This is a genomic window from Nocardia niwae NBRC 108934 = DSM 45340, assembly GCF_001613465.1.
Lineage (GTDB): Bacteria > Actinomycetota > Actinomycetes > Mycobacteriales > Mycobacteriaceae > Nocardia > Nocardia niwae.
The window spans coordinates 1-43,092 of record NZ_BDCK01000033.1 but is presented as its reverse complement, the minus strand read 5'-3'; the positions used below and the strand labels follow the sequence as shown (position 1 = coordinate 43,092).

Here is a 43,092-nt window from a genome sequence, read left to right as displayed (position 1 = left end):
ACAAGGCGAGTGCTCTACCACTGAGCTAAGGAGGCGGGAAAGCGGTTGCCATCATAGCCCGGCACGGCGTCCGCTCCACAACGGAATCCGCGTTCGACGCCGAACGCGACCGTACCGGCCCGACAACCGCTTTCGAGCGAAGCGAGATCGAGCATGCGCCGTTCGCGACCCGGCTCATGGCCGAGTGGCCGCCGGGCGACGAGGTCGCGATCGGCGGTCACTCGGACGCGAACCATCAGGCGGCCGCGAACACGCCGCGACGAAGGCGCGACGGATCAGGCAGAGCCCTGACGGGCCGCGTCGTCCGCGGCCATGGCGTCACGCAGGCTCTTCGGACGCATGTCGGTCCAGTTCTTCTCCACGTACTCGACGCAGGCGGCACGGCTGTCCTCGCCGAACACGACTCGCCATCCGGCTGGAACCTCTGCGAAGGCCGGCCACAAAGAGTGCTGTTCCTCGTCGTTGACCAGGACGAAGAAGCGGCCGTCTTCATCATCGAAGGGGTTGGTGCTCAATTTCACCTCACTGGATACTGGCGCTATGTACGGGATCGCTCCTGGTTCACCCGGCGCCGGGTTGCTGACAACCCCTGGCGCCGAGAGACCCCGAGCGTTGTTTCGACACTAGCAAGCAAGACGTTACGCCTGGGTGGTTACCTATGCTGTCACCCCCGCCGACGCGCAATCAGCCCGCAAAGAAGTCCAGAAGAATCTTGTTGACCGCCTCCGGCCGTTCCAAATATCCGAAATGCCCGGCGTCCGGTACCTCCTGGTACCGCGCACCCGGAATGACCTCGGCGATCTCCCTGGACAGATACGGCGGAATCATCCGGTCGTCGGCGAATCCGATCGAAAGACACGGCACGCGGATCGCGCGGTAGGCCTGCACTCGGTCGAAATCGTGGTCCATCCTGCGCTGGGCGCGGATGCCGGGCGGGACCGGGCCGCCGGTGAACTCGAACAGGTCGAGCCAGTCGCGCGCGGCGTTCGGCTCCGCCATGGTGGCGGGCGAGAGATTCATGACCGCGGTGATCGCCGCCTCGTATTTGGGCGGCAGTTTCACCCCGGCGGCGTCGAGTTCGTGCTCGCCGAGCGACAGCGTCTTCTGGAACTGGTCCAGCCGCCCGTGTCCGGCCATGAAGACCGCCTTGCGCACGAGGTCGGGGCGGGCCAGCGCGAGCTCCTGCGCCACGCGCGCGCCCATCGAGGTGCCGACCACCAGCGCCGGGCCCTCGTCCAGGAACTCGATCAGTGCGGCGGTGTCGGCGACCAGCTCATCGATGGTCATGCCCGAGGCCGCCTCGAACGACGGCGCGATCCCGCGGTTGTCGAACGTGCAGACCCGGTATCCGGCGGCGACCAGAGCCGGGACCTGGTGCAGCTCCCACACCCGGCCGGGGCTGCCGGTGCCCATGATCATGACCACGAGCGGCGCGGAGCCCTTGGCGCGGTCACCCTTCACCTGATAGTTGAGGGAAATCCCGTTCACCGTGGCCAGCGGCATGTCGACCCTTTCGCGAAGTTGGTGCTGCGTTCCCCACGGTATAGGGACCTGCGGGGCGGACGCATCGACCGGGGTGCCCCGGCGGCAAGTGCCGCCTTCCGGTCAACGCCCCGGCGGACGCACCCTCCAGCGTCGCATACCATTGGCTTTTCGCAGGGTAAGAGCGCACTGAGCCGGGAGGACTTGACGATGGCCGTGAAGGGCAGCGCGAACGACATTGCGGACGACGATCTGGAACCGCTCGCCGACGAAACCGCGCGTCAGGCGCAGCGGGTGGTCGCGGCCTACGCCGAGGACGCCGATGAGTGCCGGATGCTGTTGTCCATGCTGGGTATTGGACCGAACGCTCGAGGCGAATAGTCTCGTTCTCGACGCCAACGGCGACGTCGACTACACAACTCCAGCGGGATGAAGCAACGCGCAAAGGATGCGTGAGTGGACCAGATGAATCCGTCCGACGACTCCGAGCACGCCAGAGATACCTCGACTGCTGACGCCGCGGCGGAGAACACCGGCTCCGGCGCGGGCTCCGGTTTCGTCGTCGTCGCCAACCGGCTCCCCGTCGACCTCGAACGGCTGCCCGACGGCAGCACCCGATGGAAGCGCAGCCCGGGCGGTCTGGTGACGGCGCTGGAATCGGTCCTGCGCAACAACAAGGGGGCATGGGTCGGCTGGGCGGGCGTTCCCAACGTCGACGTGGAGCCGATCATCGAGGACGGGCTCGAACTGCATCCGGTGCCGCTGTCCGCGGACGAGGTGGCCGACTACTACGAAGGCTTCTCCAACGGCACGCTGTGGCCGCTGTACCACGACGTGATCGTGCGGCCGGTCTATGACCGCAAATGGTGGAGCGCGTACGTCACCGTGAACCGGCGCTTCGCCGAGGCCACCGCCAAGGTCGCCGCCGAGGGCGCGACCGTGTGGGTGCAGGACTACCAGCTGCAGCTGGTGCCCAAGATGCTGCGCATGCTGCGCCCGGACCTGACCATCGGGTTCTTCCTGCACATCCCGTTTCCGCCGGTCGAGCTGTTCATGCAGATGCCGTGGCGGACGGAGATCGTGGAGGGCCTGCTCGGCGCCGATCTCATCGGCTTCCACCTGCCCGGCGGCGCGCAGAACTTCCTCTATCTGGCCCGCAGGCTGGCCGGTCAGCCCACCTCGCGCGGCTCGGTCGGGGTGCGGTCCAAGCTCGGCGTCGTCCAGGTCGGATTCCGCACGGTGCGCGTCGGCGCGTTCCCGATCTCGATCGCGTCCGCCGAACTGGACGAACACTCCAGGCGCCGTTCGGTGCGCGAGCGCGCCGCCAAGATCCGGGCCGAGCTGGGCAACCCGAAGAACATCCTGCTCGGAGTCGATCGACTGGACTACACCAAGGGCATCGACATCCGTCTCAACGCGCTCGAAGAGCTGCTGGTCGAGGGCCGGATCGATCCCTCCGAGACGGTGATGATCCAGCTGGCCACCCCCAGTCGCGAGCGGGTGGAGAGCTACATCCAGATGCGCGGCGACATCGAGCGCCAGGTCGGCCGGATCAACGGCGAGTTCGCCCGGGTCGGTTATCCGGTGGTGCACTACCTGCACCGCCCCATCCCGCGCGACGAGCTGGTCGCGTTCTTCGTGGCCGCCGACGTGATGCTGGTGACGCCGCTGCGCGACGGGATGAACCTCGTCGCCAAGGAGTACGTCGCGTGTCACAGCGGCCTCAACGGCGCCTTGGTGCTGAGCGAGTTCACGGGCGCGGCGGCCGAGCTGCGGCAGGCGTACCTGTGCAACCCGCACGACCTCGACGACGTGAAGGACGCCATCGTCGCGGCGCTGGAGGACGAGCGCGACGTCAAACGCAGGCGGATGCGTTCGCTGCGCAGGCAGGTGCTGGCCCACGACGTGGATCGCTGGGCGCGGGCCTTCCTCGACGCTTTGGCTCAGGACCAGGTCGCAGGCAGCGCGTTGCTGACCGACGACGACGTCTACCCCGAGGACCGCTAGCCGCGCCTCCTCGTTCACAGGAATCACCCAGCTTCGACCCAGGGGGTTCGCAGCCGGATGCCGGACCATCGAGCCATGAGTGGTGCCCCCGTGCAGCAAACGCCCGAGGCCAGGATCCTGGTGGTCGACGACGAGCCGATGATCGTCGAGCTGCTCGCGGTGAGCTTGCGCTACCAGGGCTTCGAAGTGGACACCGCGGCCGACGGCGCGCAGGCGCTGGACAAGGCGCGCACCTTCCGTCCGCAAGCGCTGATCGTGGATGTGATGATGCCCGGCATGGACGGGTTCGGCCTGCTGCGCAGGCTGCGGGCGGACGGCATCGACGCGCCCGTGTTGTTCCTGACCGCGCGCGACGACGTGCAGGACAAGATCACCGGCCTCACTCTGGGCGCCGACGACTACGTCACCAAGCCGTTCAGCCTGGAAGAGGTGGTGGCCAGGCTGCGGGTCATCCTGCGCCGCGCGGCGCACGCCGCGCCGCAGCGGGAGAGTTCGCGCATCCGATTCGAGGACATCGAGCTCGACGACGACACCCACGAGGTGTGGAAAGCCGGTGAGCCGGTCGCGCTGTCACCGACGGAGTTCACGCTGCTGCGCTACTTCATGGTCAACGCGGGCACCGTGCTGAGCAAGCCGCGCATCCTCGACCACGTCTGGCGCTACGACTTCGGCGGCGAAGTCGGCGTCGTCGAAACCTACGTCTCCTACCTGCGCAAAAAGGTCGACACCGGCGATACCCGGCTGATCCACACCCTGCGCGGCGTCGGCTACGTGATGCGCGCGCCCCATCGCAAGAGCGGTACATGAGCCCGGGCCGGATCGTCACGGCGCGCGCGAAGATCTCCGGCCTGCTTTCCGCGGTTCCGCTGCGCGTGACGCTGATGGTTCTGCTGGTGCTCACGGCGGGGCTCGGCTTGCTCGTCTCCGGCATGGTCGTCACCTCGGCCCTGGATCAGCAGCTGACCGACCGCACCGACCAGCAGTTGCGCGAAGGGGCGCGGGAATGGTCCAGGCGGCCGCCACCGCCACCGGTGCTGCCGCCCGACCCCCGCCACGCCCCGAGCCAGTTCTACGTGCACTCCATGCGCACCGACGGCCGCGTGTTCCTCATCCCGGCGTTCGCTGTCGACTCCGAGCCGGCCCTGCCCGCGACCGCGCCCTCCGGCCCGTACACCGTCGGCTCCGTGAACGGCGGGCCGATCCGGTGGCGAGTGCTGACCCTGCGCACCCCGGACGGCACGACGACGGTGGCGCTGCCGCTCACGCAGAACACCGACACGGTGCACCGGCTGGTGATGCTCGAGCTGATCGTCGGGGCGATCGTCCTGGCCGTGCTCGCGGTGCTCGCGTACTTCATGGTGCGGCGCAGTCTGCGGCCGCTGCGCCGGGTGGAGGGCACCGCCGCGGCCATCGCCCGCGGCGATCTGCACCGGCGGGTCCCGGTGCGCGACACCAACACCGAGGTCGACCGGCTGTCCAGGTCGCTGAACGGGATGCTGGCGCAGATCCAGCGCGCGTTCACCGCCACCGCCGCGTCCGAGGAAGCGGCGCGCCGGTCCGAGGAGCGCATGCGCCGGTTCATCGCCGATGCCAGCCACGAGCTGCGCACGCCGTTGACCACCATTCGCGGGTTCGCCGAGCTGTACCGTCAAGGCGCCACCGGTGATCCGGCGGCGTTCATGGACCGCATCGAGCGGGAATCCCAGCGGATGGGCGTGCTCGTGGAAGACCTGCTGATGCTGGCGCGCTTGGACGCCCAGCGCCCGCTGGAACTCGGCCCGGTGGACCTGCTCGCCGTCGCCAGCGACGAAGTGCACAACGCGCGCGCCGTGGTCGCGGCCGGGCACTCCGACGGGCCCGTGCGCACCATCGAGCTGAAGATCGAGCCGGGCGAGGGGACGCTCGAGGTGATCGGCGACGAGGCCCGGCTGCGCCAGGTCCTGGGCAATCTGCTGAACAACGCCCTCACGCACACCGCGCCCGACGCGCAGGTGACGGTGCTGCTGACGCCCGGCCCCGACGACGTGCTGCTCGAGGTGGCCGACACCGGGCCCGGCCTGCCGCCGGAGGATGCCGAACGCGTCTTCGAGCGCTTCTATCGCACCGACAGTTCCCGCGCCCGCAGCAGCGGCGGCACCGGCCTGGGCTTGTCCATCGTGCAGGCGCTGGTGGCGGCGCACGGCGGCGAGGTCGGCGTGCGCAGTTCGACCGACACCGGGACGACGTTCACCGTGCGGCTGCCGCGCAGGCCGTCATAGCGTCGACCGGACCGGCGCCCGGCCGCGGTCAGACGGGGGTCACCGCAGAGACAAGCCAGTGTGAATCGGATTTCGTCAGAGTGACGCGCACGCGGCTGCCGGTGGTGGTGCCTTGCGGGGTGTCCTTGCTCGTCATCACCTGGTTGAGGAACAGCAGGACCTGCGCATGCGAGCGGTCGGCGGAGACCACACCGGCCGCCTGCGTGGTCGCGGTGACGGTGAGCTGCTTCTCCTTGGCGCCGGGCGCGATCTGCTTCTCGATCAGTGTCAGGTAATCGGTGCGGAAATCGCCGGTGAGGTTGTCGGCGGACTTGGGCAGTTCGGTGTCCACGGTCTGCGGGTTGTAGGTGAACATGGCCTCGACCGTGCGTCCCGCGGTCGCGACCGCGTCTTTGCGGGACTGCTCGGCCTGCCGGTCGTCCCAGTAGCGGTAGCCGTTGACGCCACCGACGACCGCGGCCGCGGCGACCACGACGCCGAGCACCGCGAGCAGGATCCTGGCTCGAATTCCGTTCATGCTGCGTCCTTCGTGGTCCCGCTCCGCTGCCGCCACCCGGCCTGACCGTTGAGGCCGGTCATGCCACGAACTCCACGTTCGAGACGGTCAGCCCGGAATCGCCGCGTGCGACGGTGACCCGGAACCGGTAGTACCTGGTCTGCGGCTCGGCTTGGCCCGCGTTGGTCAGTGTCTGCTTGGCGGCGACGAGCACCCGCCCGGAGCGGTCGTCGTCGCTCTCCAGTGCGGCCTCCACGATCTCGCCGCTGGAGACCACTTTGGCCTGCTGGACGATGCTGGTGAACGGGTCGACCCGGCCGTCGAACTCGGTCTTGAACTCCCCTGAGGCCAGCGACAGGATCCGGTCGATGTCCTGCTTGGCCGAATCGGCGCGGATGGTGGTCAGGTTGACGATCGCCTGCTTGGCGGTCGCGACGTATTCGGCTCGGCGCTCGTCGCGCTGGTGCGCCGAATGCATCGCGACAGCCGAGAGGGTCGCGCCGCAGATGAGCGCGACGACCAGCAGCGCGGCCGCTGCCATCGCGAGAATGCGCGGCAGGTCGCGGCCCTTGCCCGACGCGGGCTTCTGCTCAGTGGACGGTGATTCGGAGGCCCGCTCGGCCTCGGTCTTCGTCGAGGTGACCGTCACCTCGTCCGTGTCGGCGGTCGAGTCGCCCCGGGCCGGTGCCGATGCGCCCGGGGTGTCCGACTCGGTGGCTTTGGAACTCGCCCCGCTGTTCGCGACAACGGCTTCGGTCGCGCCGGCGGCGGAGACCTCGGCGGTCGCGGTCTTCGCGCCAGTGGCGGTCGCGGTCTTCGCCTCAGTGGTGGTCGCGGTCTCCTCGACCGGCGGCCCGGCCGAGCGCACCGCACGACGCCGCGTGCGGTGACCTTCTCCGTTGCTCTCACTCATCGTTGCTGCTCCTCGAGCATCGCCTGCCAGCTCGACGGTACCGTGCCCGAACCGCTCGGTCCGATATCGCCCTGTCGGTATGTCCGACCGTCGGGGCCGATGTAGACGCCGCTGTCCGGGTCGTAGGCTCGGGCCGCGGCTGGTGTGCCGCCCCCGTAACTGGCCGGCGCCACGACGGGCGGCTGATCGGCGGGCGCCGCCGCGGGCGCGACCGGCTGCGGCGGCCCGAACGGCGGGTTGTCACCCAACGGAACGTACCCCGTCCGGCACATTTCCGGCGTCGGGGCGCGCACACCGGGCACCTCGGCGCACGGCGTGTTGCGGATGCCGCGCACCGCCTCGGGAGCGTCCTGCGGCACCTTGCAGTACAGGCCGGAGGGCGTGTCCGGGGTGTCGAGCAGACTCGGCGAACGGCGCTGGTCCGGCGGGAGGAAGCCGGTCGTGCAGGCGGGCGGGTCGTTGACCAGCGCCATGAAGTCGACCAGCGCTCCGTATTCGAGCGGGCCGCGTACCGCGGTGAGCAAAGCGGCGACCAGCGGCGGATACACCACCAGGATCTGTTCCAGTCCCGCGTGATACGTGACCGCGACCTGGCCGACGCTGACCAGGTTCGACAGCAGCAACGGCAGCGTGGGCCGCAGATCGCCGAACAGGTTGGTCACCCGCTGCATCGCGGATGGTCCCTCCCGCAGGATGCCGCGCAGCGCGGGGTCGTGCCCACGCAGCTGGTCGGTGACGGTCGCCAGGTCGGCGGTCCAGGAACGGATCGCGGCATCCGAGCGGGTCTGGGTGTCCAGCAGCGGCCCGATCTGGTCGAGCAGCTGTTTCGTCGGTTCCGCGTTCGCCTGCGCTTCCTGCACCAGCAGCGACGCGGAGTCGATGAACCGCTGCAAGTCGGGTCCCGCGCCGTTGAACGCGAGGAACGCCTCGTCGATGACCTGACGCAGCCTGGTGTCCGCGACGCTCGACAGCAACCGGTCGGCCTGGTCCAGCAGCGCGCCGACGTCTTGCGGCAGCTTGGTGCGCTCCACCGGGATCACGCTGCCGTCGCGCAGGTTCCCGCCCGTGCGGTTCTGCGCGGGTACCAGGTCCACGTACTGCTCGCCGACCGCGGAGACGCTGCGCACCCACGCGTCGACATCGGAGGGGATCTTGTAATCGCTGGCGATGGACAGTTTCGCGTCCACGCCTACCGGGGTGAGCCGGACCTCCTTGACCACACCGACATTCGTGCCGCGATAGGCGACGTTGGCCGTCGGGTACAGACCCCCGGTGGCGGCCAGCTGCACCGTGACTTCGTAGCGTCCGATGCCGAACATCGCGGGCAGCTTGACGTATGTGCCGCCCATGATCACCAGTCCGATCACGGTCAGGACGGAGAAGATGATCAGCTGGGTACGGACGAAACGGGTGAGTGTCACTGTCCCGGACCCCCTTGCGGCGCGGTGTCGCCCGGCATGGGCACGGTCAATCCGGGAATCGCGGGCAGGCCGGGGATCGGCGGCAGTCCCGGAATGGTCGGGGAGGGCTGGCTCGCCGCGGGCGGCGGAGCCTGCAACGGCCCGGTGGCCGGGTCGCCGTTCTGCGCGGCCGTGCCCGGCGCGAAGCTGCCGAGCGCGCCTTCCACGCCGCCGAACCGTCCGCCCAGCGGCGTTCCGGTGAGGAAGTTCGAGTCCAGCCGCTTGCCGGTGATGTCCACGGTCATGAACAGATTGAGGTAGTCGCCCTTGATGGCGTGGTCCAGGTTCTTCATCGGGAACGGGAAGGTGGCCAGGATCTTCAGCGCCTCGGTCAGGTCGCTGCCGGTGTCCGACAACGACTTCAGCACCGGCACGAGGCTGCGCAGATCGGCCTTCAGATCGTCGCCGCTGGCGTCGACGATGCGCCGGACGACGTCGCTCAGCTCGCCCAGCGCGGTCAACGCCCGGGTGATGTTCGCGCGGCGGTCGGCGAGCACGGTCAACGCCGGATGGATCTGCTCGATGGCCGCGGCCACCACGTCGCGCTGCGCGGCGAGCTGCCCGCCGAGCCGGTCCAGCCCGCTCATCGCGGCGATGATGTCGCCGGTCTGGCGGTCCAGGTTCGTGGTGAGCTCGTTCAGCTGCGGCAGCAGGTCCCGGATGGCCTCCTCCCGCCCGGTGAGGGCGGAGTTGAGTTCGTGGGTGATGGTCTCCAGTTGCGCGACGCCGCCGCCGTTGAGCACCACCGACAGCGAGGACAGCACCTGCTCGGTGGTCGGGAAGGCTCCGGCCCGTGCCAGCGGGATGACATCGCCCGCCTTCAACTGACCTTCAGGCGCCTGATCCGTCGGTTCGGCGAGCTCGAGATGGTTGGACCCGAGCAGACTGGTCTGTCCGATCTTGGCGACGGCGTTCGCGGGCAGGTGCACGTCCGGGTTCAATCGCACGGTGACCAGTGCGTGCCAGTCCTCCACCCCGATGTCGGCGACCGTGCCGACCGTGACGTCGTGCACCCGCACCGGCGAATTCCTGGTCAGGGTGGTCACGTTCGGCATCTGGACGCGGACCTCGTAAGAGCCGGGTCCGGTGCCCTCGGTGCCGGGCATCGGCAGCGAGTTCAGTCCGTCCCACTGACAGCCGGAGACGCCGAGCGCCACCGCCAGCCCCGCCGCGACCGCGGCGGTGCGGCGCATCCGCCGCGTCGGCATCATCGCCCTCCTCCTGTCAGGCCCGGAATGGCCAGTCCGGCCAGACCCTGCGGCACGCTGACCGGCGCGGGCCGCGGCTGCTCGGGAGTCTGGTTCGCCACCCGCCCGGCCAGGCTGGGATCGGTGTACACCAGCTGGTCGGGGAACGCGGTCACGCCGCTGGCCGGGTTCGTCATGATCGGCACGTAGTTCATGCTCAGGCTGTTGATCACGGGCGCCAGGTACTGCGCGCACAGGTCGGCGCTGCGGTCGGCGTCGTTGGTCTCCAGCGCGCGGACCGAACCGCAGAGGAAGCCGAGCGGGTCGGCCGGGTTGTTCAGCGCGATCGCGCCGGTCAGGGTGCCTTGGGCCGGTTTGTAGATCTGATAGAAGTTCACCAGCGCGGTCGGGCCGGAGTGCAGGACGCGTTCCAGTTCCGGCCGCTTGTCGACCAGCACCTGGGTGGCGTCGGCCAGCCGCTGCACACCCTCGGTGAGTTCGGCGCCGCTGCCGTCGATGAACCGGCGCACGTCGACGATCGCCGCGTCCAGGTTGTCCAGTCCGGCGCCGAGATCCGAAGAGACCCCGGCCAGCACCGAGGACACCGACGCCAACCGTCCGCCGAATTGCACGATCTGCTCATTGCTCGCCGAGAGCACGTCGACGAACTTCTGCAGGTTGCGCACGGTGCCGAAGAGGTCGGTGCGACCGTCCGACAGCGTGCTCAAAGTGGCCGACAGCTCCCGCAAGGTGTCACGGAACCGCTGCCCGTTGCCGTCGAGGTTGTCGGCGGCGGTGTCGACGAAGCGGCCGAACGACCCCTGCTTGTCGTCGCCGACCGGGCCGAGGGCGGTGGCCAGTTTGGACAGCTCGGCCTTGATGTCGTCCCATTCGACCGGCACCGCGGTGTGCTCGATCGGGATCACGCTGCCGTCGGCCAGCTTCGGGCCGCCCGTGTAGGCGGGGGCGAGCTGGATGAACCGCGCCGAGACCAGCGATGGCGAGATGATCACCGCCTTCGGGTCGGCGGGGACGTCGACTCCGCGATTCAGGGTCATCGTCACCTTCACCCGGTCGGCGCCGGGCTCGATCGCGTCGATCCGGCCGACCTCGACGCCGAGGATCCGCACGTCGTCGCCCGCGTACAGACCGGACGTGGACGGGAAGTAGGCGGTGACCTTGGTGGTGCCGATGCGGGTGATGCCGTTCCACGCGATCGCGACCACGAGCGCCGCGACGACCACGCCGGCCAGCACCAGCGCCCAGCGGGGCAGTTTCCGTACGACGTTCAGCATTCACATCCCTCCGGACGCGACTCCCCCGCCGCCGGAACCGATTCATCGACGGCTCGAGACGGGTGCGGGATGGACGGGTAATGCCCACTCATCGCGGCGGCTCCTGTATCGCGGGTTCGATCGAGGGGGGCGGCGTGAGGTAGCTCTGCAGATCGTTCGGCAGGTGCTGCGGCCACACCAGCGCGTCCACCAGCGGCTGCAGCGTCTTGCTCGCGGCGTTGATCACGTACGCCTGGAAGTAGGGGCCGCTGCCGACCTGTTCGCCCAGGGCGGCGGCGAACGGGCCGAGCCCATCCAGCGCGTCGGCGAGGTTCTGCTTGTTGCGCTGCAACAGCGCCAGCACCGAGTTGAGTTTGTCCAACGCGGGTTTGAGCTGTGCCTCGTTGTCGGCGACCAAACCGGACAACTGCTGGGCGAGTCCGTTGACGTAGACGATCAGCTGCCCGAGCGCGGTGCGCCGCCGGTCCAGCTCGCCGAGCAACTCGTTGCCGTCCAGCAGCAGCGCGTTGATCTGGTTGCCGCGGTCGGCGAGGATCTTCGTCACGCTCTGCGCCCGCTTCAGCAGATCGGTCAGCGCCTGGTCGCGCGCGTTGATGCTGCGCGAGAGCGCGGTGACGCCGTCGAGCGCCGAGCGCAACGGCGCCGGGGTGTCGGCGAAGGTCGCCGAGAGCACGTCCAAGGTCTGGTCGACCCGGTCCAGGTCCAGGTCGTGCACGGTGCCCGCCAGATCGCTCAGCGCCTCGTTGAGCGAGTAGGGCGAGGTGGTGCGCTCGAGCGGGATGGTGTCGTCGGTGCGCAGCGCGCCGGGGCCGGACGGGGTCACCTCCAGCGATTTGCGCCCGAGCACCGTGTTGGTCTTGATGGCCGCGGAGGTCTTCTCGCCCAGCACGATCGATTCCGCGAGGGTGAACCGCACGAGCACCTTCGCGCCGTCCAGGCTGACGTTCTCGACCCGCCCGGACCGCACACCCGCGACCTGGACCGCGTCACCGGGGAGCAGGCCGCCGGCGTCGGCGAAGTAGGCGGTGAACGTGGCGCCGGAACGGATGAACGGCAGCCGGTCGAATTGCAGGGCCGACAGCGCCACCGACACCGCGAGCACGAGGCCGACGATGCCGATGGTGATGGCGGGAGATCGCTGCTCGTTCATCGGTTGTCCGCACACCTTCCGGTCGTCTGCGCCCCGGGCATGTTGATCTTCATCGTCTGGCCATTCGGCCCGTCCACCAGGAAGTTCGTCGAGCAGACGTAGAGCTGGAGGAAAGAGCCGTATGAGCCGATGCGGATGAGCTGGCGATAGGTCGACGGCAGCCGCTCCAGCACCCACTGCACCGTGTCGGATCCGGCGTCGAGATTGGTGGCCAGGCGTCCGGTCTGCTCGATGGTGCCCTGCAGATCGGGGCGGGCCTGGGCGAGCAGATCGGTCAGGTCTCCGGTGGCCCCGGCGATGCGCGGGATCGCGTCGCCGATCTGATCCTTGTCCGCGGCCAATCCGCTGATCAGGCGCTGGAGTTCGGCGATGGTGGTGGCGAACTGGTCGCCGCGCTGATCGATCGTCTGCAGCACCGCGTTCAGGTTGTCGATCACGCTGCCGATCAGCGCGTCCCGGTCGGCGAGCGTCTTGGCGAACGAACCGCCGCTGTTGAGCAGGGAAACCAGCGTGCCGCCCTGGCCCTGGAAGATCTGAAGCAGCGCGTTGGTCAGGTCGTTCACCTGGCCCGGATCCAGGCCGCGCAACAGCGGCCGGAAGCCGCCGAGCAGCATGTCCAGATCGAGTGCGGGCGCGGTCTGCTCCTTGACGATGGTGCCGCCCGGCTGCAGGACCCGGTTGGAGCCCGGCCCCTCGGCCAGCTCGAGATACCGGTCGCCGACCAGATTCTCGTATTTGATGGCCGCCCGGGTGCTGGTGAGCAGCCGGTACTTGCGGTCGACGTCGAATTCGACGTGCGCCAGGTAGTCCTTGCCGACCTTCACCGACGTGACCGAGCCGACCGGCACGCCCGCGATGCGCACCTTCGCGCCGGGCAGCATGCCCGAGGAGCTGGTGAACACGGCGTGGTAGCCGTTCTCCCGCGCGAAGCGCATCTGGCTGAACACGACCGCCAAGCCGGCGAAGATCAGCGTCATCACCAGCGTGAAGATGGCCAGTTTGACGGTGGTCGCGGTGTTCCTCACGGGCGAGGCACCCCCGGTAGTCCGGCGAACAGGATCTGGAAGATCTTCGGCGGGTTCACGCTCAGCGTCGTCGACGGCGTGTACACATGCCCCTCCGAGGTGTCGGTGACCACGTAGTTCGAGTGGCTGCCCGGCACCCGGTCCAGGATGCCCCCGCATTGCGGGCCGCCGGTCGCGTTGACCTTGGGCAGATCCTCCGGATAGGTGTAGGGCTTCGCGCCGTACATGAAGCCGGTGTTCAACGCGACGCCTTCCTGCAGGCCGCCGAAGACCGCCTCGCCCATCGGCAGCGCCTTGCCGAGGCCGCCGATCAGGCAGTACAGCGCGGGGGCGTACTCGTCGAGTAGCGCGGTGGTGGGCCGCAGCAGATCAAGTGCCGTGCCGAGCTGGTTCTCGTTCTCACGCAGGACCGCTCCGGTGGTGTCGGCCAGGCCGGTGAGATTCACCAGAACGTTGTCCAGGCTGTCCTGCTCCTGCGCCAGGGTCGTGCTGGTCACCGTGAAGTTGTCCACCGTGCGCAGCAGGTCGTTCACCGTGTCCGCGTACAGATCGGTGACCTGGCCGGTCTTGGCCAGATCCTGTTGCAGCGTCGGGAGGTACGGGTTGATGTCGCGCAGGTAGGCGTCGCTCTGCTCGAGCAGTTCGCCCAGCTTCTCCCCGCGACCCTGCAACGCGGTGCCCAGCGCGGACAACGTCGCGTTCAGCTTCTCCGGCTCGAGCTTGGCGAGCACGTCGGACAGGTGCTGGAACAGGGTGTTGAACTCCACGGTCACCCGCTGCGCGGTGACGACCGCCCCCGGCTGCAGCGAAGTGGTGGAGGGCTGCTGCGGGACGATGAAGTTGACGTACTTCGCGCCGAACACCGTGGTCGACCTGATGTCGACGTCGGCGTTGGACGGCACCAGCTTCAGCAGCTCCGGATCGAGCGCCAGCTTCAGCCGGGCGCCATCGGCGGTGTGGTCGACGGAGTCCACCCGGCCGATCTCCACCCCGCGGACCTTCACCTTGGCGTCCGGGTCCAGCACCAGGCCGCTGCGCGGCGCGTCCACCGTCACGGTGGCCGTTGGCGTGAACCCGCCGAGGAACATGATCAGCGCGATCGCCACGACGGCGACCAGCGCGAGCACCATCGCGGCCCCGGCCAGTTTCAGGCCGAGCCCGCTGCGCAGCGCCTGCACCAGGCGGCTTTCCTTTTGCTTCGATTCCGCCATGTCGCTATCCGGAGAGATGGAAGTTGCCGGAGGTGCCGTAGATGGCCAGCGAGATCAGCAGGGTCACCGTGACCACCGCGACCAGGGAGGCGCGCACCGCGTTGCCCACCGCGACACCCACGCCGACCGGCCCGCCCGCGGCGTTGTAGCCGTAGTAGGTGTGGATCAGCATGACCGCCAGCGCCATGAAGATCGCCTGGGCGAACGACCAGAGGATGTCGCTCGGGATGAGGAACGTGGAGAAGTAGTGGTCGTAGACGCCCGCCGACTGCCCGTAGATCACCACGGTGGCGAACCGGCTGGCCAGGAACGAGGCGATCACCGCGAGCGCGTACAGCGGGACGATCGCGATCATGCCGGCCAGCACGCGGGTGCCGACCAGGTAGGGCACCGGCCGGATGGCCATCGACTCCAGCGCGTCGATCTCCTCGGCCACCCGCATCGCGCCCAGCTGCGCGGTGGAGCCGGCCCCGATGGTGGCCGCCAGGCCGATGCCGGAGATCACCGGCGCCGCGATGCGGACGTTGATGAACGCGGCGAAGAAGCCGGTCAGCGCCTCGACGCCGATATTGCCCAGCGAGCTGTAGCCCTGCACGGCGATGGTGCCGCCCGCGAAGAGGGTGAGGAACCCGACGATCACCACCGTGCCGCCGATCACCGCCAGCGCGCCGGTCCCCATGCTGATCTCGGCGATCAGCCGGATGGTCTCGGTGCGATAGTGCAGCAGCGCCCGAGGAGTGGAACCGAGCGCCTGGGCATAGAACACGGCATGCTTGCCCACCGAATCGAGCGAGTCCGACATGCGGCGCACTCGTCGCACGGTCCGGGGGAAGCGGGATTCGATTACGAAGGCCATCGCGTCACCGCGCCGTGAACTTGATGCCGACGGCGGTGACCACCACGTTCACGACGAACAGGGCCATAAAAGCGAAGACTACGGTCTGATTCACCGCATCACCGACACTCTTGGGTCCACCTTTGACATTAAGGCCCAGATAGCAGGCGACCAGTCCGGCGATCAGCCCGAACAATCCGGCTTTCACTTCCGAAATGATCAACTCGGGCAGATGGGTGAGCAGCGTGATGCCATTGACGAACGCGCCGGGGTTCACATCCTGCAGATACACCGAGAACAGAAATCCACCGACGATGCCGATGGTGCACACCAGGCTGTTGAGCATCAGCGCCACGAACATCGAGGCGAGCACCCGAGGCACCACCAAGCGGTGCACCGGATTGATGCCCAGCACCCGCATGGCGTCGATCTCCTCGCGGATGGTGCGCGCGCCGAGATCGGCGCAGATCGCGGTGGCGCCCGCCCCGGCGACGATGAGCACGGTGACGATCGGTCCGACCTGGGTGACCGCGCCGAATGCCGCGCCCGCCCCGCTGAGGTCGGCCGCGCCGATCTCGCGCAACAGAATGTTCAGGGTGAAGCTCACCAGAACGGTGAACGGAATGGCCACCAGCAATGTGGGCACGATCGAAACCCGCGCGATGAACCAGGACTGGTCGATGAACTCTCGCCATTGAAACGGTCTGCGCACGCTGGAGCGTGCGACATCGGCGGTGAGTTCGAAAAATCCACCGACAGCCCGCAACGGCACGGCAAGGACCTCGTTCATCCGCGATCCTCCTTGCTCACCCGGCGTACACAGCACACGGCGCGAATCTCCACCGTGGCCGCACCGCCGGAACGATTAGAACATGTTCACCGTGTTGCCGGTAGCACTTTTCACACTTTTGAAGTGCAATTTCTCGAAAGATCGGCATATAAATTGGAACCGGTGTCAGCGAGTGATGATCCCACCTTTGTGAGGTGGGACATAACCCGTCCCTATGTCTACCAAGCACCGATCCCATGATCAACAGTTGGACAGCTGATCAGGAGCGCGGCGGCGACAAGGCTGCCGCGGCTCACCCCAGCTCGGTCAGCGAAGACGCCGAGAAGGTCCGCCCCTGCGGCCGATCGGCGAAGTAGCCGCCCAGCGTGTCGGCCAGGTCCGAGGCCGACCACGCCCCGTCGGCCGCGTCGAACCGGCGTTCCACGACCGGTGCCGCCATGAGCGCCACCATCCCCCCATAGACGACGAACAGCTGCCCGTTGACCGCATCCGCCGCGGGCGAGGCCAGGTAAGCGACCAGCCGGGCCACATGATCGGGCGACAGCGGGTCGGCCTCACCCTCCGGGGCGGGGCTGAACACCGCCTCGGTCATCGCGGTGCGCGCCCGCGGCGCGATCGCGTTGGCCCGCACGCCGTAGCGCGACAGAGCCCGCGCGGCCGAGAGGGTGAGCGCGGTGATGCCCGCCTTCGCGGCGCCGTAGTTGGCCTGCCCCTCCGGGCCGAGCAGTCCGGCCTCCGAGGAGGTGTTGACCAGCCTGCCGTAGACCGGCGCGCCCGCCTGCTTCGACTTGCCCCGCCAGTACGCTGCGGCATTGCGCGAGAGCAGGAAGTGGCCGCGCAGATGCACGGCGAGCACCGCGTCGAAGTCCTCGTCGGACATGTTGAACAGCATCCGGTCGCGGGTGATGCCCGCGTTGTTGACCACGATGTCGACCGATCCGAACGACTCCTCCGCGGTGCGGATCAGCGCGTCGGCGGTGGCGCGTTCGGCGATACTGCCCGCTACGAACTCCGCCTTCGCGCCGAGCGCCTGGATCTCCCCGAGCGTGCTCGCGACCGCGTCCGACTCCGCGAGGTCGTTGACCACCACCGACGCGCCGGCCCCGGCCAGCGCGAGCGCTTCGGCCCGCCCAAGTCCGGCGCCGCCGCCGGTCACGATCGCTACACGGCCCGCAAGGCTCAGATCATTGCTCACGCGGCCGACTCTAGAACGTGTTCCAACTTACGGCAAGCATCGTTCACTGCAGCCGCAGCGCCGCCTTGGGGCACTGCGCTACGGCGTCCTGGACATCGGCGAGCCGATCGTCGGGCACGTCGGCGTTCGCGATGTGCAGTACGTCCTCGTCATCGAGTTCGAACACGTCGGGGGCGATTCCGACACAGATTCCATTCGCTTCGCACTGGTCCGGATCGACACTGATCTTCATGACAACTCCTTTACCGCCACTCTGGCCGAAGCCTAACAAGCCGATGCGCGCCAGCGGGGCGTCATCGGGGGGATTCGGTATCAATACTGGAACATGTTTCAGTCCATATGCAATGATCGGGGGAACCCGATCCAAAGAAGGCTCGGTCCCAACCGCCCCGCCGACTTCGCAAGCTCCGTCGGCCTACCATCCCCCATGAGGTTTTGCCATGCGCATTGCGTACACGCCGCAACAGGAGCAGCTGCGCGCGGAGCTGCGCGACTACTTCGCGCGGCTCATCACCCCCGAGCGGCGGGCGGCCCTGAGCGCGCAGACCGGCGAGTACGGGCAGGGCAACGTCTACCGCGAGGTGGTCCAGCAGATGGGCCACGACGGCTGGCTGGCGCTGGGCTGGCCCAAGGAGTACGGCGGCCAGGACCGCCCCACCATGGACCAGCTGATCTTCACCGACGAGGCCGCGATCGCGGGCGCGCCGGTGCCGTTCCTCACCATCAACTCGGTCGCGCCGACGATCATGCACTACGGCAGCGAGGAACAGAAGCAGTTCTTCCTGCCCAAGATCGCCGCCGGTGAACTGCACTTCTCCATCGGCTACTCGGAGCCGGGCGCGGGCACCGATCTGGCCAGCCTGCGCACCACCGCGGTGCGCGACGGCGACGACTACGTGATCAACGGCCAGAAGATGTGGACCAGCCTGATCGCCTACGCCGACTATGTCTGGCTGGCCGTGCGCACCGATCCGACGGCCAGGAAGCACAAGGGCATCAGCATGCTCATCGTGCCGACCACCGCCGAGGGATTCTCCTGGACGCCGGTGCACACGATGGCGGGGCCGGACACCAGCGCCACTTACTACCAGGACGTCCGTGTGCCCGCGAGCGCGCTGGTCGGCCAGGAGAACGGTGGCTGGGCGCTGATCACCAACCAGCTCAACCACGAGCGCGTCGCGCTCACCTCGGCCGCGCCGCTTGCGCTGGCGCTGAACCAGACCGTCGAATGGGCGCGCAACACCAAGGCCGCCGACGGATCCCGGGTGATCGACCGCGAGTGGGTACAGCTCAACCTGGCCAAGGTGCACGCCAAGGTGGACTACCTCAAGCTGCTGAACTGGGAGATCGCCAGCCGGGCCGACGCGGGCGGCGACGCGGCTCCGCGCCCGTGGGACGCCTCGGCCTGCAAGGTGTACGGCACCGAGCTGGCCACCGAGGCCTACCGGTTGCTCATGGAAGTGCTCGGCCCACAGGCGTACCTGCGCCAGGATTCCCCCGGCGCGCAACTGCGCGGACGGCTGGAGCGGATGCATCGCGCCGCGCTCATCCTCACCTTCGGCGGCGGCACCAACGAGGTGCAGCGCGACATCATCGCCATGACCGCCCTCAAGCAGCCTGCCGCGGCGCGCTGACCGAAAGCAGAGAGACCACCATGGATTTCACCCCCACCGAAGCGCAACTCGATCTCGGCCGGCTGACCGGCGAGGTGTGCGGCAAGCTGGTCACCGCCGACCGGCTGCGCGAACTCGACGGCAACCGGGCCGAGGCGGGAGTGGACGTCGAGCGATTCGACCAGCCGCTGTGGAATTCGCTGGCCGAGACCGGTGTGCTCGCGGCAGCGCTGCCCGAATCGGTCGGCGGCAGCGACCTCGGCGCGCTCGAGCAGACCGCCATCCTGCGTGAGCTGGGCAGGCACCTGGCGGCCGTGCCGTACCTGTGGTCGATCGCGCTCGGCGCGGGCGCGCTGGCTCGGTTCGGTTCCGAGGCGCAGCGCGAGCTGGCCACGCGGGCGGGCGCGGGCAGCGTCATCCTGACCGTGGCGCTGGCCGAGGAGCGCAACTGGGAACCCGCCGCACCGGCCACCACCGCGGTCGAGACCGGCGACGGCTGGCGGCTGACCGGCGCCAAGACCACCGTGCCCTTTGCGAACCGGGCCGAGCGAATCCTGGTGCCCGCCACGGTCTCCGGGACCACCGCGGTGTTCCTGGTCGATCCCGCGGCGGTGACGGTGAGCGCGCAGCGGGTGGTCGATCGCAGCCCCGAATTCGCGGTCGAGCTCACCGACACCCCCGCCGAGCTGGTCGGCAGTGTCGCGGACGGCGCGGAGATCCTGGACTGGATCCTCACCCGCGCCTGGCTCGGCCTGAGCGCGGCACAGCTCGGCACCCTGGAACGGGCGCTCGAGCTGGTCGCCGAATACGCCAGGGAGCGGGAACAGTTCGGCAAGGCGGTCGGCAGCTTCCAGGCTGTCGCCCAGCGGCTCGCCGACGCCTACATCGACGTCCAAGGTCTGCGCCTGGCCGTCACCCAAGCGGCATGGCTGCTCTCGGAGGACCTGCCCGCCGCCGAAGCGGTGCACACCGCCAAGTTCTGGGCCGCCGACGCGGGCCACCGCGTCGCGCACACCGTCGTCCACGTGCACGGCGGCGTGGGCATCGACCGCGACCACATCGTGCACAACTACTTCACCGCCGCCAAGCACAACGAGTTCGCTCTCGGCGCGAGCACCGACCACCTGCGCGCCCTCGGCGCGCTGCTGGCAGGCTGAGCGCGCACGGCAGACGATTCGGCCCGCACGACGACATGTCGTGTGGGCCGAATCCGTTTTTCAGGCCTACCAGCGCTATCGCCGCAAACAGCAGCGAGAAGCGCTCTCTTTCCGACGGTCGCCCTGATCTACCCAGAACTCCGAGTCGGCCACGCCACGACATCGAGTTCCTCTGGGGGGCTCGACGTCAAGTAGCGCTGGAGGGTGGGGCCTACCTCCGCCATGATCTGGGCGCGGGTCAGCGCGACGACCGGGGGCAGGCACAAGACATACCGGCACAGGGCGAGGCCGAGCATCTGCGTGACGATCAGGCCGCCCCTGCGTGCGGCGTCGGCGGGGTCGCCGAAGCGCAGGACCGCGGGAAATATCTGCTCGGCGAAGATGTCGCGGACACGTTCGGCGACCGCCTCGTCGGTAATCGATGAGCGCAGCAGCGTCAGCAGCACCTCTTTGTTCGGCTGCTCCTCCCAGATCTCGAAGAAGCGACCTACCAGCTGCTCGCCCAAGGTGGCGGGATCCGCGGAGCCGAGGTCCGGAAGATCGAGCCGGACGTCGACCGCGGCCGCGAAGAGGCCGTCTTTGCTCCCGAAATATCGCATGACCATGGACGGGTCGATGTCCGCGTCCGCCGCGATGGCGCGGATGGTCGCCTTGCGAAAACCTTCCGCGGCGAACCGCGCGCGGGCCGCTTCAAGGATCGCCGCACGCGTCGCGTCCGAGCGGCGGGCGGGCGCTCGATCAGGCTCTACGGTCATGCCAACAAGTGTAGGCCAACAACTGTTGACTTCCTAGCCCGGCCAGCGCTACGGTTATGCCAACAAACGTTGGCCTACAAACGTTGACCTGAGGAGTTCCAATGAACGCCACCCCGAACCCGCTGCCCGCGACCACCTCCGTCGTGATCGTCGGCGCGGGTCCCGCCGGGCTGACCGCCGCGATCACACTGGCCGACGCGGGCGTCGATTTCGTCCTGCTCGACAAGCTGGACGAGGGAGCGAACACCTCACGCGCCGCAGTCGTGCATGCCAGGACGCTCGAGGTGCTCGAGCAGCTCGGCATCGCCGAGGAGTTGGTCGCGACAGGCGATATCGTCGCGCGATTCACCGTCCACGACGGCGGGAAGACCCTGGCCACCATCGACTTCGACGGTCTCCCGACGCGTTACCCGTACACCCTGATGACGCCGCAGGACACCACCGAGGCGGTTCTGCTGAAGCGGCTGCGGAAGGCGGGCGGCGAGGTGCAGCGGCCCTACCAGGTCAGCCGGGTCGTCGAGGAAAGCGACGGCGTAACGGTCGACTACACCGATGCCGCGGGCGCCCTCGGCAGCATCCGCGCCGACTACGTCATCGGAACCGACGGCATGCACAGCATCGTGCGCGAACAGGCAGGCATCGGGTTCACCGGCGCGTCGTATCCGGAATCCTTCGTCCTCGCCGACGTGCGGATGGACTGGCCGATCGCCCGCGACGAGGTGGCCCTGCACCTTTCACCGGAGGGCGTCACCGTGGTCGCGCCGCTGCCCGACGAGGCCGAGCCGAACCGCTTCCGCGTGGTCGCCACCTTGGAAACCGCGCCCGAGCGCTCGACCACAGCGGACATCCAGGCCCTCCTGGACGCCCGCGGCCCCGGCGGCGCGGTGCGGGTTCACGAGGTGCTGTGGAGCTCACGCTTCCGCGTGCACCACCGCGTCGCCGACCAGTACCGCAACGGCCGCATCCTGCTCGCCGGCGACGCCGCCCACGTGCACAGCCCGGCGGGCGGCCAAGGTATGAACACCGGCATCCAGGACGCCGCCACGCTCGGCCCCCTGCTGGCCCGCGTACTCGCGGGCGAGCCGGACACCCTGCTCGATGAATACGGAGCCACCCGCCGCCCGGTCGCCCTCGGCGTCGTCTCGTTCACCGACCGCATGACCAAGATGGCGACCCTGCACCGGCGCCCCGCCCGCACCGCGCGCAACCTGATCCTCACCACCCTGGCCTGCATCCCCGCCTTCCGACACCGCCTCGCGTACCAGCTGGCCGAACTCGCCAACCGCTGACGTCCGCGAGCCCTGACGAAACCCGGCCGACGCTGCGGCCAGGTTTCGTGCCGAACTCGCACGACGACTGACCGGACCATTCGACCCGGCGGAATTCACCGAGGTCTCCCGGCCCGGCACAGCGGAATGAAGCTGCGTCGAGGCCATCCACGGCAGACCGATCGGCGGCGCTGAGGTCCGGAGGGGCGCCGTCACGGCCCGGCCACTCGCTGAGGTGCGGTGGCCGACCATGACGGCGAACTCCTACTTCGCGCTCGCCACCGCGTTGTCGTCGGCGGGGCGGGACCGGGTTTGTTCCTTGGCCCAGCGGTAGTCGGGCTTGCCCGCAGGCGAGCGCTTGATCTCGTCGACGAACCACAAGCTGCGCGGGTGTTTGTACGAGGCGATCTCCTGGGTGAGCATGGGGCGCAACTCCTCCAGGGTGGGCCGGGACTCGCCGCGGCATTGCACGACCGCGACCACCCGCTGGCCCCAGCGCTCGTCCTCGATGCCGACCACCAGCGCGTCGAAGATCTCGGGGTGCGTCTTGAGCGCGCCCTCGACCTCCTCGGGGTAGATCTTCTCGCCGCCGCTGTTGATGCTCACCGATCCACGGCCGAGCATGGTGACCGTGCCATCCTCCTCCACGCGAGCGAAGTCGCCGGGGATGGCGTAGCGAATCCCGTTGAACTCCTTGAAGGTCGCGGCGGTCTTCGCTTCGTCCTTGTAGTAGCCGAGCGGGATGTGCCCGCGGCGGGCCAGAATGCCGACCTCGCCGGAGCCGGGCTGCACCGGATTGCCGTTCTCGTCGAGCACATCGGTGGAAGCGTCGATCTTCACCCGCGGCCCTCCGGTGTGCGTCGCGCCCTTGGCCACGATGGCGATACCGCCGAAGCCGGTCTCCGAGGAGCCGATCGAATCGGAGATCATCCGGTTGGGCAGCAGTTCCAGGAACTGGTCCTTGAGCGCGGGCGAGAACAGCGCCGCGCTGCTGGCCATCACGTACAGGCTGGAAAGGTCATAGGGCTGACCGGTTTCCGGGTTGCCCTCGATGAGCGCGTCGAGCATCGGGCGTGCCATCGCGTCCCCGGTGATGAAGATCAGATTGATCTTGTGCTTGTCGATGGCCTGCCACACCCCGTGCCCGGAGAACTCCGGGAGCATCACGGCCTTGCCGCCGCCGAACAGGCTGTGGAACGTGGCCCACTGCGCCCCGCCGTGGATCATCGGCGGGATCGGGAACCGCACCATCGCCGGGCTGCCCGCGCCGACCTTCGCCAATTCCCACTCGTCCTGGACGTATTCGCCGGTGATGAAGTTGATGCCCGCGCCGAGCACGCGCCAGACGTCCTCCTGACGCCACATCACCCCTTTGGGCATGCCGGTGGTGCCGCCGGTGTAGACCATGTACAGGTCGTCGGGTGAGCGTTCGCCGAAGTCGCGCTCGCCCGAGGACTGCGCGATCACCGCCTCGTATTCCACCGAATCCACTGCGGTGGGAATCGTGCCGGTCGTATCGTCGTCCACGACGACGACGGCGCGCAGCTGCGGGGTGCTGGGACGAACGGCAGCGACCCGGTCGCTGTAGCGCCGCTCGTGGATCAGCGCGACCATGTCCGAGTTGTCGAAGATGTACTGCAACTCGTTCTCGACATATCGGAAGTTCACGTTGATCATCACGGCCCGCGCCTTGAAGATCGCGACCATGGCCTCGACGGCCTCGATCGTGTTACGTGAGTAGATACCCACCTTGTCGCCCGGCTGGACTCCCTGTTCTTGCAGGTAGTGAGCGAGTTTATTGGCCCGCTCCTCCAACTGGGCGTAGGTGACCTCGCGGCCGTCGTCGGCCAGCGCGACGCGGTCGGGCATCAGGTCGATGGCATGTTCGACAAGGTCCGCTATGTTGTAGCTCACAGCCTTAAAAATAGAACGTGTTACTGTTTCTGACAAGGCTCGAAAGTCAGGAGAATCAGCGATGCCGCACTGCCTCGTCGAGAAGCGCGACCACGTCCTCATCGTCACCATGAACCGGCCCGAGGCGCGCAACGCGCTGTCGGGCGAGATGATGGCGATCATGAAGGACGCCTGGAATCAGGTGGACGAGGATCCGGATATCCGGGTCGCCATCCTGACCGGCGCGGGCGGCGCGTTCTGCGCGGGCGCCGATCTCAAGGGCATGACCTCCGAGCACCCCGGCGACACCATCGAGGGCGGCGGCTGGAATCCGGCCAAGCTGGAGGCGCTGCTCAAGGGCCGCAGGCTGACCAAGCCGCTGATCGCGGCGGTCGAGGGCCCGGCCATCGCGGGCGGCACCGAGATCCTGCAGGGCACAGATATCCGCGTGGCCGGGGAGAGCGCGAAATTCGGTGTCTCCGAAGCGCGCTGGGGGCTGTTCCCGCTGGGCGGCTCGGCGGTGCGGTTGGTCCGCCAGATCCCTTACACCGTCGCCGCCGAGATCCTGCTCACCGGCAGGCACCTCAGCGCGGCCGAGGCCAAGGATATCGGCCTGATCGGGCACGTGGTCCCGGACGGCACCGCGCTGGACAAAGCGCTGGAGATCGCGGCGCAGATCGCCGCCAACGGCCCGCTCGCCGTGCAGGCCATCCTGCGCACCATCCGGGAGACCGAGGCCATGCCGGAGGAGGACGCCTTCCAGATCGACGCCAAGCTCGGCATGGCGGTCTTCCGCTCGGCGGATGCCAAGGAAGGGCCTCGGGCGTTCACGGAAAAGCGTAAGCCCTCTTTCACCGGAAACTGACGACGAGAGCCCAACGCCCCCGATGCGCGACCAGTGCACGCGCATCGGGGGCGACCCCTCGCCGGGCTCAGCTCGCGCCCGGGTAATCCATCCAGAACGGCTCCCACTGGTGGCCGTCCGGGTCGATGAAGGTGCGGCCGTGCATGCCGACCTGCGCCTCTTGCGCCCGCTTGTCCTCGTTCACCTCTTCGGTCGCGCCCGCGGCCAGCGCGGCCTCGGTCAGGTTGTCGACCTCCGCGGCGCTGCCGAGGGCCAGCGCGTACGCGGCGCCGATCGCCGCCTTGGTGTCGGCCACCGGCCGCTTGCTGAAGGTGGTGAAGAAATCCTCGGTGAGCAGCATCAGGCAGATGTTGTCATCGATCACGATGCAGGCCGCGTTGTCATCGGTGAACTCCTGGTTGACCTTCCAGCCCAGCGCCTCGTAGAACGCTGTCGACCGGTGCAGGTCGGTGACCGGGAGATTGATGAAGATCATCTTGCTGCTCATGGCCTCTTCCTCTCGAGCAAGTCCGTTCGTGTCACTGGATAGGACGGGCCGGGCCCGGCGAACTCATCGCGGATGACTCGGTGGCGCATCCCACAGCATGGGCAGGTTTATTGATCTTGAACAGCGACGTTCTCGAGTTCGATGGCCTGTTTTGTGTCGGTGCCCTGTGGCAGGGTGACACCCATGAACGACTCGCCAGCCTCCCCCGCCGGCCTCGCTCCCGATCTGCTCGCCGCATTCGAGACCCATCGCAGGGAGCTGTGCGCGTACGCCTACCGCATGCTCGGCTCGTCCTTCGAAGCGGAGGACGCGGTCCAGGAGACGCTGACCCGGGCGTGGAAGTCCTACGACTCGTTCGAGGGCCGCGCCAGCCTCCGCTCCTGGCTGTACAAGATCACCACGAACGTCTGCCTGGACATGCTCGACGGCCCGCAGCGGCGGGCTCGGCCGATGGACCTGTCCGGTCCGTCGCGGCCGGATTCGCCGTTGCCCGCGCCCCAGCCGGACTACGTCTGGATCGAGCCCATCCCGAACGCGCTGGCCTTCGGCGCCGATCCGGCCGACCACGCCAGCGCGAAGGACACGTTGCGATTGGCCTTCGTCGCGGCCTGCCAGCATCTGCCCGCCACGCAGCGCGCGATCCTGATCATGCGCGAGGTCCTGCGCTTCTCCGCCAACGAGACCGCCGAGGCGCTCACCATGTCGCCCGCGTCGGTCAACAGCGCGCTGCAACGAGCGCGCGCCACCATGTCCAAGGTCCAGCCCGCGGCCACCGACACCTACGACGAGACCGACGAGGACCAGCGCAAACTGGTCGACGGTTTCGTCAAAGCGTTCGAGGCCTACGACATGGACACGCTCACCTCGCTGCTGAAAGCGGATGTGGCGCTGTCCATGCCGCCGATCGAGCTGTGGATCTCCGGCCCGGAGAACGTGGCCGCGTTCATGCTCGGCCACGGAAGCGCTTGCCGCGATTCGCGTCTGCTCCCGCTGGAAGGCGCCAACGGCCTGCCCGCTTTCGGCCACTACAAGCCCGGCCCGGAGCCGGGCGTGTGGGTGCCGTGGTCGATCACGGTGCTGGAACTCGACGGCGACACCATCGCCGGGCTGAACTTCTTCCTGGACACCGAGAAGCTGTTCCCGCTCTTCGGCCTGGAACCCGAACTGCGCGAAAAGGTTTGATCCGGAACGCATGAATGCGCCCTCCGCGGCCTAGGAACCTTCGCGTCCGCCGATCGCTGCTATTCCCGGTGACAAACCAGCCCCTCCGCCAACATCGGCCGGTGCAAAGCATTGCGTTGCAGCGTGGAGCGACGTACGCCGAGCGTTGGTCTGACCATGCTCCGGTCACCGTGGAGTTTGCGGAGAAGGTTCCCGAACCGCTGACCAGCGAATACCCCCTGCACGGTCACGGTCGGGGCGTACGGGCGTCCAGCGCCTTGCGGATCAGCTCCCGTGCTGCTTCGCCGGTCACGGACTGACCGGCCAGGACATCGAACGTCCGGTGATACACCGCTATCTCTCGCGGCTGAGTGATCGACAGCTCTGCTGTTATGTTTTCGACCACGACACGGCTCGAATCGAACATCAGAAACGACGTGGTAGCCGTCTCGAACGGTGCCAGCATCGGCACGATTCCGAGCGTCACACGTGGCATACCTTGGACAGCTAAGAGCCGGTCGAGCTGGCCGACCATCGTCTGAGCGTCGCCAACGGTGGTATACAACGATTGTTCACCAAGGACGAAGTGGAACAAGTGATCCCGCTGATACAAGACTTGTTGCCGCTGCATCCGCTTGGATACACCCGCGTCCAGATCGTTCGGAATCTGCTGGAACTCGATCACCTTCCGCAGGATGCCCGCCGCGTAGTCGGCGGTCTGTAGAAGACCAGGAACCAAGACCGGTTCAAACGATCGGATGATCCGAGCTTCTGATTCCCACTTGATCGACGCTTGCTGTCTGCGCTTGGTTCCGGTACCGAGAATCTTCCGCCACTCGAGGTACGCGGTATCGATGCTCTGCCGCGCCGCGTGGAGGTCTGCTAGTTGGTCACCCGCGTCGCAGTGTCGGCAGTACACCGAGATGTCCTCTGGAGACGGGCGTATCCGGCCGTATTCGATCTTTGAGACCTTGCTTGGGTCCCATCCGCTACGGCGTGCCAACTCCGCACCGGACAACCCGGCGGCAACGCGAATACCTCGGAGTTGCGCCCCGAGATACTCGCGCTGCTGGTCAACTGAACCGGTCACCGTGTGACGTACTCCGGAAACGGAGTGGCAAGAGGCCAGAACCGGGCTCGGAGCCCGCGACAGTACGCGGCAATGTGCGGGTCGGTAGTTGCCGCACCGGACCAACCTCCGGACTCCCCGAACGCTGAGAAGACCACTGTTTCGTCATCAAGTAGCCAGTAGTCATCCGAAGGGACTTCCCCGGCATGATGCCGGGGAAGATATCGAATGTCTTCGCCTGCCCGTACATTGAGCGCTGCCACGGCAAGCGCGAACCGGGTGTAGTCGGTGTGCGGTTCGGTGACGATTCGTACCCGTGTGACCGCTACACCCCGGCTGGTCGTCTCCTGTATCAGCTCGGTCCACGGCTGGAACCATGCGTAGTCATCCGGCTCGTCTGCCAGGAATCGCCGGAACGGTTCATGCTCGTTCGGTTCGGCGTAGGTGTCGAGCACTTCGAGATGAAACGCTTCCCGCTTGCAGGTCCGGAGTAGGTCTGGAAACCCTTCATCGGGCACTAGCAGCACCGTAGAATGTCCTTTCTAGCTTCGGAACCTCTATAGCGGTTTCGTCGTCCGCGATGTCGAGCTGGGCGAGTAGTTCCGGTTCAGTGACCGGCCGACCGGTGAGCCGGAATGTTCCCCGGCCGGTGTCGGTCAACGTCGCACCGATGAACGTGTCCGGTTCCAAGAACCCGAGTAGCAGCTGTGGCAACTCGACTGTATCGGCCCGGTCCGTTTTCCATGCTTGGACGACGTACCCGCCGGGATCATTCGCCAGCAAAGTAGGGCACCCGTTGTTGGTGCTTCCGCCTTTGCCAAGGAAACGTAACGGCATCTGTGTACCTCCGAATCATGTCGTGCACGAGATTGCACGTACAGAACCGATTGTGGCTCAGTGATACCAGGTAAGCACTGGAAATCTTTGACTCGTGCACGATTGAGCACGATCGTGGACCGGCGCGGTAGACGATTCGTACCGTCGGGGTCGGCCCCCGTGACATGTGCCGCGAACCGGTCACGGGGTGCCTACCACTTGCCTACTACAGGGGGTTGAGATGACCACAGACGGAGACCAGCAACGCAGGCGCACAAAGCTTTACCCGTTTCCTGGTGGCGTGTTCGAACGGTGGGGTGACACCGGCGAGGCAGAGCCGGGCGTGTATGTCGAGTTCCACCACAGCCGGCAGTCGTGTAACGATGCTCGGGCGTTCGGCCCTGGTGAAGCGGAACGACTCGGTTCGGCGGACGACGAGACGGAGCCCGCGTGATGGGGTTGTTCATAGCCTTCGCTGTCCCGCTGGTCGCGTTCTTCGCGGTAGTGTTCTGGCCTCAGCGGATACCGAAACAGGGGCGGGACCGGATCGAACGCGAAGATACGCGTCAGCAAGGCGGTATCTAGATGACCGGCGAGGGTCTTCCGGAACGTGATCCCGGTACGAGATCGGGTCTGTTTCTTCTCTCCAGCTTTGACGAGTGGGAACCTCCAACGCCCGATCTTCTGGAGCGAGTTAGGTCCGGTCTGACATCGAAATCGGGGGATAACCGTTGAAAACCATTACTGGGCTGATCGCTGCGGCTGTGCTGATCGGCATGAGTCCAGCGGCTACCGGCACGGCCCACGCCGCCCGCAGTTGCGATTTCGAGTTCACGCACTCGGTGCCGACAGTGCTACCGCCCCAGATCACGGGCGACGGCATTGCCGCGTGTGATGTCCCGCCGGACGAACACATAATCGTCTTGGCGTTGCAGCACGAGGAGGTCGGTCGGTGGGAGGTTGTCTCTACCCGAACCGATTCGACCATCCCCCCACCGTTCCGGGGCGGTGGACACTCCTACGCGGTGTCGGCTGCGTGCTACGCCGGGAAGTGGCGTGTCAGCGTCGGTATACGCGGCAAGATTCAGGGGCACCAGTTCACCTACAACAACGCCTCCGGCGCGGTGGAGGTCCCGACCTCCAAGTGCCCTCACCGGTTCTGACCAGAGGAGCGGTATGTCTACCACGGAACCCCCCGGCGCACTCGACAAGGAAACCTCGGTGCGGCTACGAGACCAGCTCCAACAGATCACAGAGGAAGCGGGCCGGTACCTCGGTCCCGAGCACCGGGCCATAGCCGCATTGATCCAAGCTGCACGGGAGTTGGCCCTAGCCACCTTCCCCACGTCGGGGCGGTACGCCGAGTACACACCGGACGAGTGAGCCGGAGCGGAATCGAGACGACGTAAGCCCCCAGAGTCCGATCTCGCGGGGACGCGAATGCGCCCTTCACGGGAATCGTGAAGGGCGCATTCGCTTTCGGCGTCGTCGCGTGGCCGGGTCACAGCCCCAGCGGCCCGGCTACGCGGCGCGCCTACCGTCTGCCGGACGCTGCCCGACAGCCGTCCGTCCGGGGCCGAGTCTCAGGAGGCGGGAATGTACCGTTCCCGCAGCTTGCGCTTGTAGAGCTTGCCGTTGGGATCGCGCGGCAGTTCGGGTAGATAGTCGATCGACTTGGGCATCTTGTACTTCGCCAATTGGGTAGCGGCGAAAGCGAGCAGTTCCTCGGTGAGCGCGTCGTCGCCGTCGGTTCCGTCGGCGGGCTGCACGACGGCCTTCACTTCCTGGCCCCAATCCGGATGCGGGACGCCGAAGACCGCCACGTCGGCGACCTTCGGGTGGGTGATCAGGACGTTCTCGACCTCGGCCGGGTAGATGTTCACACCGCCGGACAGGATCAGATCCGAACGACGATCGTGCAGGTAGAGGTAGCCGTCCTCGTCGAGGTGGCCGATGTCGCCGACGGTGAACAGGTCACCGACGCGCGAGTCCTCGGTCTTGGCCTTGTCGTGGTGGTATTCGAAACTCGAAGCGCCCATGCGCATGTACACCAGACCGGTCTCCCCGGCCGGGACCTCGGTGCCGTCTTCCTCGCTGAGCACTTTGATCACCGACCACGGCCACGCCTTGCCGACCGAGCCCGGTTTGCGCAGCCAGTCGGCGCCGTTGATCACCGTGCCGCCGCCCTCGGTGGCCGCGTAGTACTCGGTGACCGTCGGCCCCCACCACTCGAGCATCTGCCGCTTGGTCTCCTGCGGGCAGGGCGCGGCGCCGTGCACCATGCTGCGCAGCGAGGACACGTCGTACTTGGCGCGTACCTCTTCCGGCAGTGCGAGCAGGCGATGGAACTGGGTGGGCACCATGTGACTGTGCGTCACCCGGTGCTTGTCGATCAGCCGCAGCATGTCCTCGGGATCCCAGCGATCCATCAGAACGAGCTTGTGGCCCAGCTGGATCGAGATGGTGGCGAAGTTCAGCACCGCCGTGTGGTACAGCGGCGAGCCGCAGATGTGCACATGGTCGTCGTAGGGTGCGAGCTCGAACAGGCCGAAGAACGCGGTGGTGTGCGGCGGGACGACATCGGGGTCCGCGCCGGTGAGCGGCCGCCGCACCCCCTTGGGCCGCCCGGTGGTTCCGGACGTGTAGAGCATGGGCGCGCCGGTGCTGCGGTCGGACGGACGCCCGGTGTCCGCGGCGCCCAGCCAGGACACCGATTTGAAGCCTTCGATCTCACCCACCGCGAAGCGCGCCGTCGCGGGCAACCCGGCCTCGTCGGCGGCGGCCTTGGCGGCGGCGGCGAAACGATCGCCGGCGATGAACGCCTTCGCTTCGCTGTCGGCCAGGATGTAGGCGACCTCCGGACCGGTGAGATGCCAGTTCACCGCGACGATGTACAACCCGGACTGGTAGGCCGCGAAATACGCCGCGATGGCTTCCACGCAGTTGTGCACCATGCTCACCAGCACGTCACCGGTGTTCAGGCCGAGCCCGCGCAGGCCGGTGGCGTAACGATTGGCGAGCGTGGCCAATTCGCGGTACGTCACCTCCCGGCCCGAGGGATCGACCATCGCGATCCGATCGGGTTCGGCTTCGGCGATGTTCCACAGACCGAGGATTTTCACTGGCTCCTGCCCGGGGGGATGGTGCGGAGGCGGGGCCGACGGGGCGGGTGAGGCAGTCACCCCAATGAATCTAGAACGTGTTCTACTATTCGACAAGGGGTGCGAGCCGATGCAATTGCGCGACATCGGGAACCGACACCAGCATCATGGTGACGCCCGCCGCCTCCCAGACCCGCAGCTGTTTGCGCACATGCTCCTCGTCGCCGATGATCGCGGTGTCCAGAATGAGCTCGTCCGGCACCGCCGCGGCGGCTTCGGCCTTCTTGCCGGATTGGAACAGCTTGCCGATCTCGTCGACCTCGCGGTCGTATCCCATCCGCCGGTACACCTGGGCGTGGAAGTTCAGCTCCGGCGCGCCCATGCCGCCGATGTAGAGCGCCATGATCCAGCGCATCCGCTCCAGCTCGCTCGCCGGGTCATCGGTGATCACCACCTGGCAACTCGCGGCGATCTCGAAGTCGTCCCTACTACGCCGCGCGCCCGCTCGCGCGAAGCCCTCGTCGAGCCACTCGTCGTACATGCCTGCCAGCCGGGGCGCGTAGTAGATGGCCAGCCAGCCGTCGGCGATCTCGGCGGTGAGTGCCACGTTCTTCGGCCCCTCCGCACCCAGCCAGATCGGCAAATCCGCACGTAGCGGATGCACGATCGGCTTCAGCGGCTTACCGAGCCCGATCGAGCCCGGCCCGGTGTAGGGCAGCGGGTAGTGCGGGCCGTCGCTGGTGACCGGCGCCTGCCGGGCGAGCACCTGGCGCACGATCCCGACGTACTCGCGGGTGCGCTGCAACGGCTTGGCGAACGGCTGGCCGTACCAGCCCTCGACCACCTGCGGGCCCGAGACGCCCAGACCGAGGATCGCGCGGCCGCCACTGAGATGGTCGAGGGTGAGAGCGTGCATGGCGGTCGCGGCGGGCGTGCGCGCCGACATCTGGACCACCGAGGTGCCCAGCCGCACCCGCCGCGTGGCGGAACCCCACCAGGTGAGCGGGCCGAAGGCGTCCGAGCCCCACGACTCGGCGGCGAAGACGGCGTCGAACCCGGCCTCCTCGGCCGCCACCACCAGCTCCCCCGCATTGGCGGGCGGCTGGGCCATCCAGTACCCGAGTTGCAATCCGAACTTCACGCCGGACCCCTTTCCGATCAACTGCTTGCCACCAGAGTTAGAACCTGTTCTACTCGATATCGTGACTCAGGGGAATACTGCATCCACGGCAATCGCTGGTGGTAGCGGCACGGCATTGAACACGGACGCCGTGCCCGAGGTACTCAGCGCGCCCCTGCGGGTGCGTTTCGATTACACCCGCTCCGTCGGCTCCACCATCGGAACCTTCCTGACCCGCTTGCGCGACCACAAGATCGTCGGCGCGCGCGGCTCGGACGGCCGGGTGATCGTGCCGCCGCCGGAATACGATCCGATCACCGCCGAACCGCTGACCGAGTTCGTCGACGTCGCCGACACCGGCACCGTCGAATCGTGGACCTGGGTGCGCGAGCCGCTGCCCGGCCAGCCGTTCGACCGTCCGTTCGCCTGGGCGCTGATCCGGTTGGACGGCGCGGACACCACGCTGCTGCACGCCGTCGACGTCGCCGCCCCAGAGGACATCCGGAAGGGCTTGCGGGTGACCGCCCGCTGGGCCGAGCAGACCGAGGGCAGCATTCGCGACATCGTCTGCTTCGAGCCGGGCGAAAAGTCCTCCGCACCAGCGGAATCCACCGCGGCCGACCCCGTCACCATGCTCGTCACGCCGGTCGATCTGTCCTACAAGCACACCGCCTCGCCGCAGGAAACCGTCTACCTGCGCGGACTCGCCGAAGGCAAGCTGATCGGCGCGCGCACCGACGCCGCGGGGAAGGTGTACTTCCCGCCGCGCGGCGCGAACCCGACCGACGGCAGGCCGACCAACGAATTCATCGAGTTGTCCGATCGCGGCACGGTCACCACCTTCTGCATCGTCAACGTGCCGTTCCTCGGGCAGCGGATCAAGCCGCCGTACGTCGCGGCCTACGTGCTGCTGGACGGCGCGGACATCCCCGTGCTGCACCTGGTGCTCGGATGCGACGCGAGCGAGGTGCGCATGGGCATGCGGGTGGAGGCGGTGTGGAAGCCGCGCGAGGAGTGGGGTTACGGCCTGGAGAACGTGGACCACTTCCGTCCCACCGGCGAGCCGGACGCCGAATACGAGACCTACTCCCATCACCTCTGAGAGAGGCGCACGTTGACTGACAACGCCACCGACATCGCGGTCGTGGGTTTCGCCCACGCGCCGCACGTGCCGGAGACCTTCGGCACCACCAACGGTGTCGAGATGCTGGTGCCCTGCTTCCAGCAGCTCTACGACCGGCTCGGCATCACCAAGTCCGACATCGACTTCTGGTGCTCGGGTTCGTCCGATTACCTTGCCGGGCGGGCCTTCTCGTTCATCTCGGCGATCGACGCCATCGGCGCGGTACCGCCGATCAACGAATCGCACGTTGAGATGGACGCGGCATGGGCCCTGTACGAGGCCTGGGTGAAACTGCGCTCGGGACAGGCCGAGACGGCCCTGGTGTACGGCTTCGGCAAGTCCTCCGCGGGCACGCTGCGCCAGGTGCTCACCATGCAGCTGGACCCGTACGTGGTCGCGCCGCTGTGGCCGGACGCCTGGTCCATCGCGGGCCTGCAGGCGCGCGCCGGTCTCGACGCGGGCCGCTGGACCGAGCGCGACATGGCGGCCGTGGCAGCCGGCGAGTCCGGTGACGCCGACAGCCTGCTCGACCAGCCGTACGTCGCCGATCCGCTGCGCGCGCACGACATCGCGCCGATCACCGACGGCGCGGCCGCGATCGTGCTGGCCGTGGGCGATCGCGCCCGCGAACTGTGCGAGCGCCCCGCGTGGATCACCGGCATGGCGCATCGGATCGACACTCCCGTACTCGGTGCGCGCGACCTCACCGTCTCGCCCTCGACGACCGCCGCGGCCAAGGCGGTCACCGGCGGCGACGTCAGCGGCTTCGATATCGCCGAACTGCACGCGCCGTTCAGCCATCAGCAGCTGATCCTCGCCGAGGCGATCGGGCTGACGAACGGCACGAAGGTGAATCCGTCCGGTGGCGCACTCGCGGCCCACCCGATGTTCGCCGCGGGACTGGAGCGCATCGGCTTCGCGGCCGAAGCGATCATCGCGGGCTCGGCGAACAAGGCGCTGGCCCACGCGACCAGCGGCCCCGCGCTGCAGCAGAACCTCGTGACCGTTTTGGAGAACAAATGACTACCGCATCGCGCAGTGATTCCTCGAGGGGTGGCGGCCGGGCGACGGGTGGGCCCTCGCCGGCCGCGGTGCTCGGCACCGGACAAACCCATCACGTGACGAAACGAACCGACGTCTCCATGTCGGGGATGTGCCGCGAGGCCATCGATCGCGCCCTGGCCGACGCCGGCCTCACCATCGCCGACATCGACGCGGTCGTGGTCGGCAAGGCGCCCGACGGGTTCGAGGGCGTCATGATGCCCGAACTGTTCATGGCGGACGCGCTCGGCGCGACCGGCAAGCCGCTGCTGCGGGTGCATACCGCCGGTTCGGTCGGCGGCTCCACCGGCATCGTCGCGACCAACCTGGTGCAGGCGGGCGTGCACAAGCGCGTACTCGCGGTGGCCTGGGAGAAGCAGTCGGAATCGAACGCCATGTGGGCGCTGTCGATTCCGGTGCCGTTCACCATGCCGGTCGGCGCGGGCGCGGGCGGGTACTTCGCGCCGCACGTGCGGTCCTACATCCGGCGCTCCAACGCGCCGGGCCACATCGGCGCCATGGTCGCGGTGAAGGATCGCCGCAACGGCGCCAAGAACCCGCTGGCCCACCTGAAGCAGCCCGACATCACGCTGGAATCGGTGCTCGCCTCGCAGATGCTGTGGGACCCGATCCGCTTCGACGAGACCTGCCCCTCCTCCGACGGCGCGTGCGCGATCGTACTCGGCGACGCGGAGGCCGCAGAGGCGGTGGAGGCCACCGGCCGGAAGGTGGCCTGGGTGCACGGCACCGCGATGCGCACCGAGCCGACCACCTTCGCCGGACGCGACCAGGTCAACCCACAGGCGGGCCGGGACGCGGCCGCCGCGCTGTGGGAGGCGGCGGGCATCACCAACCCGCTGGAGGAGATCGACGTGGCGGAGATCTACGTCCCGTTCTCCTGGTTCGAGCCGATGTGGCTGGAGAACCTCGGGTTCGTGCCGCAGGGCGACGGGTGGAAGCTCACCGACAAGGGCGAGACCGAGATCGGCGGCACCCTTCCGGTCAACCCGTCCGGCGGCGTACTGTCGTCCAACCCGATCGGCGCCTCCGGGCTCATCCGGTTCGCCGAGGCCGCCAAGCAGGTCATGCAGCGGGCCGGGGACTATCAGGTCGAGGGCGCGCGCAAGGCGCTGGGTCACGCGTACGGCGGCGGTTCGCAGTACTTCTCCATGTGGGTGGTCGGATCGGAGCGACGGTGACCCCGCTGCGGTTCACCGTCGGCATCGCGCTCAGTCCGCTGGACCAGCTGACGGAGCTCGCGAAAACTGCCGAGGAGTGCGGCTTCGCGTCCATCGCGCTGCCCGACTCGCTGTTCTACATGAAGTCGGCGGCCGCGAAGTATCCCTACACCGCCGACGGCAGCCGGTTCTGGGGGCCGGACACCCCCTGGGTCGACCCGCTCATCGGCGCGACGGCCATGGCCGCCGTCACCAGCCGCATCCGCTTCTACACGAACGTGCTGAAGCTGGGTTCGCGCAACCCGCTGCTGCTGGCCCGGCAGGTCGGCTCGGTGGCCAACCTGTCGGGTAACCGCTTCGGCTTCGGCGTCGGGATCGGCTGGGCGCCAGAGGAATTCGAGTGGTGCGGCGTGCCGTTCGCGCGCCGCGGCGCCCGGGTGGACGAGATGATCGAGGTCATCAAGCTGGTGCTGGCCGGTGGCATGGTGGAGTACCACGGCGAGTTCTTCGACTTCGATCCGTTGCAGATCAGCCCGGCGCCGAGCGAGCCGGTGCCCTTCTACATCGGCGGGCACACCGACGCGGCGCTGCGCCGCGCTGCTCGGGTGGGCGACGGCTGGACCTCGGCCATGATGACCTACGACGAACTGCGGCGCACCATCGGCGAGCTCGACGCGCTGCGCGCCCAGTTCGGCCGGACCGACGAGCCGTTCGAAATCCAGGCGGTGTGCGTCGACAGATTCGGCCGCTCCGGCTATCAGGACCTCGCCGACGCGGGCGTCACCGACGCGATCGTGGTGCCCTGGCTGGCCGACGGCATCGGCTTCGACGGTGAACTCGCCGCCAAGCAGGACTCGCTGCGCAAATTCGCGCAGCAGTACATCGCCGAACCCGTGCTCGCCGCACGGTGAGGCCCACCAGCTGGCCGAGGGAGGCCGTATGACCACTACCACCGAGCATCCCGCCCGGGCCGCCGGCCTCGCTTCGCAGGCCGCGGTGCGCGCCCGGGACAAACAGGCCTGGGTCGCGTTGTTCGCCGAAGACGGCATCGTGGAGGACCCCATCGGCCCCTCCGGCTTCGACCCGGAGGGCAAGGGCCACCGTGGCCCGGAGGCCATCGCCGCGTTCTGGGACAAGGCGATCGCGCAGACCGAGCTGATCGAGTTCCTGTTCGGCGACTCCTTCGCCTGCGGCAAGGAAGTCGCCTTCACCGGCACGATCCGCAGCACCATCGGCGGTCACCGGATCGACGCCGACGGCGTGTTCACCTACCGGGTGAACGACGACGGCAAGATCGCCGCCCTGCGCGCCTTCTGGGAGGTCGATCGCGCCATGAAGACCGCGCGGCCGGTCGACTGACACAACGGACCCACGAAGGGCCCTCGCACTGCGGTGCGAGGGCCGTTTTCGTGTCTCAGTGCGCGACCGGGCAGGTCTTGTAGTCGACCGGGAACTCCTTGATCCCGTTCAGCCAGCCCGACCGCAGCCGCTTCGCGTCGGCGACCTTGCTGATGTCGGGCAGGTGATCGGCGATGGCGTTGAAGATCAGGTCGATCTCCAGCCGGGCCAGATTCGCCCCGATGCAGAAGTGCGCGCCGGTGCCGCCGAAGGCCAGGTGCGGGTTGTCCGTGCGCATGATGTCGAACTTCTCCGGGTGATCGAAGACCTCCTCGTCGAAGTTGGCCGAGCGGTACAGCATGACCACCCGCTGGCCCTTTTTGATCTGCACGTCGCCGAGCTCGGTGTCCTCCAGCGCGGTGCGCTGGAACGAGGTGACCGGAGTGGCCCACCGGATGATCTCGTCGGCGGCCGTGGCGGGACGTTCCTTCTTGAACAGCTCCCACTGGTCCGGATTCTCCAGGAACGCGATCATGCCATGCGAGATGGCGTTGCGGGTGGTCTCGTTGCCCGCGACCGCGAGCATGATCACGAAGAAGCCGAACTCCTCCTCGGTGAGCTTGTCACCGTCGACATCGGCCTCGATCAGCGTGGTGACGATGTCGTCGGCCGGGCACTGCTTGCGCGCGGCCGCCATCTGGTAGGCGTAGCCGAGGATCTCCGCCGACGCCGCGACCGGGTCGGCCGTGCTCTCCGGGTCGTCGTAGCCGGTCATGTCGTTGGACCAGGTGAAGACCTTCATCCGGTCTTCCTGGGGGACGCCGATCAGCTCGGCGATGGCCTGCAGCGGCAGTTCGCACGCGATCTGGGTGACGAAGTCCCCGGAGCCCGACTGGGCCGCCGCCTTCACGATCGATTCCGCGCGGGCCGACAGCTCCGCCCGCAGGCCGTTGATGGCACGCGGGGTGAAGCCGCGGGAGATGATCTTGCGCAGCTTGGTGTGCTCGGGCGCGTCCATGTTCAGCAGGACGATCCGCTGCAGCTCGATCTGCTCGCGGGCGATGTCGTCGTTGAACCGCGGGATCGCGGTGTTCTCGTAACTGGAGAACACGTCGCTGCGCCGCGAGACCTCCTTGACGTCGGCGTGCTTGCTCACCACCCAGAAGCCGTCGTCGTGGAAGCCGCTGACCTCCGGCGACTGCGGATTCCACCAGATCGGCGCGGTCCGGCGCAGTTCGGCGAACTCCTCGACCGGAACACGCTCGGCATAGATGTCCGGGTCCGTGACGTCGAACCCGTCCGGAAGATTCGGCCGGGCATTCCGAGTGTCTACCACCAGATGTCTCCTTCGACAAACTGAAACACGTTCTATAATCATTGAAGCACAGGCGCGAGAACGAGGAAAGAAACCGGACAGATCCGCCCCTGACAAGTGCTATGAACGCGTTTCAGTTTTCTCTCCCAAAGGAAGGTTGGACATGGGCACACCCGTGATCGTCGAAGCCGCACGGACCCCGATCGGCAAGCGCGGCGGCTGGCTGGCCGGACTGCACGCGGCCGAACTGCTCGGCGCGGCTCAGCGCGGACTGCTCGAGCGCGCGCACCTGGACCCCGCGCAGGTCGAACAGGTCATCGGCGGCTGCGTCACCCAGGCGGGCGAGCAGTCCAACAACGTCACCCGCGTCGCCTGGCTGCACGCGGGCCTGCCCTGGCAGGTCGGCGCCACCACGATCGACACCCAGTGCGGCTCGGCGCAGCAGGCCAACCACCTCATCGCGGGCCTGATCGCGGCCGGCGCCATCGACATCGGCATGGCCTGCGGCGTGGAGGCGATGAGCCGGGTTCCGCTGGGCGCCAACGTCGGCGAGCACGCCGGCCCGCGCAGGCCCGCCTCGTGGAGTATCGACCTGCCCAACCAGTTCGAGGCAGCCGAGCGGATCGCCAGGCGCCGCGGCATCACTCGTGCGGACGTGGACGCCTTCGGCGCGCGTTCGCAGCGCCTGGCCGGGCAGGCATGGGCGGAAGGCCGGTTCGATCGCGAGGTGCTCACCGTCACCGCTCCCGCGGTGGACAAGGAAGGCAATCTCACCGGCGAAAAATTGGACGTGTCACGGGATCAGGGTCTGCGCGAGACCACGGTCGAAGGCCTGGCGAAGCTCAAGCCGGTGCTGGAAGGCGGCGTGCACACCGCGGGGTCGTCCTCGCAGATCTCGGACGGAGCCGCCGCGGTGCTGCTGATGGACGAAAAGGCCGCCCAGCGCGCCGGTTTGCGGCCTCGAGCGCGGATCGTCACACAAGCGGTGGTCGGGGCGGAACCGGAGTTCCACCTCGACGGTCCGGTGCAGGCGTGCACCCGGCTGCTGGAGCGGTCCGGCATGAGCATCGGGGACATCGACCTTTTCGAGATCAATGAAGCGTTCGCGTCGGTCGCACTTTCCTGGGCTTCTGTACACCAGCCGGACATGGATCGGGTTAATGTCAACGGCGGCGCCATCGCCCTCGGGCATCCGGTCGGCTCCACCGGATCACGCCTCATCACAACGGCTTTGCACGAGCTGGAGCGCTCCGATCGCAGCACCGCAATGGTGCTCATGTGCGCCGGTGGCGCACTCGCGACAGGAACGATCATCGAACGTTTGTAACTTCAACCATTTCGCGCGCGTTTGTTGAACATTCATCCCCCAGGGGCGCAAACGTGTCGTACGCCACACAAACCCATGTACCGCCGAGTCCATGAGATGTCAGCTATCTTGCGGCTATCAAGACCCCTTGCGACGAGACCGCAGCGACGGGCCAGAACCGGTTCGTACCGCGGCTTCTCGAGAGGCCTTGGGGTGACCCGCAAACGCGACCGTCCCAGCCCCTTCGCCGCCTTCCGACCTAGAAGCTTCAAGGAAATCCGGAATCAGGCGTAGGTTTTCAGTTACTGAGCCGCTAATATCAATGATACGTATCCGAGATAACGACTGTTAGTACAGCGAAGGGAATTGGGCGGCTCACAATGGCTGATTTCGCGGCGCGGCTGAACAAGCTGTTCGAAACCGTGCATCCCCCGGGGCGTAAGCCGCACACCAACGCGGAGGTTGCGGCGGCGCTGACGGCCTCCGGACATCCGATCTCGAAACCGTACCTGTCGCAGTTGCGGTCGGGACAACGGACGAACCCGTCGGATGAGACGGTGGCCGCCCTGGCGAAGTTCTTCAAAGTCAAGCCGGACTACTTCTTCAACGACATCTATGCCGCCAAGATCGATCACGATCTGGAGCTGCTGTCCCAGCTGCAGGGCTACGGACTGCGGCGGCTGTCGAGTAGAGCGTTCGACTTGTCCGAAGAATCACAGAACCTGCTCACGTCTATGGCGGAGAAGTTGCGGGCAAGCGAAGGGTTGCCCGAAATTCCTCCGGACGGCACCGAATAGGTTCTCCTGCACGGCAGCACAGTGCGACCCACCGGGTCGCACTGTGCTGTGTTATGCGCGCGTAAGCGCGCGTGCTGCGTGCGATCTGCCCCGAGAAATTGGGGCACGACCGTACGCCGGTTAGTGCTGCGGTCCGGATGGCATGTGCGCATAAGCGCATTCGGCGCCGTTCGACGGCCATCCTTCGCGCCGAACGAGATTCCCGATCCAACCGGTCTGTCCGAATAGTCCGACCGATCGCATCTTTTGCGCCGGATTGATCACATTCGCGCGAAGTCGATCAATTTCGAGCGGGTGCGGACGCGGTCGTACGATACGCCCGCGCGACGGCCTGCACCCAGCCCCGGGAACTAATGCCTTCGGGCGGAGCAATCCACCGCGCGTCCACCACGAACTCCCCCGCCGGGTCGCGCGCCCAGCGCGCCACCCGGTCGGCCCGGTCGGCGACCGAGGCCGGTGGCGGCGCCACCTCCGCAAGCACGAGTCCGCCGCCGGACTGCAGGTACAGCGCGTCGATGATCTGCGCCACCTGGTCGGAAGCGCGGAGCTGCGTGGAGAATCCGCTCTGTTCGTGCGCGACCACCTCGGGAAAGCGACCGACCATGACCCCGTGCAGCGCGCGGATCCGGTGCAACAGCACCCGCGCGCGCACCCACAGTTCCACCACGATCCACACCGCGCCCAGCGCGATGAGCAGGCTCGCGAGCTCCCAGAACGGCCAGGCCCAGGCCGGCTCGCCGGGCGCCGCCCTGGCCGCGTGCTGGAACGCGCGCCAGATCCGGCCCACGGCCAGCACCGCGACCAGCGCGGTGCCCGCCGTAAAGAGCGCGATGCCGCGACCGAGCGTGGTCCAGTCCAGATTGCGTAGACCCGTGACGACGATGAACGCGCACCCGACGGCCACGACCATCCACCCGGACGTGAACGACCAGGCCAGCGTAAGCACTATCGCGAACAGCCCGGCGCCATAGCCGAACAAGGCGATCTGCCGCAGATTCCGCCGGTCGACCACCGGCCAGGCGGCCGAGGCGACCACCGAGGTGGCCGTCGTGAAAGCGATCCAGCTCCCGGTGACGACTCCGTCGGACAACCAGCCCGCGCGCACACCACCCGGGACGAGATTGTCCAGCGCGACGGCGACCTCGGGCACCGCGACGGTGGCGGCGAGCGCGACGGCGGCCACCGCGACGACGATGGCCACCCGGGCCGTGGTCGCGGGCTTGACCAGGACGCGCCCCACCCGCGCGCCCGCGGCCGTCCAGACCAGCAGAGCCGTCAGCCACAGGGTCATCCGAGCGCCTCGTCGAATCGGAGGACCGAGACGCCCGCGCCCCGGCTGTTGAACACGCGCAGCCGGGTCATCAGCATCGCGGCGAACGTCTCGGCCTCCCACTCGGCGAGCTCGTCGGCGCCGTCGTCGACGATCCGCTGATGCGCGCGCAGGCTGAGCATGTAGGCGATCAGTTCGTCACTGGCCTCCAGCGTCACTTCGGGCGCGGGCGCGCCTTCGTGGTCGAAGACGATGTGACCGAGTTCGTGGGCGAGGGTGTGCTCGCGGCTCGGCAGGGTCTCCGCGAGCACGATCACGTCGCGGTCGGGGTAGTGGCGGCGCTGTCCGCAGACGCCGGGCCCCAGTCGCGCACTGGCGATCTCGATCTCGCGGCGGCGCTCGCTGGCTATGGCGAGGACGACGTCGTCGAGGGTGGTCGCGTCGAAGTCGGCGGCCACCGCGCACACGGCGTCGACGGCGGCGGCGACCCGGCGATACGACCGCGATCTGCTGCGTGTCCGGCTCTCGCTCATCGGCTGTCCTCTCACCGCCTCGGGAAGAACTGGGCACGCGCCGCGTCGATCCTGGCCTGCGCGGCCGCCGCACTGCGGAAGCTGAGCACACCGGATCCCGCGCCCGCCAAGCCGAGCACGATCAGTCCGCCGATTACCGACAAGAGTTCCGGCGCGGGAAGGGCGTCGGTGGAATTGGACGGGCGGATCGCCAGGGACGAAAGCTGTTGCGCCTGCGGCGGCGCGGGTGCGGCGAGGTTTGGCGCTGGTGTTGCGAGGTCGGGCGCGGATGCGGCGAGGTCGGGCGCGGATGCGGCGAGGTCGGGCGCGGCGAGCGGCGAGATTGTCGGCGCGCCTTGCGGAATAGGCGGCATCCCAGGCGGCACAGGAGTCGGGGCGGGTGGAACGGTCAGCGGCGGCAGCACGGGGGCGGGCGGAGCGGTCGCCTGCGGGAGCGGAATCAACAACAGCAGCAAGGGACTCGCGGACCCGACGGCCGCCGAACCCACGGCGGCGGAACCCGTTGCGGCCGAACCGGCCCCGGCTGAGCCGGTGGCCGCGGACCCGAGGCCCGCAGATCCGACCGCGGCGGAGCCGGTACCG

General features: G+C 67.8%; 41 protein-coding genes and 1 pseudogene. 17 read left to right on the top strand and 25 right to left on the bottom strand.

The features are described 5' to 3' along the window. Positions 1 to 275: 275 nt before the first annotated feature. Together NNI01S_RS23750 and NNI01S_RS23745 are read right to left on the bottom strand one after the other, a co-directional pair. Positions 276 to 515: an MbtH family protein gene (locus NNI01S_RS23750; protein WP_039794945.1), complete on the bottom strand. Its 240-nt coding sequence runs from the start codon at positions 513 to 515 to the stop codon at positions 276 to 278. A gap of 169 nt (positions 516 to 684) precedes the next feature. After that, on the bottom strand, positions 685 to 1,503 hold the full coding sequence (locus NNI01S_RS23745; RefSeq protein WP_063022347.1) for an alpha/beta fold hydrolase: 819 nt from the start codon (positions 1,501 to 1,503) through the stop codon (positions 685 to 687). A gap of 189 nt (positions 1,504 to 1,692) precedes the next feature. On the opposite strand from NNI01S_RS23745, the gene NNI01S_RS35455 reads away from it, so the two are divergent. The 4 genes from NNI01S_RS35455 (at position 1,693) to NNI01S_RS23730 (ending at position 5,747) form a co-directional block, all read left to right on the top strand. Further along, complete coding sequence (locus NNI01S_RS35455) at positions 1,693 to 1,863, top strand: hypothetical protein (RefSeq protein ID WP_168434172.1); 171 nt, start codon at positions 1,693 to 1,695, stop codon at positions 1,861 to 1,863. Between the two features lie 84 nt (positions 1,864 to 1,947). Next, positions 1,948 to 3,489 (top strand): alpha,alpha-trehalose-phosphate synthase (UDP-forming), encoded by a 1,542-nt coding sequence (locus tag NNI01S_RS23740; RefSeq protein ID WP_063022354.1) that lies wholly within the window; start codon positions 1,948 to 1,950, stop codon positions 3,487 to 3,489. A 75-nt stretch (positions 3,490 to 3,564) separates the two neighbouring features. After that, complete coding sequence (locus tag NNI01S_RS23735; RefSeq protein WP_063022353.1) at positions 3,565 to 4,296, top strand: response regulator transcription factor; 732 nt, start codon at positions 3,565 to 3,567, stop codon at positions 4,294 to 4,296. After that, entirely contained in the window at positions 4,293 to 5,747 is a 1,455-nt protein-coding gene (locus NNI01S_RS23730) for a sensor histidine kinase (protein WP_063022346.1), read from the top strand. The genes NNI01S_RS23735 and NNI01S_RS23730 overlap by 4 nt, the downstream gene beginning before the upstream one ends. 28 nt (positions 5,748 to 5,775) lie before the next feature. Here NNI01S_RS23730 and NNI01S_RS23725 read toward each other — a convergent pair whose 3' ends face one another. The 12 genes from NNI01S_RS23725 to NNI01S_RS23670 form a co-directional block, all read right to left on the bottom strand. Beyond that, the gene (locus tag NNI01S_RS23725; RefSeq protein WP_063022352.1) at positions 5,776 to 6,264 is read right to left on the bottom strand and encodes a hypothetical protein; all 489 of its coding nucleotides are present in this window, start codon (positions 6,262 to 6,264) and stop codon (positions 5,776 to 5,778) included. Between the two features lie 58 nt (positions 6,265 to 6,322). Further along, positions 6,323 to 7,156 (bottom strand): Rv1363c family protein, encoded by an 834-nt coding sequence (locus NNI01S_RS33790; RefSeq protein ID WP_157114937.1) that lies wholly within the window; start codon positions 7,154 to 7,156, stop codon positions 6,323 to 6,325. Next, complete coding sequence (locus NNI01S_RS23715; protein WP_063022344.1) at positions 7,153 to 8,577, bottom strand: MCE family protein; 1,425 nt, start codon at positions 8,575 to 8,577, stop codon at positions 7,153 to 7,155. The genes NNI01S_RS33790 and NNI01S_RS23715 overlap by 4 nt, the downstream gene beginning before the upstream one ends. Continuing rightward, positions 8,574 to 9,827 (bottom strand): MCE family protein, encoded by a 1,254-nt coding sequence (locus NNI01S_RS23710; RefSeq protein ID WP_063022343.1) that lies wholly within the window; start codon positions 9,825 to 9,827, stop codon positions 8,574 to 8,576. Before NNI01S_RS23710 ends, NNI01S_RS23715 begins: the two co-directional genes overlap by 4 nt. Next, positions 9,824 to 11,098, bottom strand: coding sequence for an MCE family protein (locus NNI01S_RS23705; RefSeq protein ID WP_063022342.1), 1,275 nt, complete (start codon positions 11,096 to 11,098; stop codon positions 9,824 to 9,826). Before NNI01S_RS23705 ends, NNI01S_RS23710 begins: the two co-directional genes overlap by 4 nt. An 88-nt stretch (positions 11,099 to 11,186) precedes the next feature. After that, positions 11,187 to 12,248, bottom strand: a complete 1,062-nt coding sequence (locus tag NNI01S_RS23700; protein WP_063022341.1) for an MCE family protein — start codon at positions 12,246 to 12,248, stop codon at positions 11,187 to 11,189. Next, the gene (locus NNI01S_RS23695; protein WP_084489244.1) at positions 12,245 to 13,273 is read right to left on the bottom strand and encodes an MCE family protein; all 1,029 of its coding nucleotides are present in this window, start codon (positions 13,271 to 13,273) and stop codon (positions 12,245 to 12,247) included. Before NNI01S_RS23695 ends, NNI01S_RS23700 begins: the two co-directional genes overlap by 4 nt. Further along, a complete protein-coding gene (locus NNI01S_RS23690) occupies positions 13,270 to 14,484 on the bottom strand; it encodes an MCE family protein (RefSeq protein ID WP_084489243.1) in 1,215 nt (404 codons plus the stop codon). Before NNI01S_RS23690 ends, NNI01S_RS23695 begins: the two co-directional genes overlap by 4 nt. A 4-nt stretch (positions 14,485 to 14,488) precedes the next feature. Then, positions 14,489 to 15,340 carry an MlaE family ABC transporter permease gene (locus tag NNI01S_RS23685; RefSeq protein WP_063022340.1) on the bottom strand — a complete coding sequence of 284 codons (852 nt, stop codon included), beginning with the start codon at positions 15,338 to 15,340 and terminating at the stop codon, positions 14,489 to 14,491. 4 nt (positions 15,341 to 15,344) lie between these two features. After that, a complete protein-coding gene (locus tag NNI01S_RS23680; RefSeq protein WP_040773462.1) occupies positions 15,345 to 16,109 on the bottom strand; it encodes an MlaE family ABC transporter permease in 765 nt (254 codons plus the stop codon). A 292-nt stretch (positions 16,110 to 16,401) separates the two neighbouring features. Next, positions 16,402 to 17,304, bottom strand: a complete 903-nt coding sequence (locus tag NNI01S_RS23675; RefSeq protein WP_063022339.1) for a 3-oxoacyl-ACP reductase — start codon at positions 17,302 to 17,304, stop codon at positions 16,402 to 16,404. A gap of 43 nt (positions 17,305 to 17,347) precedes the next feature. Beyond that, complete coding sequence (locus tag NNI01S_RS23670) at positions 17,348 to 17,536, bottom strand: ferredoxin (RefSeq protein ID WP_063022338.1); 189 nt, start codon at positions 17,534 to 17,536, stop codon at positions 17,348 to 17,350. Positions 17,537 to 17,744: 208 nt separating this feature from the next. Between NNI01S_RS23670 and NNI01S_RS23665 the strand changes: the two genes are divergently transcribed. After that, positions 17,745 to 18,938: an acyl-CoA dehydrogenase family protein gene (locus NNI01S_RS23665; RefSeq protein ID WP_063022337.1), complete on the top strand. Its 1,194-nt coding sequence runs from the start codon at positions 17,745 to 17,747 to the stop codon at positions 18,936 to 18,938. Positions 18,939 to 18,958: 20 nt separating this feature from the next. Beyond that, complete coding sequence (locus NNI01S_RS23660) at positions 18,959 to 20,074, top strand: acyl-CoA dehydrogenase family protein (RefSeq protein ID WP_063022336.1); 1,116 nt, start codon at positions 18,959 to 18,961, stop codon at positions 20,072 to 20,074. Between the two features lie 128 nt (positions 20,075 to 20,202). Here NNI01S_RS23660 and NNI01S_RS23655 read toward each other — a convergent pair whose 3' ends face one another. Further along, positions 20,203 to 20,829 (bottom strand): TetR/AcrR family transcriptional regulator, encoded by a 627-nt coding sequence (locus NNI01S_RS23655; RefSeq protein WP_063022335.1) that lies wholly within the window; start codon positions 20,827 to 20,829, stop codon positions 20,203 to 20,205. Positions 20,830 to 20,930: 101 nt separating this feature from the next. Here NNI01S_RS23655 and NNI01S_RS23650 point away from each other — a divergent pair, with 101 nt between their 5' ends. Then, positions 20,931 to 22,118 (top strand): FAD-dependent monooxygenase, encoded by a 1,188-nt coding sequence (locus NNI01S_RS23650; RefSeq protein WP_063022334.1) that lies wholly within the window; start codon positions 20,931 to 20,933, stop codon positions 22,116 to 22,118. Between the two features lie 243 nt (positions 22,119 to 22,361). Here the strand turns inward: NNI01S_RS23650 and NNI01S_RS23645 are convergent, their stop codons facing one another. After that, entirely contained in the window at positions 22,362 to 24,011 is a 1,650-nt protein-coding gene (locus NNI01S_RS23645; RefSeq protein WP_063022333.1) for an acyl-CoA synthetase, read from the bottom strand. A gap of 61 nt (positions 24,012 to 24,072) precedes the next feature. Here NNI01S_RS23645 and NNI01S_RS23640 point away from each other — a divergent pair, with 61 nt between their 5' ends. Next, positions 24,073 to 24,855, top strand: coding sequence for a crotonase/enoyl-CoA hydratase family protein (locus NNI01S_RS23640; protein WP_063022332.1), 783 nt, complete (start codon positions 24,073 to 24,075; stop codon positions 24,853 to 24,855). Positions 24,856 to 24,922: 67 nt separating this feature from the next. On the opposite strand, the gene NNI01S_RS23635 is transcribed toward NNI01S_RS23640, so the two are convergent. Next, on the bottom strand, positions 24,923 to 25,342 hold the full coding sequence (locus NNI01S_RS23635) for a VOC family protein (protein WP_063022331.1): 420 nt from the start codon (positions 25,340 to 25,342) through the stop codon (positions 24,923 to 24,925). Between the two features lie 183 nt (positions 25,343 to 25,525). On the opposite strand from NNI01S_RS23635, the gene NNI01S_RS23630 reads away from it, so the two are divergent. Further along, positions 25,526 to 26,524, top strand: coding sequence for a sigma-70 family RNA polymerase sigma factor (locus NNI01S_RS23630; protein WP_063022330.1), 999 nt, complete (start codon positions 25,526 to 25,528; stop codon positions 26,522 to 26,524). A 226-nt stretch (positions 26,525 to 26,750) separates the two neighbouring features. On the opposite strand, the gene NNI01S_RS23625 is transcribed toward NNI01S_RS23630, so the two are convergent. Then, positions 26,751 to 27,593 (bottom strand): helix-turn-helix domain-containing protein, encoded by an 843-nt coding sequence (locus NNI01S_RS23625; RefSeq protein ID WP_063022329.1) that lies wholly within the window; start codon positions 27,591 to 27,593, stop codon positions 26,751 to 26,753. Then, positions 27,590 to 28,090, bottom strand: coding sequence for a DUF6879 family protein (locus NNI01S_RS33785; RefSeq protein WP_245676345.1), 501 nt, complete (start codon positions 28,088 to 28,090; stop codon positions 27,590 to 27,592). Before NNI01S_RS33785 ends, NNI01S_RS23625 begins: the two co-directional genes overlap by 4 nt. A gap of 1,474 nt (positions 28,091 to 29,564) precedes the next feature. Here NNI01S_RS33785 and NNI01S_RS23610 point away from each other — a divergent pair. Beyond that, complete coding sequence (locus NNI01S_RS23610; protein WP_063022326.1) at positions 29,565 to 29,771, top strand: hypothetical protein; 207 nt, start codon at positions 29,565 to 29,567, stop codon at positions 29,769 to 29,771. A 200-nt stretch (positions 29,772 to 29,971) separates the two neighbouring features. On the opposite strand, the gene NNI01S_RS23605 is transcribed toward NNI01S_RS23610, so the two are convergent. Next, positions 29,972 to 31,510: an acyl-CoA synthetase gene (locus NNI01S_RS23605; RefSeq protein WP_063022325.1), complete on the bottom strand. Its 1,539-nt coding sequence runs from the start codon at positions 31,508 to 31,510 to the stop codon at positions 29,972 to 29,974. An 85-nt stretch (positions 31,511 to 31,595) separates the two neighbouring features. Next, a complete protein-coding gene (locus NNI01S_RS23600; RefSeq protein ID WP_063022324.1) occupies positions 31,596 to 32,630 on the bottom strand; it encodes an LLM class F420-dependent oxidoreductase in 1,035 nt (344 codons plus the stop codon). A gap of 115 nt (positions 32,631 to 32,745) precedes the next feature. Between NNI01S_RS23600 and NNI01S_RS23595 the strand changes: the two genes are divergently transcribed. The 5 genes from NNI01S_RS23595 to NNI01S_RS23575 are packed head-to-tail and all read left to right on the top strand — an operon-like array spanning position 32,746 to position 37,310. Next, entirely contained in the window at positions 32,746 to 33,711 is a 966-nt protein-coding gene (locus tag NNI01S_RS23595) for a Zn-ribbon domain-containing OB-fold protein (protein ID WP_063022323.1), read from the top strand. Between the two features lie 12 nt (positions 33,712 to 33,723). After that, complete coding sequence (locus NNI01S_RS23590) at positions 33,724 to 34,755, top strand: thiolase family protein (protein ID WP_063022322.1); 1,032 nt, start codon at positions 33,724 to 33,726, stop codon at positions 34,753 to 34,755. Beyond that, positions 34,752 to 35,972 (top strand): thiolase family protein, encoded by a 1,221-nt coding sequence (locus NNI01S_RS23585; RefSeq protein ID WP_245676344.1) that lies wholly within the window; start codon positions 34,752 to 34,754, stop codon positions 35,970 to 35,972. The genes NNI01S_RS23590 and NNI01S_RS23585 overlap by 4 nt, the downstream gene beginning before the upstream one ends. Positions 35,973 to 35,977: 5 nt before the next feature. Next, entirely contained in the window at positions 35,978 to 36,862 is an 885-nt protein-coding gene (locus tag NNI01S_RS23580; protein ID WP_063022349.1) for a TIGR03619 family F420-dependent LLM class oxidoreductase, read from the top strand. A 28-nt stretch (positions 36,863 to 36,890) separates the two neighbouring features. Continuing rightward, entirely contained in the window at positions 36,891 to 37,310 is a 420-nt protein-coding gene (locus NNI01S_RS23575; RefSeq protein WP_063022320.1) for a nuclear transport factor 2 family protein, read from the top strand. Between the two features lie 55 nt (positions 37,311 to 37,365). Here the strand turns inward: NNI01S_RS23575 and NNI01S_RS23570 are convergent, their stop codons facing one another. Further along, positions 37,366 to 38,667 carry a cytochrome P450 gene (locus tag NNI01S_RS23570; RefSeq protein ID WP_063022319.1) on the bottom strand — a complete coding sequence of 434 codons (1,302 nt, stop codon included), beginning with the start codon at positions 38,665 to 38,667 and terminating at the stop codon, positions 37,366 to 37,368. A gap of 100 nt (positions 38,668 to 38,767) precedes the next feature. On the opposite strand from NNI01S_RS23570, the gene NNI01S_RS23565 reads away from it, so the two are divergent. Together NNI01S_RS23565 and NNI01S_RS23560 are read left to right on the top strand one after the other, a co-directional pair. After that, positions 38,768 to 39,931: a steroid 3-ketoacyl-CoA thiolase gene (locus NNI01S_RS23565; RefSeq protein ID WP_063022318.1), complete on the top strand. Its 1,164-nt coding sequence runs from the start codon at positions 38,768 to 38,770 to the stop codon at positions 39,929 to 39,931. Positions 39,932 to 40,290: 359 nt separating this feature from the next. Next, positions 40,291 to 40,707 (top strand): helix-turn-helix domain-containing protein, encoded by a 417-nt coding sequence (locus NNI01S_RS23560; protein WP_011207048.1) that lies wholly within the window; start codon positions 40,291 to 40,293, stop codon positions 40,705 to 40,707. Positions 40,708 to 40,987: 280 nt separating this feature from the next. Here NNI01S_RS23560 and NNI01S_RS23555 read toward each other — a convergent pair whose 3' ends face one another. The 3 genes and pseudogenes from NNI01S_RS23555 to NNI01S_RS23545 all read right to left on the bottom strand — a co-directional run. Beyond that, entirely contained in the window at positions 40,988 to 41,998 is a 1,011-nt protein-coding gene (locus tag NNI01S_RS23555) for a hypothetical protein (RefSeq protein WP_063022317.1), read from the bottom strand. Continuing rightward, positions 41,995 to 42,510 (bottom strand): ImmA/IrrE family metallo-endopeptidase, encoded by a 516-nt coding sequence (locus NNI01S_RS23550; protein ID WP_063022348.1) that lies wholly within the window; start codon positions 42,508 to 42,510, stop codon positions 41,995 to 41,997. Before NNI01S_RS23550 ends, NNI01S_RS23555 begins: the two co-directional genes overlap by 4 nt. A gap of 11 nt (positions 42,511 to 42,521) precedes the next feature. After that, positions 42,522 to 43,092: pseudogene (locus NNI01S_RS23545) on the bottom strand (hypothetical protein); the annotation flags it as partial.

Bases quoted from the DNA above. Each gene is read 5' to 3' on its own strand.
- NNI01S_RS23665 (WP_063022337.1), top strand. From the start codon at position 17,745: ATGCGCATTGCGTACACGCCGCAACAGGAGCAGCTGCGCGCGGAGCTG.
- NNI01S_RS23700 (WP_063022341.1), bottom strand. From the start codon at position 12,248: ATGAACGAGCAGCGATCTCCCGCCATCACCATCGGCATCGTCGGCCTC.
- NNI01S_RS23745 (WP_063022347.1), bottom strand. From the start codon at position 1,503: ATGCCGCTGGCCACGGTGAACGGGATTTCCCTCAACTATCAGGTGAAG.
- NNI01S_RS23570 (WP_063022319.1), bottom strand. From the start codon at position 38,667: ATGATTATAGAACGTGTTTCAGTTTGTCGAAGGAGACATCTGGTGGTA.
- NNI01S_RS23565 (WP_063022318.1), top strand. From the start codon at position 38,768: ATGGGCACACCCGTGATCGTCGAAGCCGCACGGACCCCGATCGGCAAG.
- NNI01S_RS23550 (WP_063022348.1), bottom strand. From the start codon at position 42,510: ATGAGCGAGAGCCGGACACGCAGCAGATCGCGGTCGTATCGCCGGGTC.
- NNI01S_RS23705 (WP_063022342.1), bottom strand. From the start codon at position 11,098: ATGCTGAACGTCGTACGGAAACTGCCCCGCTGGGCGCTGGTGCTGGCC.
- NNI01S_RS23585 (WP_245676344.1), top strand. From the start codon at position 34,752: ATGACTACCGCATCGCGCAGTGATTCCTCGAGGGGTGGCGGCCGGGCG.
- NNI01S_RS23635 (WP_063022331.1), bottom strand. From the start codon at position 25,342: ATGAGCAGCAAGATGATCTTCATCAATCTCCCGGTCACCGACCTGCAC.
- NNI01S_RS23555 (WP_063022317.1), bottom strand. From the start codon at position 41,998: ATGACCCTGTGGCTGACGGCTCTGCTGGTCTGGACGGCCGCGGGCGCG.
- NNI01S_RS23660 (WP_063022336.1), top strand. From the start codon at position 18,959: ATGGATTTCACCCCCACCGAAGCGCAACTCGATCTCGGCCGGCTGACC.
- NNI01S_RS23575 (WP_063022320.1), top strand. From the start codon at position 36,891: ATGACCACTACCACCGAGCATCCCGCCCGGGCCGCCGGCCTCGCTTCG.
- NNI01S_RS35455 (WP_168434172.1), top strand. From the start codon at position 1,693: ATGGCCGTGAAGGGCAGCGCGAACGACATTGCGGACGACGATCTGGAA.
- NNI01S_RS23630 (WP_063022330.1), top strand. From the start codon at position 25,526: ATGAACGACTCGCCAGCCTCCCCCGCCGGCCTCGCTCCCGATCTGCTC.
- NNI01S_RS23655 (WP_063022335.1), bottom strand. From the start codon at position 20,829: ATGACCGTAGAGCCTGATCGAGCGCCCGCCCGCCGCTCGGACGCGACG.
- NNI01S_RS23730 (WP_063022346.1), top strand. From the start codon at position 4,293: ATGAGCCCGGGCCGGATCGTCACGGCGCGCGCGAAGATCTCCGGCCTG.
- NNI01S_RS33790 (WP_157114937.1), bottom strand. From the start codon at position 7,156: ATGAGTGAGAGCAACGGAGAAGGTCACCGCACGCGGCGTCGTGCGGTG.
- NNI01S_RS23690 (WP_084489243.1), bottom strand. From the start codon at position 14,484: ATGGCGGAATCGAAGCAAAAGGAAAGCCGCCTGGTGCAGGCGCTGCGC.
- NNI01S_RS23680 (WP_040773462.1), bottom strand. From the start codon at position 16,109: ATGAACGAGGTCCTTGCCGTGCCGTTGCGGGCTGTCGGTGGATTTTTC.
- NNI01S_RS23610 (WP_063022326.1), top strand. From the start codon at position 29,565: ATGTCTACCACGGAACCCCCCGGCGCACTCGACAAGGAAACCTCGGTG.
- NNI01S_RS23670 (WP_063022338.1), bottom strand. From the start codon at position 17,536: ATGAAGATCAGTGTCGATCCGGACCAGTGCGAAGCGAATGGAATCTGT.
- NNI01S_RS23710 (WP_063022343.1), bottom strand. From the start codon at position 9,827: ATGATGCCGACGCGGCGGATGCGCCGCACCGCCGCGGTCGCGGCGGGG.
- NNI01S_RS23725 (WP_063022352.1), bottom strand. From the start codon at position 6,264: ATGAACGGAATTCGAGCCAGGATCCTGCTCGCGGTGCTCGGCGTCGTG.
- NNI01S_RS23640 (WP_063022332.1), top strand. From the start codon at position 24,073: ATGCCGCACTGCCTCGTCGAGAAGCGCGACCACGTCCTCATCGTCACC.
- NNI01S_RS23685 (WP_063022340.1), bottom strand. From the start codon at position 15,340: ATGGCCTTCGTAATCGAATCCCGCTTCCCCCGGACCGTGCGACGAGTG.
- NNI01S_RS23650 (WP_063022334.1), top strand. From the start codon at position 20,931: ATGAACGCCACCCCGAACCCGCTGCCCGCGACCACCTCCGTCGTGATC.
- NNI01S_RS23740 (WP_063022354.1), top strand. From the start codon at position 1,948: ATGAATCCGTCCGACGACTCCGAGCACGCCAGAGATACCTCGACTGCT.
- NNI01S_RS23735 (WP_063022353.1), top strand. From the start codon at position 3,565: ATGAGTGGTGCCCCCGTGCAGCAAACGCCCGAGGCCAGGATCCTGGTG.
- NNI01S_RS23560 (WP_011207048.1), top strand. From the start codon at position 40,291: ATGGCTGATTTCGCGGCGCGGCTGAACAAGCTGTTCGAAACCGTGCAT.